Here is a 45,208-nt window from a genome sequence, read left to right on the forward strand (position 1 = left end):
TCGAGGACCAGCGCCGGTAGACGGTCACCTTGGCCACGCCGGCGCGCTTGGCGATCTGCTCGACGTTCGCGCCCTCCAGGCCGCGCTCCACGAACAGCTCCAGCGCCGCCTTCATGATCGCGTCGTCCGCCTCGGGGTCGCGGGGCCTGCCCCGGGTGCGCCGCGTAGAGGTCATCGGAACTCCACCCGCCCCGATCCCGTGCCGGACGCCGGCGGAACGAAGCGGGGAGCGTGCCCGGGCCGCAGCCGCCAGTCCGGGGTGAGGACAGCCTCCATGTGTGTGCGCAACTCCCGCAACCCCGCCTCCCCGAGGACCCCCTGGGCGAACGCGGAGGCGACCAGGTCGGACTGGTAGCGGGTGTTGTCGTGGGCGAACAGCGGCACGGTGCCGGGGTCGGAGGCCAGCAGGTGCTGGATGCGCCGGGCCGCCTCGATCTGGTGGACCGTGTCGGGGCCGCCGATGGTCATCTGGCGGACCTGGCCCGTGGCCAGGTGGGGCAGCGTGTAGAGGGTGTCGCCCATGAACAGCACGCTGCCGGCGTCCAGGCGCAGCAGTACGCACATGTGGCCGGGCGAGTGGCCGGGGGTGGGCAGCAGGACGAGGCTGCCGTCGCCGAAGTGGTCCTGGCTGCCGGGGAAGGCGCCCAAGGCGCCGGAGTCGAAGGCGGGGAAGGAGAGGTTGTCTTTGACCAGGTCGAAGGAGTGTGGGTAGAGCACCCCGTACTCCCAGTCGCGGCGGTCCATCACCACCGTCGCCTGGGGCAGGTAGCGCAACCCTCCCGCGTGGTCGTCGTGGACATGGGTGAGGAACACGGTCGTGATCTCCTTGGCGTCGTAGCCGAGCCGGGCCAGCTGGACCCGCAGGTCCTGACCGGGGGTCATCCGGTACTCGTCGCGCTGGGTCAGCAGGCGCGAGGTCATGTCGTAGTACCCATCATGATCGTGTGCCTGCTCCCAGTTGACGCCGGTGTCGACCAGCATGAGGCCGTGCCGGGGGTGGTCGATGAGGTAGGCGTAGACGGGCACCGCGATCTGCGCCTTGTCGACCAGGGTGCGCACGTACCCGTTCAGCCCTTCCCAGCCGTCCAGACCGCCGTAGAACTGGCCATAGGTGACGATGGTGTCGCCGGTATGGATCGGGAACACCCGTACGGCGTCGTCGACGATCCGCCGCCGCGAGCTCGGAGCACGCGTGGCCGCCTGCCGTTCCTGCTCGCGCCGCGCCGACAACTCGCGGCGCTGCCGCTCCACGTGGCCGACAGACAGCCCGCTCAGCACGCCCAGCACCAGCCCTGCGCCGCCCGCCAGGAAGGCCCGCCTGGTGTGCCGGCCGCCGCTGCCGCCCGCCCCCCGGCGTCCGCGCAGGAGGACGGCCACCCCCTCGACCAGGCACACCGCAGCGGCCAGGGCGACCAGCACCGGCAGATCCGTGACGTAGTAGACGACCGCCAGGTAGAGCCCCAGCGTGCCCAGGCCGACCGGACCGCCGACGAACGTCAGCACCCGGCGCCGCGTGACCCGCCTGCCGAACACACCCGGCCACAGCAGCCCGGCCACCAGCCCGAGCAGCAGCAGCCCATAGGCCACCAGCGGCAGCAGCGGGACGTCCTTCAACCGAAGGACGACCAACCAGACCGCCCCGACCACGAAGGCGAGAACGAGTAACCCGATCTTGCCCAGCATCTTCAGCACCTGACCCCACCTCATTTAGCAAACGCAACCGGATGCGTTTGCATAATAGGCGGTTGCCCGGGTGTTCGGGAACTGCCAGAGTGAGCGAGGTGTCTCGCCTCGTTCCTGAATTGATCTGCTCCGACCTCCAGGCCAGCCTGGCCTTCTATCACCTGCTGGGCTTCAAGATCCGTTACGAGCGGCCCCAGGAGCGATTCGCCTACCTGGAACGTGACGGGGCGGACCTGATGTTGGAGCAGCCGCTGAGCCGGGACCGTCTCTACCCGCGCACGGCGCTGGACCACCCCTACGGGCGTGGGATCAACCTCACTGTCGAAGTGGATGACGTGGACCAGATTCACACCACGCTGCTTGCTGCCGGCTATGAGATGTGGCTTCCGTTGGAAGAGCGCTGGTACGAGCGCAGCGTCGACGCCGTGGGCGTGCGCCAGTTCGCGGTGCAGGACCCAGACGGCTACCTACTGCGCATTTCTCAGCAAGTGGGAACCCGCTCTCGGTAGACACCGATGTCATTGCCCTGATGATCGTCTCCGTCAGAGCGTCAGCGGGTCAACACCGACGAGCGTGCGGTAACCGGGGTCGCGTCCGAGGGGTGCGGGGACCGGCAGGGCCCCGCCTGGGGGTGTGGGGGCTTGCCCCCACAGGGCGCTGCCCGAGCGCTCCATCGCGCGTAGCGCGCCCCGCTGTGAGGACCATGCTGTTGCCCTGGGTCAGGCGTGGGTCAGGACTTCTTCTGGGATGACCTTCGGTACGCCGCGTAGCCCGATCAGGGCCAGCAGGGCCACTACGGCCAGGAGGGCTGCGGTGACCAGGGCGGTCAGGTGGAGGCCCTCTATGAAGGCTGTCTGGGCTGCTCGCATGAGTTGGGCCGCCTGGTCCGGGGGCAGGGTTGCGGCCGTGCTTACCGCGCCGGCGATCGACTCTCTTGCGGAGTCGACAGCGGAGAGGCCGGTGGGGAGGTGCAGGTTGGACTGGTAGGCGGTGTTCAGGACTGTGCCGAGGATGGCGATGCCCAGTGCGCCGCCCAGTTCGAAGGCCGTTTCCGAGACCGCGGCGGCCGCGCCCGCGCGTTCCCTGGGGGCCGTGGCGAGGACGTTGTCGTTGTTGACGGTGAAGGTGAAGCCGACGCCGACCCCACCGATGATCATGACGGGGAGCAGGACGAGGTAGTTCAGCGAGGGGCCGAGGGTGCTGTAGTAGAGGAACGCGCCGGCGTTCATGGCCAGGCCCAGCGCGACCACGCCGTTCCTGCCGACGCGGTGGATCAGCTTGGCGGCCAGGATGCCGCCCACCGCGCCGCTCAGGCCGCCCGGCAGCTGTGCGAGGCCCGCCTGGAGCGGCGACCAGCCCAGGACGAGCTGCAGGTACCAGCCGAACATCAGCATCATGGCCGACATGGTGAAGATCGCCAGCAGGTTCGTGACGATGGACGCGCTGAACGCCCGCCGCCTGAAGAGCCGGACGTCGATCAGCGGATCGGGCAGCCGCACCTGGCGCCACACGAACAGGCCCAGCAGCAGGACTCCGGCCGCGCCCGCCGCCAGCACGTCGGCGTGCTCCAGGCCCTTGTGCGCCGCCTCCTTGACCGCGTAGACGGCCGTCACCACGCCGGCGAACGAGAGGACGACGCTGACCAGGTCGATCCGGCCCGCGTGCGGGTTGCGCGACTCGGGCAGCACCAGAATCCCGCCGGCCAGCACCAGCAGCATGATCGGTACGTTGATCAGGAAGACCGAGCCCCACCAGAAGTGGTCGAGCAGGAGCCCGCCCACGACCGGGCCGATGGCGAACCCGGCGGCGCTCATCCCGCTCCAGACGCCGATGGCCGCGGTGCGCTCGCCCGGGTCGGTGAACACGTTCCGGACGATCGACAGGGTGGACGGCATGATCGTCGCTCCGGCCACGCCGAGCAGGGCCCTGGCCGCGATCAGCAGCTCGGCGTTGGGCGCGTACGCCGTCACCACCGAGGCGGCGCCGAACGCGGCCGCCCCGATCAGCAGCAGGCGCTTGCGGCCGATGCGGTCGCCGAGGTTGCCCATGGTGACGAGGAGGCCGGCCAGCGCGAAGCCGTACATGTCGCCGATCCAGAGCAACTGGGTGGAGTTCGCGCCGAGGTCGGTCACCAGCCTGGGCAGGGCCAGGTGCAGGACCGTGAGGTCGAGCGAGAGCAGCAGGGTGGCCAGGCAGGCGATGGCCAGGCAGGCCCATTTGTTCTTCATGCCGCCCACTGTCGGGAACGCGACTGACGGCCCGCCTACCGCTCGCTGACCGCCCCACTCGCGGGCCCGGCTGACGGCTCCCCGGCCGCCTCACTCGCGGGCCCGGCTGACGGCTCGCCGACCGCCTCGGCTGTGGGCCCGGCTGACGGCTCGCCGGCACGTCCGGCTGAGCGGGCGTCGACCTCGGCGAGGGATGCGGCGATGCGGGCGCGGGTCTCCTCCGTGGTGTACCAGTCGGCCGGGACCTCGTCACGCGCCTGGACGAGCAGCGCGCGGGCCTCGTCCAGGTCGCCCTGGAAGAGCGCGACCTGGCCCAGCCCGAGGTGCGCCCACGCCATGGTCTCCGTCGAGCCGTTCCTGCGCGACATCTCGGCGGCCCGCAGGTAGTCGGCCCGCGCGCCCGTCGCGTCGGCCAGGTTGAGCCGGGCGTCGCCCCGCCGGCACAGGGTCTCGGCGATCTCCGTCTCGGCGCCCAGCTCGCTGGCCACCGCCAGCGCCTCGTCGGCCAGCGCGGACGCGGTCGTGAAGTCGCCCTCCGCCTGGTGGAGAGAGCCGAGGCCGGACAGCGTCATCACCATGCCCCACCGCTCCCCGAGGGCCTTGAACGCGGCCAGGCTCCGCTCGAAGTTGTCCGCAGCCTCGGCGACCCGGCCGACCGACTGCAGCAGGAACCCGACACCGCTGTAGGACAGCGCCTCCTGCCAGGGCTGGAGCTCGTCGACGCGGTCGGTGAGCACGGTGTAGACCTCGTCGTACTCGCCGGGCGGCCCCGTGAAGGCCGACAGCAGCATCATCAGGAACTCCAGCCGCATCGGCAGGTTGTACGGCGGCAGCAACTGCCGCGCCTCCGCGAGCCGCCCGCGCAGCTCCTCGTCGATGCCGCCCGTCCACGCCCTGATGAGCACGCACATGACGTACTCCTCCTCCATGCCCGGCGGATGCCGGAACCCGAGCGCGGCCAGGAGGTCGGCGGCCAGATGGGCGCTGGTGACGCGGTTGCCGCGCATCCACCAGTAGCAGGCGCAGTGGGCCAGCAGCCGCAGCCCCAGCTCCGGCCGCCCGGACGCGGCCGCCCAGCGGATCGCGGCGTCGAGCTCGTCGCTCTCCTCGTCGAGCCGGACCAGCCACTCCAGCTGCTCGCCGGTGCGCAGCCGCGGGTCGGCCGTCATGACCAGGTCGAGGCAGTGGCGGGCGTGCGCCTCGGAGATCGACTCGGCCTCGCCCGACTCCGCCAGCCGCTCCGCGCAGAACGCCCTGATCGTCTCCAGCATCCGGAAACGGCCGTCCACGAACTCCACCAGCGACTTCTCCGCCAGCGAGAAGAGCACATCCTCGGGCAGCCCGCACACCTGCTCGGCCACCTCCGGCCGGGCGCCGCCGACGAACACGCTCAGCCGCCTGGCCAGCCGCTGCTCGCTCTCGTCCAGCAGGTCCCAGCTCCACGCGACGACCGCGTGCAGCGTCTGGTGCCGGGGCAGCGCCGTACGGCTGCCCCTGGTCAGCAGCCGGAACCGGTCGTCGAGCCGCGCCGCCACGTCCGACACCGGCAGGGTGCGCAGCCGCGCCGCGGCCAGCTCGATGGCCAGTGGCAGCCCGTCGAGCGCCCGGCAGATGCGTACGACCGCCGCGGCGTTGCCCGCGTCGACAGCGAAACCAGGCCGTACGGCGGCGGCGCGGTCGGCGAACAGCCGGACCGACGGATAGTCCAGGGGATGGCCGGCCTCGGGCGGCGGCAGCCGCAGCGGCGCCACGGGCAGGATCGACTCGCCGGTGATGCCGAGCGCCTCGCGCCCGGTCACCAGCACGCGCAGCTCGGGGCAGGAGGCCAGCAGCAGGTCGGCCAGCTCGGCGGTGGCCGCGACGACGTGTTCGCAGTTGTCCAGGACCAGGAGGAGCCTGCGGCCGGCCAGCGCGGTGACGAGCCTGGTGGCCGGGTCCACGGTGAGGCGGTCGGGGGTGGGCGGGGCGTCGCGGATGTCCAGGGCGGACAGGACGGCCCCCGGCACGCCGGCGTCCTCGGAGACCGGCGCGAGCCCCACGAAGCACACGTCGCCGGCCTCCTGCTCGGCCGCCTCGGTCGCCAGCCGCGTCTTGCCCGCGCCGCCTGGGCCGATCAGCGTGACGAGCCGGTTGGTCCGCAGCCTGGCGGCCACCTCCTCGATCTCCTCGGCCCTGCCGACGAAGCTGGTGAGCTGGGCGCGCAGTCCCTGCCGGCGCCGGGCCGCGGGGGCGGAGTCGGGAGCGGAGACGCCGAGCGCCGGGTCGGCCCTGAGCACGGCCAGGTGGGCGGCGGCCAGCTCGGCTCCCGGCTCGACGCCCAGCTCCTCGTCCAGGATCTTCCTGGCCTCGTCGTAGACGGTCAGCGCCTCGGCCTGCCGGCCGCTGCCGTAGAGGGCGCGCATGAGCTGGGCGCGCAGCCGCTCGCGCAGCGGGTGGGCGGCGGTGAGCTGGCTCAGCTCGGCGACCAGCTCGCGGTGCCGGCCCAGGTCGAGCTCGGCCTGCACGCGGTCTTCGGTGGCGGCCAGCCGCAGCTCGGCCAGCGCCGCCGCGGCGGCCTCGGCGTGCGGGGCGTCGGCGAGCGGCGTGCCCCGCCACAGCTCGAGCGCCTCGCGCAGGAGCGTGGCCGCCCGGCCGGGGTCGCCGCCGGCGAGGGCCTGCCTGCCCTGCTGCGCCAGCAGCTCGAACCTCCGCGCGTCCACGTCCTGGGGGTCGGCCACCAGCCGGTATCCCGCCGGATGGAACTCCACCAGGTCCCTGCCCAGCGCCCGGCGCAGCCTGGAGACCTGCGACTGCAGCGCGTTGGCCACGCCCTCGGGCGGCCTCGGGCCGTACATGCCGTCCACGAGCTGCTCGCCGCCGACGATGCGGCCGGCGTGCAGGGCGAGCAGCGTCAGCAGCGCGCGCACCCGGGGACCGCCGAGCGCCACCGGCTCGCCGTCCTCGCCCAGCACGCTGGTGGGCCCGAGGATCTGGAAGCGCATGCGTCGATTATCGCGGCTGCGGCAGCAGCGCGCTGATCTCCGCGTAGGTCGGCAGCGGAGGGGCCTGCCTGCCCCGGGCGGCGGACACCGCCGCGAGCGCCCCGTGGAGCGCCGCCCGGTACAGCAGCGACCCGGTGCTCACCCTGGCCACGCCGGCCTCGGCGAGCTGGGCGAGCGTGGGGCCGTCCGGCTGGTGGAGGACGTTGAGGGGGAGCGGCGTGCTCGCGGCCACCTCGGCGATCTCGCGCAGATCGCTCATGCCGGGCACGAAGATCCCGTCGGCGTGGCCGTAGGCGGCCACCCGTTCGCGCGTGTCGCCGGTCTTCAGCCAGTACGTGTCCGTACGCGCGTTGACGAACACACCGTGGCCCTTGGCCGCCTCGATGATCCGCTGGTGCAGCTCGATCGGGCGCAGCGTGCCGTCGGGGCGGCCGTCCTCCAGGTTGACCCCTGCCACTCCGAGCGCGGCGAGGCTCGCGACCAGGTCGGACACCTCGGCGGGGTCGTCGCTGAAGCCGCCCTCGATGTCGACGGTGACCATGACGCCCAGGTCCTTGATCGATTCGGCCAGCTCGATGGTCTCCGCCCTGGTGGCGCCGGCCGCGTCCGGTCTGCCGTACGCGGCGGCCACGCCGAGGCTGGTGGTGCCGATCGCGGGGAAGCCCTCCCGGGCCAGGAGGGCGGCCGAGCCGTAGTCCCAGGCGTTCGGCAGCAGCAGGGGGTCGCCGGGGCGGTGCAGGTCGTGGAAGTTCATGAGCGGCTCGCGTCGAGAAGGGCTTCGAGCACGCCCGCGGCCAGCGCGAGCGCGTGGGCGGGCCCGGGACAGGGGCGCACGCCGTGGCCGAAGGTCAGATGGGGAGTACGGCCGCGCGAGAGGTCGAACCGGTCGGGATCGGCGAACACCTCAGGGTCGCGGTTGGCCGACACCAGGTCGATGGTCACCTCGTCGCCGGTCCGCGTGTCGAGCCTGCGGGTGACCTTGAGCGGCGGGTCCTGCCTGAGCGTCTCGTGCAGCAGCGCCTCGGGGTCGGCGCCGGGTCCGGCGTGCCCGAGGGCGTTCTCGATGAGCGCCTCCGTGGCGGCGTGCCCCTGCAGCAGCAGGGTGATCTCGGGGATCGTGGCCTGTTCGAGCAGCTCGGCGACGGCGGCGTCGGCCGCTGGGCTCTCCTCGCCGGACAGGTAGCCGGCCGCGGCGGCGGCCACGGCGCTCGTGTCCTTCACGCCCAGCGCGGCGCCGAGCACGGCCGTGGGGACGCCCCGCCAGTCGCCGCCCCGCTCCAGCGTCATGGCCCTGGCCGCCGGTCGCAGGTCGGCGGGGTCGACGGCGGCCAGCCGCTCCTCCAGCAGGCGGCGCCGCCCGGCGTGGGTCTCTCCGGTGCTGAATCTCGACACCTGGGCGCGGAGCCAGGCCAGCGTGCCCTCCTCGGCGTCCTGTCGTACGGGAGGCGGCACGTACCTCGGGTCGGCGAGCACCGCCTCAGCAGCCGCGTGGCGTGTGATGAGCATGGTTCCACGCTAGAACGGCGTCATTTCGTCGCGGGTCGAAGGGTGGGGGCATCAGGCCGCCAGGCGGTCGGACCGCTCGGGGCGTTCGGGCTCGGCCGGAACGGCCTGGGTGTGCACGGCGGGCCGCTTCGCGACCGACACCAGCGCCATGGCGACGAGCAGCGCCATCTCGGCCAGCACCACGCCCCGCTCCAGCGGGCCGTAGTAGCCCGCGCCGCCGATCAGCGGCGAGGTGAGGGAGGCCGGGTGGGCCGCCAGGTAGAAGGCCAGCATGGCCGCGGAGGTCACGCTCAGGGCCCGGACCGCGTTCCACCCGGGCGCCGCCGCCCGGCCCCTGGCCAGGGTCCAGCCGGCGACCGGCAGCGAGGTGAACACGACGGCCGCCGCCCACCGGTGGATCTCGCCGGTCAGCGAGCCGACCTGCGAGTTGCCGGGGTCCGTGGGGAAGATCGCGCTCATCATCAGCCCCGCCGCCCCGGCCAGCAGCAGCACCCTGGTGGCCGCGGTGCGCGCCGGGTCACTCGCCGCCAGCCCGTACGCCAGACACAGGCACGCCCCCGCCAGTGCCAGCATCCCCACGAGGACGGGCACGAGCCCGCCGGAGACGAGCGCGTAGTCGCTGAGCAGCGGCTGCGTCGGCAGGGCGACCTGCGCGTACGCCAGCGCGCACGCGGACACCACCGTGCCGGAGACAGCGCCCCAGACGCTTTGGACTGGGGTCATCGGGCCACCTCATCGTAGATCTGCTCAAACCGGGCCAGCGACGACCGGTCGTCGTGGGTGAGCGCCAGCTCCCTGCTGGCCTTGCCGAGCCGGGCCCGCAGGTCCTCGTCGGTGAGAATGTTCGTCAGGTGCCTGGACAGGGAGATCACGTCGCCCGGCTGGAACAGGTATCCGTTCTCGTCCACCAGGTGCGGCAGCGCCATCGCGTCGGCGGCCACCACCGGCAGCCCCATGGCCATGGCCTCCAGCGTGGCGATGCTCTGCAGCTCGGCGATGCCCGGCATGGCGAACACGTCGGCGGTGGCGAAGGTCTGGGGCATGAGCTCGTCGGGCACGAAGCCGAGGAAGGAGACCCGCTCGCCGACGCCGATGCGGGCGGCCAGCCGCTCCAGCTCCGCCCGCTGGTTGCCGCGGCCGACGAACACCGCCTGCGCGTCGGTCTGGTTCAGCACGAGCGGCAGCGCGCGGACGATCTCGTCCAGGCGCTTCTCCTCGTCCAGGCGGCCGACGAACAGGATGGTGGGCCTGTCGGGCAGGTCGAACAGCTTGCGCGCCCACGCCTTGGGCTCGGCGCGCGGGTGGAACCTGGTCAGGTCGATCCCGCAGGAGACCGCCTCCACCTCGCGGCCGAAGCCCTGGTCGGCCAGCAGCTTGGCGGCCAGCGGGGTCGGGGTGGTGATGCGGTCGGCGCGGTTGAAGATCCGGCTGAAGTCGCGCCACGCGATCCGGCCGGCCTTGATCCGCAGCCGCTCGGGGATGTGGCAGAACTGGAAGAGGTTGTCGGGCATGAAGTGGTTGGTGGCCACGATGGGCACGTCCGCGCGCCGGGCGGCGGCGATGGCGGCCCTGCCGACCACGAAGTGGCCCTGGGCGTGCAGCACGTCGGGACGGATGTCGGCGATCAGCCGGTCGAGCCTGGACGGCACCGTGACCCGCATCGTGGGGTGGACGAGCAGCCGCGCGGAGCGCAGGCGGTGCACGATCACGTCGTCCACGACGTCGGCGGTGGGCGGGCCCACGTCCGACTGGCAGACCACGTGCACCTCGTTGCCGCGCGCGGCCAGGCCGGTGGCCAGGCGGTGGGTGAAGTAGGCGGCGCCGTTGACGTCCGGCGGATAGGTGTCGGTCGAGATCAGGATCCGGCGAGGCCGTTCGGGGGCCGGGGTGGGGGCGGTCTCGGCGATCTTGGGGAGAGAACGCAGGGGCATGGCCATGGAAGTGACTCCGGTTTCACAAAGGGGTGGGGGAATGAGTCGGGGGATTGTTGCGGGACTCCAGCGGGCTGGTGCGGGCCAGCGCGACGGTCCCGGCCGCGGTCAGCAGCGCCGCCGCGATCGGCACGATGCCGGTCGGCAGCGGCTCGCCGAGCAGCAGCGCGCCGAACGCGACCGCGGTCAGCGGGTCGGCGATCTGGAGCGAGGCGAACGAGACGCCGAAGTGCCCGCCCGCGTAGGCCCGCTGGAGCATCACCAGCGCCAGCAGCAGGGGCACCGGCAGCGCCAGCACGTACCACCAGTTCCAGTCGCCGTCCAGCAGCACGCGCATGAGCGTGGCCGTCGCGCCGTAGAGCACGCCCGAGCTGGTGGCGAGCAGGGCGGCCCGGCCCGCCGGCGAGGCCGCCTTCGAGGCGGTCCACAGCAGGACCGCCGCGACTCCGGCCACGCCGAGCAGCGTGAGCACCCCGTTCGGGCTGAGGTAGGTGGGACCTTCGGAATTGGGGACCAGCAGCACGAGCCCGACCAGTCCGGCCGCCACCACGCCCGCGGCCGCCAGCTCCTTGGGGGAGGGCTTGCGGCCGTGCAGCGCGGCGGCGAGGGGCAGGGCGAACAGCAGGCTGGCCACGCCCATCGGCTGCACGATGGTCAGCGGCCCGAGCCCGAGTGCGACGATGTGCAGGCCACCACCCGTCAGAATGGACGCGCCGCCGAGCAGCCAGCGCGGCTTCCGCAACAGGGCAAGCAGCCCTGGCTTGGCCGACCCGGCTGCTTCGAACTGCTGCAGAGCGGCTCCGAGCGCGAAGAACAGCGAACCGACCAGGGCGATCGCCGCGGCCAGCACAGTCATGCGCACTCCTTTCAGACGGATGGTTGCCAGACAGGGTCAAACGGACGTGTCCGCGGGAAGACGTTCTGGGGAAGCCTGGATGGCGCGTCGCTTCCTGAGCCATCTCACGAGCTCGACGAGCCCGGTGACGGACACCGCGATGCCCAGGCCGAGGAGCAGGCCCTTGATCGGGTCGTTCTCGAAGGCCATGCCGCCGAAGAAGCCGATCAGCCCGGAGTACACCGCCCACGAGCTCGCCGCGATCGCGTCGAAGAACGTGAACGAGCGCAGCGGATACCGCACGGCGCCCATGGTCAGCGTGGTCGCGGTGCGCCCGCCGGGGATGTACCTGGCCACCACGAGGACCAGGCCGCCCCGCTCGGCCAGCGCGTTGCGCGCCCAGACGAACGCCTTCTTCTCCCTCAGCCTGCCTGCCGACTTGTTGCCGATCAGGTAGGAGATGTGGTCACCGGCGAACGCGCCCAGGGCCGCCACCACGATGACCAGGGCCAGGTTCGTCTCGCCGGAGGCGGCGAACACCGCGGCGGTGATCACCGACGTCTCGGCCGGCACGATCGGGAAGAACCCGTCGAGCAGCGCGAGCCCGAACAGCGCCGCGTATAACCAAGGTGATGACATCACCTGCTGAACCAGGTCGAGAATGGCATGCGACATGAGCGTTTACTCCGATCGTCAGGGCACCCACACAGCGTGTCTGCGTGGGACGACCCGGGACATCGGGGATGCCCCGGGTCGAACGCGGACCCATCCCTTACGTGGATCAGGGCCGGTACCCGATGAAGGTAGAAACTCCGCAGGTCACGGCACATCGGACGATCGGCACGCACCACCCCCTACTTTCGTCGGGGGCTCGGTTCCGACCTCCGGGTGACACCATCGATCAAACCGGTTTCCGCAGGCGGAAACAGGAGTGGAGGTAGGCGCTTTCGGGGTGGGGCTAGCTCTACCGCGACAGTGGACGCCGCCCTACCCTGACTTTCGTCAGGGTCGCCGGCTGACTTCCGGCGGCATCCGCGGGCGCGGGCAGCGGCTACCGTCGGTGCGGTGAGACGTCTTCGCCGGGAGAGCCGCCGCCAGGTGGTCTACGACCTGCTGCTCTGGGCCGTGCTCGGCATCTTCGTGACGGCCATGGGCCCCGACCCGCTGGTGGATCCGGCCGGCTTCGCGGTGGTGAGCCTGCCCAGGATCGGGCTGACCGCGGTCGCGGTGCTGGTGGGCCGCCGCTGGCCGCTGGCCGCGCTGGTGCTGCTGTTGCCGCTGGGGCCGTGGCAGTTCAGCGAGGGGTTCGCGACCGTGGACCTGAGCTGGCTGCTGCCCAGGCGCAACGTGAAGATCCTGCCGCTGCTGGCCAGCTCGCCGTTCATCATCTGGTACGCCTACCTCACCGGCCGGCGCCTGACCGCGCTCTGGCCCGCGCTTGCGGCGTTCTGCCTGATCTCGGCCGTCGGCGTGGGCGTGGTGCTGGCCAAGGGCGGCGACCTCGCCCTGTGGGTGTCCATGGTGACCGCGCTGCTCGGCACGTACGTCGTGCCGTACCTGCTGGGGCTGCTCAGGCACAGGCTGCTGCAGGGACGCACGCAGGCGAGGCTGGCCGCCGAGGCGCAGGCGCGGCTGCGCGAGCGGGCCAGGATCGCGCGGCAGATGCACGACTCACTCGGCCACGACCTGGCCCTGATCGCGGTGCGGGCGGCCGGGCTGGAGATGGCCCCAGGGCTGAGCGAGACGCAGGTCAGGGCGGCGGGGGAGCTGCGGCTGGCGGCGGCCGACGCCACGGACCGGCTGCGCCAGATCATCGGGCTGCTGCGCGAGGACTCCGACGCGGCCCCGCTGTCACCCGTGAACGAGGACGTGACCGAGCTGGTACGGCGGGCCAGGGACTCCGGCATGCCGATCACCCTGGACCTGGTGCCGGGACCCGTGCCCGACCTGGCGCACGCGGTGGTCCAGGAAGGGATCACGAACGCGGCCAAGCACGCCCCCGGGGCCCCGGTCGGGATACGGGTCTCGCCGGAGCGCGTCACCGTGCGCAGCGGCCGGCCACGCGCCCGGTCCCTCGCGCTGCCCGGCGGGCTGGGGCTGGCGGGCCTGCGCGAGCGCGTACGGCTGGCAGGGGGCACCCTGACCGCCGGCCCGGTCGGCGACGGCTTCGAGCTGGACGTGAGCATCCCCCACGCGGGGGAGCGGGATCCCCACGCCTCGGGAGGGAATCGACGGCCCGCCGGGCGACGCTCGGAGCATGACTGAACGCAGACCGGGGATAGGCCGCGTCACCGCCGCGATCATCGCGATCGCCGCGATGCTGCCGTACCTCACGCTGAAGACGCTCTGGCTGACGGGACACCCGGTCGGGGTCGCCGATCCGGCCTTCATGAACGACCCGGCGATGATCGGGCTCAACACGATGACGTTCGGCATGGAAGCCGTCGGGCTGGTGCTGGCGCTGGCGTTCACCATGCGGTGGGGGCGGCGGCTGCCGGCCTGGCTCGTGCTGCTCCCGCTCTGGGTGGGCACCGGCCTGCTGGCAGTGGTGACCGTCACGGCACCGATCATGGTGCTGACCGGAGGGCTGGCGGTCTTCGAGACCGGCGGGGCCATCGAGCCGTGGATCTACATGATGGTCTACGGCGGGTTCGTCGTGCAGGGCGTCGGTCTCATGACGGCCTTCGTGCTCTACTCGCGCGACCGGTGGCCGGGCGCCTTCACCACCCGGATCGATCACGCCTTCGCCGGCCCGACCCGGTCGTTCCAGACGGTGGTGGCCTGGGGCGCGCTGCTGGTGGCCGGGCCGCTCGGAGCGGTCAAGCTCGCCGGGGGCCTGCAGGACCGCGTCGAGGGCCTGCTGGCCGTCGCCGGGGCCGTCGCGCTCGTGCTGGTGGTCCGGCGGCGCGGGCGCGGCCCGTTCTGGGCGCCGCTGGTGGCGGCCTGGCTCGGCTCCGGCTCCCTGTTCAGCGGCGGGCTCTACGTGATGATCATCAGCTCCGTACGGGCGCCGCTGGGCGCGCCGGGGGCGGAGCTGACCGAGCTGTTCGGCATGCTGACGGGGCTGGTCATGGGGATATGCGGGGCGTTCCTGCTGACCGAACGGTCAGGTGTGGGCGACGTGCAGCCGGCGGAGCACCCGCTTGAAGGCGAAGATGGAGAACGCGATCGCCAGCCCGCTGATCACGGCCACCGCTGACGTCCTCAGCACCATGAACCCGCCGAGCGAACCGGCCACGTACTCGTGGACGGCCAGGGCGATGCTGAGCGTCGAGTTCATGAGCAGCACGAACGCCCACAGCAGCGTGATCCTGGCGAAGAACCTGCGGACCCGCTCGTGCTTGAGCACCGCCGACGGCAGATGGATGTAGTCGAGCGTGAGCTTCTGCACGAGCGGCCTGTTGAGCCGGACGGAGGCGAGGAACGCCATGCTGATGCAGATCGTGCCCATCTCCGGCTGGATGAAGAACCACATCCACGTGCCGGTCCAGAACGCCACGAGCGCGCGGACCGTGATCGCGAACGCCGCCAGGAACATGGTCGCGGGCACCTTGACCCGCCTGATCAGCCGCCACCCCACCCCGATGTAGACCCAGGCGACGGTGGCGATGAGCGCCCCCTTGAACCCGAGGACCATCATGGCCAGATAGAACACCGCCAGCGGCGCCACGACGCCTTCGAGCAGCCGGGGGGCCGCCTGCCGGGCGAGTGCGGTCAGGCGTGGAAGGTGGACTGGGGGATGGTTCAAGGCTGCTCCGCAGATAGGCCGACGATCAGCGTCTACCCGGGCTTCGGGGGACAAGGCTTTCCAGATGGACCGCTCGCCGTAACCAGTACGGCATCACCCGCGTCCCGGGAAGCACGCCGGTGGCTTACCGTACCCGAGGAGAGGTGATGCGACTGCCTCTTTTGACGCGTTCCATCTGTTTCCACGAAAACAGCGAGGTCTTACGGCAGGCTTTCAACCGAGTGACGAGGTGGCGAGCTTCGCGCCGAATCCGAGGAACAGGGCGCCGACTCCGGAGGTCAGACCGGCGCTGAGCTTCCTGTGCCGGCGGAACTGATTGGCCAGGAACGTTCCGCTGAAGATCAGCGCCGTCAGATAGAGGAAGCTGAACACCTGAATGACCGCGCCCAGGATGAGGAACGACAGCGCGGGAGTCGTGTAGCCCGGGTCGACGAACGCGATGAAGAACGAGACGAAGAAGAGGATGGCCTTCGGGTTCAGCAGGCTGATCAGCAGGGCCTTGCGGAACGGGTGCGGCTGGCGCTCCATCCTGGCCTGCGGCTTGTCCTCCTCCCCGGTCGGCTTCCGCGATCGCCAGGCGCCCCTGATCATCTGGAAGCCCATCCACGCCAGGTAGCCGGCGCCCGCGTACTTGACGATCGTGAAGAGCAGCGGGTTGGAGCGGAGCAGGGACGCGGCGCCGGCGGCGGCCAGGAACATCAGCACGGTGTCGCCGATGAAGACGCCTGCCGCGGCGCGGTAGCCCTGGCGGACGCCGTTCTGGGCGGCGAAGCTGAGGACGTACAGGGAGTTGGGGCCGGGCAGAAGAATGATCAGGAAGGCGCCGACGACGTAGGCCCAGAAATCAGTGATGCCGAAGAACATGCGTCTTACTCCAGGGGGAGGACCAACCGCACATCACGATATCTCGCCCGGTGCGTACCAGATCCCGCCGTATACCTGCCTGTAGCCGAGCGCCCGGTACGTCGCGTCCACCAGCGCCTGGCCGCGCGCGTTGATCCCGAGGCCGATGCCCTGCTTGTTCATCGAGTAGCCGAACGCCAGGCGTGCCGCCGGGTCGCAGAACCCGACGGATCCGCCCATGCCCACGTGGCCGAACGCGGTCGTCGACAGGAGCGCGCCCTCCTGGTCGGCGGGCGGCAGGTGCCGGTTGTCCGCCGCCTTCACGAAGCCGAGCGAGAACCGCGACGGCACCGCCAGCACCGCGTCGGTGCCCGCCGAGGCGGTGATCGACATGTGGACCAGGTGCTCCCCGGTGACCAGTTCGCCGCCGCCCAGCGACAGCGGCCGGTACATCCCGGCCAGGCCCCGGGCGTTCGTCATCGCCCCGATGGCCCCGAACTCGGCCGCGTGCGCCGCCCGGCTGTCCGACTCGCCGGGCGCCATGTAGCCGCCCTCGTTCGCCAGCAGCAGCGCGGGGATCGAGGCCGGGTCCGTGAACGCCTTGACGTAGAAGGACGGCGGCGTCCCGGGCGGGTCGGCGGGGATCGTCGGCGCGACCCTGTGCTCGTACTCCTCCGGGAGCCCCAGCCAGAACTCCAGGCCCAGCGGCTCCGCGACCTCCTCGCGGAAGAACGTCCCGAGCGAGCGCCCGCTCACCCGCCGCACGACCTCCCCGACCAGGTAGCCGAACGTGAGCGCGTGGTACCCGTGCCTGGTGCCCGGCTCCCAGAACGGCTCCTCGCCCGCGAGCCTGTCGGCCATCAGCTTCCAGTCGTAGAACGCGCCGGGCGGCAGCTTCTCGCGCAGCGCGGGAAGGCCGGCCTGGTGGGCGAGCAGGTGCCGGACGAGCGTCCCGCCCTTGCCGTTGGCGCCGTACTCCGGCCAGTAGCGCGTGACCGGGGCGTCGAGGTCGAGCTCGCCCCGCGAGGCCAGGATGTGGGCGCAGAGCGCTGTCGCGCCCTTGGTGCACGACCAGACGTGCCCGATGGTGCCGCTCTGCCACGGGACGCCGGGCGCAGCCTGGCCGCCCCACAGGTCGGCGACCACCTCGCCGTCGACGATCACGCACACCGACGCGCCCACCTCGCCGCGGCCGGCGAGGTTGCCCTCGAACTCCTCCGCGACCTGGGAGAACCGGGGATCGCAAGTGCCCTGCACGCTCATTTCCCGAATCCATCACGAAAGGCAGACCCTGTAAGCCTTTGGACTTTACCCCTCAATACCTATTTGTTTACTATGGAATCTGGGCGGGCTCGCTGATGTGCCGGGGCTGGCGGCGCTGCTGTCCGTGGGTTCGCCGTTCGAGATGGGCGCGGTTCGCGCGGCTAGGGGTGGCCGCGTGGACCGCGCCCTTTGACTGTTCGCGTCAATTTGGGTCTTGTCCTCCGGTGGAGGTCCGATCTACGCTTCCCCATACTCGTTAGTAAGGTTTCCTAATGAACGAGTGAGGAGCTCACCCCCATGCATCGATCCGTGCGGCTCGCCGCCATCGCCGCGATCGTCGCCGCCTCCTTGCAAGCAGCCCCGGCCCAGGCCGCGACCACGTACGAGGCCGAGAACGCCACCATCTCCCAGGGCGTGGTCGAGTCGAACCACGCCGGCTACAGCGGCACCGGGTTCGTCAACTACGACAACACCACCGGCTCGTACGTCGAGTTCGCCGTCGACGCCACCACCGCCGGCCCCGCCACCCTCACCCTGAGGTACGCCAACGGCACCACCACGAATCGTCCGATGGCCATCGCCGTGAACGGCACCGCGACCACAAAGGACTTCCCCGGCACCGGCGCCTGGACCACCTGGCAGGAGGCCACGGTCACCACCACCCTCAACGCCGGGACCAACACCGTCCGCGCCACCGCCACCACCGCCAACGGCGGCCCGAACCTCGACCGCCTGGTCCTCGGCACGCCCTCCAGCACCGGCACGCCCGTCCAGGCCAACGGGCAACTGCAGGTGTGCGGGGTCAAGCTGTGCAACGAGCACGGCAAGCAGATCCAGCTGCGCGGCATGAGCAGCCACGGCCTGCAGTGGTACTCCCAGTGCCTCAACACCGCCTCCCTGGACGCGCTGGCCAACGACTGGAAGGCCGACGTCCTGCGCATCTCCATGTACATCCAGGAAGACGGGTACGAGACCAACCCCCGGCTGTTCACCGACCGGGTGCACAACCTGATCGAGCAGGCCACCGCCCGCGGCATGTACGCCATCGTCGACTGGCACATGCTCGACCCGGGTGACCCCAACTACAACCTGTCGCGGGCCAAGACGTTCTTCACCGAGATCGCCCAGCGGCACAACGGCAAGAACAACCTGCTCTACGAGATCGCCAACGAGCCCAACGGCGTCTCCTGGTCCACCATCAGGAACTACGCCAACCAGCTCATCCCGGTGATCAGGCAGTACGACCCGGAGACCCCGATCCTGGTCGGCACCCGCGCCTGGTCGTCGCTGGGCGTGTCCGACGGGGCGACCGAGTCCGAGATCGTCAGCAACCCGGTCAACGCCGCCAACATCATGTACACGTTCCACTTCTACGCGGCCTCGCACGGCAGCGAATACCTCAACACCCTGTCCAGGGCCGCCGATCGCATCCCGATCTTCGTCACGGAGTTCGGCACCCAGACGGCCTCCGGGGACGGGTCGAACAACTTCACGCGGTCGCAGCAGTACCTCGACCTTCTGGCGCAGAAGAAGATCAGCTGGGTGAACTGGAACTACTCGGACGACTTCCGCTCGGGCGCCGTCTTCACCGAGGGCACCTGCCCGAACGGCCCCTTCGCCGGCACCTCCCGCCTCAAGCCCGCCGGGGTCTGGATCCGCGACCGCATCCGCACCCCCGACGACTTCTAACCCGCCTTATCGATCCAGCCAGGGTCCTCCCGGACCCTGGCTGGCCCTTTCCACCCCATCGACGCATCCCTCCTCCGGACACTGGGAGGGGATGCGGCCGAGGCGCGGCGCCTCACGGGCATCCCCCGACCCTGGGCACCCCACGCCGGCCGCCGTGCGTGGCGGGCGCGCGGCCCGGCGGCGGCGCACGGCCGAGGAGGGGCAGGGCAGGATGTGACATGTGCGGATTTGCATTCTCGGGCCCCTGGAGGTCGAGGGCGACGGGGGACCGATCGCGGTCGGTGGGTTCCGGCTGCGGGCGCTCCTGGCCGTGCTGGCGCTCGAAGCCGGCCGTACCGTCACGACCGAGCGGCTGATCGACGCCCTCTGGCCGGACGACCCGCCCGCCAACGCGGCCAACGCGCTCCAGACGCTGGTCAGGCGGCTGCGGGTGGCGCTTCGCCCGTACGAGGTGGTGGAGAGCAGGCCGGGCGGCTACGCGCTGGCCGTGGATCCCGACGACGTGGACGCCCTGCGGTTCAGGCGGACGGCGGCACAAGGGGACGGGCTGGAGCTCTGGCGGGGCCCGGCGCTGGCCGATCTGACCTCCGTGCCGCTCCTGGCGAACGCGGCCGCCGCCCTGGAGCAGGACCGGCTGGCCGCCGTCGAGGCCCGCGCCGAGGCCGGGCTGGCGGCGGGCGCGCCGGTGGATCTGATGTCGGAGGTCGCCGCGCACCCGCTGCGCGAGCGGCTGGGCGCGCTGGCCATGCGGGCGCTGGCCGCGGAGGGGCGGCAGGCGGAGGCGCTGGAGCTGTTCGAGCGCACCCGCCGCACGCTCGCCCACGAGCTCGGCGTCGATCCCGGGCCCGAGCTGCGCGCCGCCCATCTGGCCGTCCTGTCGGGAGATGTCCCGGTACGCCCTGCGGTCCCGACGGCCCAGGTCAGGCAGCGGGGCAACGTACGGACCCCGCGGACCAGCTTCATCGGCCGCGAGGCCGAGCTGGACCAGCTGGGCACCCTCCTCGCCCGGGCCAGGATCGTCACGCTCGTCGGCCCCGGCGGCGCGGGCAAGACCAGGCTGGCCACGGAGGTGGCACTCCGGTCGGCCGAGGCGGTCTGGATGGTCCAGCTGGCCCCGGTCAGCGACCCCGCCGACGTCCCAGGCGCCGTGCTCGACGCGCTCGGCCTGCGCGACGACCGCCCGCCGTACCGCCTGCCCGCCGATGGGACGGGCCCGGTGGAGCAGGTGGCCGAGGCCCTCGCGGGCCGCCCCGCGCTGCTCGTCCTGGACAACTGCGAGCACCTCGTCGACGCCGCCGCCGAGCTGGCCGAGCGGCTGCTGACGGAATGCCAGGACCTGAGGGTGCTGGCCACCAGCAGGGAGCCGCTCAACGTGCCGGGTGAGCACCTCGCTCCCGTCCCGCCGCTGGAGCCGCCGCCCGTGGGGGCGAGCGCCGAGCAGGCGGGGGCGTACCCGTCGGTCCGGCTGCTGCTCGACCGGGCCGGGGCCGCCCGGCCGGGGTTCGCCGTCGACGGCGGGAACGTGGCCTCCGTGGTGGCGCTCTGCCGCAGGCTGGACGGCATGCCGCTGGCCATCGAGCTGGCCGCGGCCCGGCTGCGCACCATGACGCCGAGGCAGCTCGCCGACCGCATCGACGACCGGTTCAAGCTGCTCACCGGCGGCAGCAGGACCGCGCTGCCGCGCCAGCAGACGCTCAGAGCGGTCGTGGAGTGGAGCTGGGAGCTCCTGGGCGAGCAGGAGCGGGTGCTGGCCAGGCGGCTGGGCGTGTTCGCGGGCGGCGCGACGCTGGAGGCCGTCGAGTCGGTCTGCGGGGGAGCGGCGGACGTGCTGGGCGCGCTGGCCGACAAGTCGCTGGTCCAGGTCTCGGCCGAGGGCCGCTACTCGATGCTGGAGACCATCCGCGCCTACGCGCTCGAACGGCTGGCGGAGGCGGGCGAGGTCGGCGACTACCGGCGGCGGCACGCGGCGTACCTGCTGGACCTGGCCGAACGCGCGGTGCCCGAGCTGCGGACGGCCGCGCAGATCGCCTGGATCGAGCGGCTGTCCCCCGAGCGCGACGACTTCGCCGCGGCCCTGCGGTACGTCATCGACGAGCGGGACGTCGGGTCGGCGCTGCGGCTGTGCGCGGCCTTGAACTGGTACTGGTGGATGACCGGCTACCGGAAGGAGAGCGCGACCTGGGCCACGCAGGTGATGGAGCTGGTGGGTGACGATCCGCCCGCCGGGCTGGCCGAGGCGTACACGGCGTGCATGTTCGCGTACGGCGTGGACAAGTTCGGCACGATCGTCAACGACCGGCCCGCCATGCTGGCGCTGTCGGAGCTGATGGACCGGCTCATCGAGCGGGCCGAGCGGGAGGGGTCGCTGCATCCCATGATCAGGCTCAGCAGGGCCGTCATGGCCGCCGCCGCAGGGGACGACGACCGCGCCGCCGAGCTGATCGAGGAGTACATCGGCAGCGACGACCTCTGGTTGTCCAGCTCCGCCCTCATGGTCGGCGGCCGGATGCGCAGCGAGGAGCGGCTGGAGCAGTCGGTGGCCGGGTTCAGGAAGCTCGGGGACCGGTGGGGGCTGACCGAGGCGCTGCTGGGCCTGGCCGAGGTGCGGGCCGCCCGGGGCGCGCCGACGGACGACCTGATCGCCGAGACCTGGTCGCTGACCAGCCGCTGGGTCGGCTCGGACGAGGCGATCTCGACGCTGCTCCGGCTGGCGGAGCTGCGGCTGCGGACCGGCGACCTGGACGGCGCGCGCGAGGACCTGGCCAGGGCCAGGGCGAACATCGACGGGGAGACCACGGCGTACACGCGGCTGCTGCTCGGCCTGGCCGAGGCCGCGCACGCCTGCCACCTGGGCGATCTGGACCGGGGCCTGGAGATCTACCGCGGGCTGTTCCCCGTGCTCGCCGAGGCCCCGCCGATGGTGCAGCTGGCCGCCGCGCTCAGGACCGCGTACGGCCGGGCGCTGGCCCGCGGCGGCGACCTGGACGCCGGCCTCGAACAGCACCGCCTGGCCCTCGAAGTGCTCGGCACGTCCAGCCCGGACCGGCCGTTGCTGTCGCAGGTGCTGGCCGGGTTCGCGCTGACCGCGCAGGTGGCGGGCGATCAGGAGCGGGCGGCCGTGCTGTTCGGGGCGTCGGCGGCGGTCGAGCCGCACGACGTCTCGCCCGACACCATGGAGGGCGCGCGGACGGCCAGGGCCGCGCTCGGTGACGAGCACTACGACGCGTGCTTCGCCAAGGGCGCGGCCATGTCCAGGCAGGAGGTCTACGGGATGGTCGGCAGCACGACGTAGGAGGGGCCATGCAGCGTGGTGGTGCCCTTCTCCAGGTTCCGCCCGAATCGGGGGAAGTTGGAGCCCGCCACGTCGATCCTGATCCGGTGCCCGGGCAGGAAGGCGTTCGAGATCGCGCCCAGCCGCACCGTCACCTCGCGCACCTCGCCGGGCACCAGGCCCGTCAGCCTGGCGATGCCGTCGGTCAGCAGCTCGGCCCGCCCGTCGGGGTGGACGTCGATCAGCTTGGCGGTCACGTCGGCGCTCGCGGCGGTCGAGGAGACCCGCGCGACCAGCTCGACCGGGCCGCTCACCTCCACCCGCTCGGTGAGGGGCGCGGTCCGGTGGCGCAGGACGTCGCCGCGCCCGTCGAGCGGCCGCTGGTCGAGCGGTCCGAACGCGTCGAACGTCATGACCGCGCCGCCGACCGTCGGCACCGGATCGCCGGGGTCACTGACGAACTCGGCCGCCCCGCCCTCCCCGGGCGTCGTGCCGAGCCCGCCGTCGACGCCCAGGTGGTACGGCACGGGCCTGGCCCGCCGGACGGGCCAGCCGTCCTCCTCGCGCCACGCGTCGTCGCCCATCACGAAGATCTTCACCTTCGCCCGGTCGCGCAGCGGCGCTCCGCGCAGCCAGTGGTCGAACCAGTCGAGGTGCACCCCGGTCCAGTCGATGGCCTCCTGGCTCGCCTGGTCGCCGTAGTCGCGCCCGCAGATGTCCCGCTCGTACGTGAAGTGCGTCCACGGGCCCACGATCAGCCGGGACTCGCCGCCCAGCCGCTCGAAGTGCTCGATGGAGCCGTCGCGGAAGTAGTCGTACCAGCCGGTGCTGACCAGCGCGGGCACCTCGATGTCGCGGTGCCGGACGACCCCGTCCCGCCAGAGCGGGTCGAGGGGGTCGGGGGTGTCCATCCACACCGAGTAGAACGGCACCAGGTCGGCCAGCAGCGGCTGGTCGCTCAGCGGCAGCCGCTCCGACAGCTCCCTCAGGCGCTCCTCGAGCCCGTGGGGCAGGCCGATGGCCGCCAGGTACCTGCCCTTGTCCTCCTCCGTGGCCGTGCCGAGCGCGATCCTGCGGTCCAGCTCGTCCACGGCCAGCACCATCGCGCTGACGGTGAGGATGATGTTGAGGTTGGGGACGCCGCCCGGCTGGTAGACGCACTCGTACAGGCCCGCGGGAGAGACGTGCGGCGCGATGGCCTTCAGGCCCTCGGGGCGCTCCTGGGCCGCGAGGAGCTGGGTGATCGCCAGGTACGAGTCTCCATACATCCCGACATTTCCGTCGGACCAGGGCGCGGTCGCCGCCCACCGGACCGCGTCGTAGCCGTCGGCCGCCTCGCCGCTGATGAACCGGAACTCGCCCTGCGAGGCGCCGGTGCCGCGGACGTCCTGGATGGCGACCGCATACCCGGCCGCCACCAGGCGGGGCACGTCGAGGTGGTACCCGGGGCCCACCACGCCCCGGCCGTACGGGGTGCGCGACAGCAGCACGGGGAAGCGCCCGCTCTCGGCCGGCCGCCACAGCGTCGCCACCAGCTCGGCGCCGTCACGGGTGGTCATGGTCTCAGTGGTCTCGATCATCGGACTCTCCTGTTGTAAGCACGAAGGGCAAGGGGGGCGAAGAGGACGAGCAGGGCGGCGGTCCACCCGAGCGTGATCCACACGTCGGAGGCGTGCAGTCCGCCGGTCAGCAGCCCGCGCAGGGCGCCGGCCAGGTGGGAGACGGGGTTGACGCCCATCCACCAGCTCAGCCAGCCGGGCATGTCGGTGGCGGGGACGAAGGCGCTGCTGCCGAACGTGAGCGGCAGCAGGACGGCCGTCGCCATCCCCTGCATGGACGTGACGGACTTGGCCACCAGCCCGATCCAGGCCGAGCCCCAGCTCAGCGCCATGGCCAGCAGCAGCACCAGCCCGAGCCCGGTCAGCGCGCTCAGCGGGCCGGTCGTGACGCGGAAGCCGACGGCGTACCCGACGACCATCGACATCACGATGGTGATCAGCAGCGTGAGCAGGTCCGCCAGGATGCGGCCCGCCAGCGGCGCGGACCTGGCGATCGGCATGGTCCTGAACCGGTCGAACACGCCGTTGCCGATGTCGGTGGCCAGGTTCATGCCGGTGGTGATCGTCGACATCAGCGCCACCTGGACGAGCACGCCGGGCAGCATGTACGCCACCGCGCCCGCCCGGTCGCCGCCGGCCGCCCCGCCGAACAGGTACACGAAGATAACGATCATGAAAACGGGCTGGAAGAGCAGGCCGAAAAGCTGGCCGGGATGGTTCTTCAGGGGGATCAGGCTGCGCCAGGCCAGCGTGAGGCCCTGGGAAAGCGCGGTGGTCATCGGTGGTCTCCGGTCAGGGTGAGGAAGACGTCGTCGAGGGAGGGCAGGCGCAGGGCGTGCTCGGCGAGCACGATGCCCGCGTCGTCCAGGTCCCGCAGCAGGGCGGGCGGCACCGAGAGGTCGTGCACCGGGACGCTGACCACGCCGTCGGCGGCCTTCGCGCCGAGGACGGTCTCGGCCTTCTCCAGGTCGGCGGCGCGCAGCGGCCGCACGTCGAGCCGGTGCCCGCCCGCCAGCGCCTTGAGCTCCGCGGGCGTGCCGGACGCCGCGACCCGGCCCCGGTCGATGACCAGCAGGTCGTCGGCGAGCTGGTCGGCCTCCTCCAGGTACTGCGTGGTCAGCAGCACGGTCACGCCGTCGGCGGTCAGCTCCCTGACGACCTCCCACAGCTCGCCGCGGGCATGGGGGTCCAGGCCGGTGGTCGGCTCGTCGAGGAACAGGATCCGCGGGCGGCTCACCAGGCTGACGGCCAGGTCGAGGCGGCGGCGCATGCCGCCCGAGTAGCCGCTCGCCGCGCGGTCGGCCGCCTCCTCCAGGCCGAAGCGGGCCAGCAGCTCCTTGGCCCTGGCTCTGGCCGCCGGCCGTGACAGGCCGAGCAGGCGGCCCACCAGCAGCAGGTTCTGGGTGCCGGTCAGCTTCTCGTCCACCGAGGCGTACTGGCCGGTCAGGCCGATCAGCTCGCGGACCTTGGCGGCCTGGCGGGTGACGTCGTACCCGCCGACCAGGGCGCGGCCCGCGTCAGGGAGGGCCAGGGTGGCCAGGACGCGCACCGCCGTGGTCTTGCCCGCGCCGTTCGGGCCCAGCACGCCGAGCACGGAGCCGGTCCGCGCCGCCAGGTCGACGCCGTCGAGCGCGCTCTTGTCGCCGTATCTCTTGACGAGCCCTTCGGCTTCGATCGCGTACTTCATGTCCCCAACGGTGTACGGGCCCGCTGGCATCCGCCTGGCATCGACCTGTCAGGGGGATGGTGCATGTCCGTAACTTTGGGCCTTTCCTCCGTGAGGCAACGTCTTCAATCTCGGGTCAGGCGCCGGACACCATCCGATCCCGAGCGCCCGAGGAGGACGAGGTGCGACACCGATTAGTCATCCTGCTGGCAGCCCTCAGCCTGATCAGCCTGACCGGCATGACAGGAGCGGGCGCCGCCGCGGAGCCCCCGGCCAACAAGCAGTACCGCGTGCAGGGCCCGGCGGACGCGCGGCAGCGCAGCGCCGTCGCGGCCACCGGAGCGGCCATCGAGGAAGTGGCCAAGGACTCGGTCCTGGTCACGGCGACGGAAGCCGAGATCTCCGCCATCAGGCGACTCGGCTACCGGGTGGCGGAGGTGCCGCGCCCGACATCCCCGTCCGGCGTCGAGGCACTTGACTTCCCGCCGGCGGACTCCGGCTACCACAACTTCGCGGAGATGACCGCGGACATCAACGCCCTGGTCGCGGCGCATCCGAACATCGTCAGCCAGTCCACGTACGGCACCTCGTACGAGGGCCGGGCGCTGCGCCTGATCAAGATCAGCGACAACGTGGGCACGGACGAGAACGAGCCCGAGGTGCTCTTCACCGCCCACCAGCACGCCCGCGAGCACCTGACGGTCGAGATGGCGCTGTACATCATGCACCTGTTGGCGGACAACTACGGCACGGACTCCCGGATCACCAACCTGGTCAACACCAGAGAGATCTGGATCATGCCGGACCTCAACCCGGACGGCGGCGAGTACGACATCGCCACCGGCTCCTACCGCTCCTGGCGCAAGAACCGGCAGCCGAACTCCGGCTCGTCGGCCGTCGGCACCGACATGAACCGCAACTGGGCCTACAACTGGGGCTGCTGCGGCGGCTCGTCGGGCTCGACATCCAGCGAGACGTACCGGGGCGCGAGCGCCGAATCGGCCCCCGAGGTCAGAGCGGCGGCCAACTGGGTGCGCAGCCGGGTCGTCGGCGGCGTGCAGCAACTCAAGGCGCACATCGACTGGCACACCTACAGCGAGCTGATCCTCTGGCCCTACGGGTACACCTTCAACGACACCGCCCCCGGCCTGACCCAGGACGACCGGGACGCGCACGCGACGCTCGGCCAGAACATGGCCTCGACCAACAGCTACACGCCCGAGCAGGCCAGCGACCTCTACATCACCGACGGGACCATCGACGACTGGATGTGGGGCGTCTACAAGATCTTCAGCTTCACGTTCGAGATGTACCCGACGGGCGCGAGTCCCGGCTTCTACCCGCCTGACGAGCAGATCGTGCCCCAGACCACCCGCAACAGGGAGGCCGTGCTCCGCTTCCTCGAATACTCCGACTGCGTCTACCGGATCATCGGCAAGGAGACCCAGTACTGCGGCACCGGCAACCCGCCGCTGACCGTCTACTCCGACACCTTCGAGACCGCCACGGGCTGGACGGTCAACCCGTCGAGCACCGACACCGCCACCACCGGACAGTGGGAGCGCGGCGACCCCGAGGCCACCACCTCCAGCGGCGCCAAGCAGCTCGGCACCACGGTCAGCGGCACGAACGACCTGGTCACGGGCCGCCTGGCAGGCTCGTCCGCCGGTGACTTCGACATCGACGGCGGCGTCACCTCGATTCAGTCGCCGCCCATCACGCTTCCGTCCACGGGCTCGCTGAACCTGTCGTTCTCGTGGTACCTGGCGCACGGCTCGAACGCCTCCAGCGCCGACTACTTCCGGGTCCGCGTGGTCGGCAGCACCAGCACGACGGTCCTGAACCAGGCGGGCGCCGCGTCCAACCGCAACGGCGCCTGGGCCACCGCGACGGCCGGCCTGAACGCGTTCGCGGGCCAGACGGTCCGCATCCTCATCGACGCCGCCGACGCCTCGGGCGCCTCCCTGGTGGAGGCGGGCGTGGACGACGTCAGGATCACCCAGCAGTCGTAGACCGCTCCGCCACTCCGCCGCACAGGATCCCGGTCCTGTGCGGCGGAGTCATGTTTGGGTCTTGTAAGGACGGGCTGTCAAGGCTACGATCGCGACAACTCTTAGGAAACTTTCCTAAAAGTAAGCCCTCGACATCACCGGTCTGCGCATACACCCCCCGAGGGCCCGTGCTCACCTCCACGGGCCCGTGCCGTACGGCTTGCGCTCTCACCCCCCGGTGCAAGCCGTACGGCACGCCATCCCTGAAGGAAGAACTCGTGAGACCTCGCGCGATCCTCCTGGCGCTCTCCACCCTCGCACTCACCCTGTACGCCCTTCCGGCCCAGGCCGCCTCAGCCACCGCGACGTTCGTCAAGGTCTCCGATTGGGGCTCCGGATTCGAGGGCAAGGTCACCGTCACCAACGGCACCACCACGGCCATGAACGGCTGGAACGTCCAGTTCGACGTCCCGGCCGGCTACTCGATCCCCTCCGCGTGGGACGCGGTCATGTCCCGCAGCGGGCAGCACTACACGTTCACCAACCCGAGCTGGGCCTCCACCCTCGCGCCCGGGGCCAGCGCGAGCTTCGGCTTCAACGGCAGCCCCGGCAACTTCCCCGGCATCACCGGCTGCACGCTGAACGGGGCCTCGTGCGGCGGCTCGACGGCCGGGGCCCCGGGCAAACCGGGCGCCGCCTCGGCCACCGCGACCGGCAGCGCCATCTCCCTCTCCTGGGGGTCGTCCTCGGGCACGGTGACCGGCTACCGCGTCTACGAGGGCACCGTTGTCAAGGCCACGGTCACGGGCACCTCGGCCACGATCGGCGGGCTCGGCTCCTGCGAGACCCACACCTACACCGTCAAGGCGTACAACTCCGTCGGGGAGTCGGACGCCGGCGACCCGGTCACCGCCACCACCACCGGCTGCACCGGGGGCGGCGGGACGCTGCCCAAGCACTTCCTCACCGGCTATTGGCACAACTTCGCCAACGCCGCGGCCGAGCTCAGGCTGTCGGCCGTGCCCGACGAGTACGACCTGATCGCCATCGCGTTCGGCGAGGCCACCGCCACCGCGGGTGAGGTCGTCTTCGCGATCGACCCCGGGCTGGCCTCGGCGGTCGGCGGGTACACCGACGCCCAGTTCAGAGCCGACGTGCAGGCCCTGCACCAGCGGGGCAAGAAGGTCATCCTGTCCGTGGGCGGCGAGGCCGGGCGCGTGCAGGTCGCGAGCGCCGCCGCCGCGACGAAGTTCGCCGACTCGGTGTACGCGCTGATGCAGTCATACGGCTTCGACGGCGTGGACATCGACCTGGAGAACGGCCTCAACGCCACCTACATGGCCCAGGCGCTGCGGGCGCTGCGCGCGAAGGCCGGCTCCGGGCTGATCATCACGATGGCCCCGCAGACCATCGACATGCAGTCGACCGGGGCGGAGTACTTCAAGCTCGCCCTGAGCATCAAGGACATCCTCACGGTCGTCCACACGCAGTACTACAACTCCGGGTCCATGCTCGGCTGCGACCAGGCGCAGGCGTACGGGCAGGGCTCGGTGAACTTCATGACCGCCCTCGCCTGCATCCAGCTCGAGAACGGCCTGCGTCCTGACCAGGTGGCGCTGGGCCTGCCGGCCGGGCCGGGCGCGGCGGGCGGCGGCGTCGTCTCGCCCTCCCTCGTCAACCAGGCGCTCGACTGCCTGGCCAAGCGCACCAGCTGCGGGACCTTCGTGCCACCGCGCGCCTACCCGGACATCAGGGGCGCGATGACCTGGTCCATCAACTGGGACGCGAGCAACAACTGGTCCTTCTCCAAGACCGTCAAGCCCCACCTCCAGGGAATGCCATGAAATTTCGCAGCAAACTCATCGCATTACTCGCCGGGATCGCCCTCGCGCTGACCGGCGCCGGATTCACGACCGCCGCGCCCGCCGCGTACGGGGCCGTGCAGCAGATGGCCGCCGCCTGGGCCCCGTGGACCTCGTACGCCATCGGCGCGGTCGTCACCTACAACGGCGTCGACTACGTGTGCATCCAGGCCCACACCTCGCAGCCGGGCTGGGAGCCGCCCAACGTGCCGGCCCTCTGGAAGGTCGGCTCGGGCGGCGGCAACCCCGGCGCACCCGGGCAGCCCGGCTCGATCAGCACGTCCGTGACGAACTCCAGCATCTCGCTGAGCTGGGGCGCCTCGTCCGGCACCGTGACCGGCTACCGCGTGTACGAGGGCTCGACGCAGCGCGCCCAGGTCACCGGCACCAGCGCGACCGTCTCCGGACTCGGCACGTGCACGACGCACACCTACACGGTGAAGGCGTACAACTCGGCGGGCGAGTCGGCCGGCCGTGACGCGACCGCCACCACCAGCGGCTGCACCGGCGGCGGCGGGACCAAGATGCCCGGCGCCCCCTACCTCTACATGGGCTGGGGCGACCCGCCGAACCCCGGCACCGTGATGGACGCGACCGGCGTCAAGTCGTTCACGATGGCGTTCATCCTGTCGGGCGGCGGCTGCAGCCCGGCGTGGGACGGCAACCGGCCGCTGACCGGCGGCGCCGACCAGCAGGCCATCAACACGATCAAGTCGAAGGGCGGCAGCGTCCAGATCTCCTTCGGCGGCTGGCAGGGCAACAAGCTCGGCCCCAACTGCTCGACGCCGCAGGCGTTCGCGAACGCGGTGCAGCAGGTCATCAACGCCGTCGGCCCCGCCGTCGTGGACTTCGACATCGAGAACACCGACGAGTTCGAGAACTACACCGTCCAGGACCGCATCCTGAACGGCCTCAAGATCGTCAAGCAGAACAACCCGAACGTCAAGGTCGTGGTCACCTTCGGCACCTCCAAGACCGGCCCCACCGCGCCCGGCATCCGGCTCATCAACCAGTCCAAGGCGCTCGGCGTGCCGATCGACAACTACACGATCATGCCGTTCGACTTCGGCGGCACGAACATCTACCAGGACACCGTCAACGCCTCCGAGGGCCTGAAGAACGCGTTGAAGAGCGCATTCGGCTGGAGCGACGCCCAGGCATACGCGCACATGGGCATCTCGGGCATGAACGGCCTGTCCGACCAGCAGGAGCTGACCTCCCCGTCCACGTGGACGCAGATCCGCGACTGGGCCAACTCGCACGGCCTGACCAGGCTCGCCTACTGGGCCGTCAACCGTGACCGCCCCTGCCCGGGCGGCGGAGTGGTCTCCAACTGCAGCGGCATCTCCCAGTCCAACTGGGAGTTCACCCGCATCACCGCCGGATTCTGACCCGCTGAGCGGCCCGCCCCCCGCGCCGGGGCGGGCCGCGCGTGGAGGTACCGCATGAATCTCCGAGGACCGGTCGCGCTCGCCCTGGCACTCGTCGCGCTGCACGCCACCCCCGCCTACGCCGCGAACATCCTGGCCAACCCCGGCTTCGAGTCCGGCCTGAGCGGCTGGACGTGCGGCACCACGTCCGGCGCGCAGGCCGTGTCGTCACCCGTGCACGGCGGCTCCCGCGCGCTCCAGGCCACCCCGCAGGGCAGCGACTACGCCCGCTGCCGGCAGACCGTTTCCGTCAAGCCGAACACCGCCTACCAGCTCTCGGCCTGGGTCCAGGGCAACTACGTCTTCCTCGGCGCCACCGGCACCGGCGGCACCGACCCGCAGACGTGGGGCGCGCCGGGCGCGGCGTGGAGCCAGCTCAAGACCTCCTTCACCACCGGCGCCTCGACCACGTCCGTGACGGTGTACGTCAACGGCTGGTACGGCCAGGGCGCCTATCTGGCCGACGACGTGGTGCTCGACGGCCCCGGCGGCACCCCTGACGCCCAGGCGCCGACGGTCCCCGGCAACGTGTCCGTCGGCGGCGCCACGAGCTCCAGTCTCACCGTGAGCTGGGCGGCGGCCACGGACGACGTCGGCGTGGCCCGCTACGAGGTCTCCCGCGACGGGGGCACGCCGGTCGCCGTCACCGGGACGAGCCACCAGGCCGCCGGGCTCGCCGCGGCCACCACGTACCGCTTCAAGGTCCGCGCCTGCGACGCCGCGGGCAACTGCTCGGCCTACACCCCCGAGGCGAGCGGCACCACGACGAGCGGCGGCGGGGGCGGCGGCGGGCTGCCGAAGCGGGTGATGGTGGGCTACCTGCACGCCTCATTCGCCAACGGATCCGGATATATCCGGATGAGTGAGGTGCCGAACGAGTGGGACATCATCAACCTCGCCTTCGGCGAGCCCACCTCGGTCACCTCGGGCGACATCAGATTCCGCCAGTGCCCGGCGGCCGAGTGCCCCGGCGTCGAGTCCGAGGCCGACTTCGTCGCCGCCATCAGGGCCAAGCAGGCGCAGGGCAAGAAGGTGCTGATCTCGATCGGCGGCCAGAACGGCCAGGTCCAGCTCACGACCGCGGCGGCCCGCGACAAGTTCGTGGAGTCGGTGTCCGCGATCATCGACAGGTACGGCCTGGACGGCCTGGACATCGACTTCGAGGGCCACTCGCTCTACCTCAACCCCGGCGACACGAACCTCGCGAACCCGACCACCCCGGTCGTCGTCAACCTGATCTCGGCGCTGAAGTCGCTCAAGAGCCGGTACGGGGCCGGATTCGTGCTGACCATGGCGCCGGAGACGTTCTTCGTCCAGCTCGGTCACCAGTTCTACGGTCCGGGGCCGAACGGCACGGCCGACAGCAGGAGCGCCTCGTACCTGCCCGTCATCCACGCCCTGCGCAACGATCTGACCCTGCTCCACGTGCAGGACTACAACTCGGGTCCGATCATGGGCCTCGACGGCCAGTACCACACGATGGGCGGGCACGACTTCCACGTGGCCATGACGGACATGCTGCTGGCCGGCTTCCCGATCATGGGCAACGCGGGCAACGTGTTCCCGCCGCTGCGGCAGGACCAGGTGGCCATCGGGCTGCCCGCCTCACCGAACGCGGGCAACGGGTTCACCACGGTGGCGGAGGTGCAGAAGGCGTTCGACTGCCTCGCCAAGGGCAGCAATTGCGGCACCTACCGGCCGCGCGGCGTCTACCCGAACCTGCGCGGCCTCATGACCTGGTCGATCAACTGGGACAGGTACAACGGCTTCGAGTTCTCCCGGAGCCACCGGGCGTACCTGAACGGTCTCACCTGACGAGCTGCGTGGGCTTGAGCGGGATGCCGAGGCCGGGCGGCCGGTAGGTGGGCAGCGCCTCGCCGTACTCGTGCATCCAGGCGTGGTCCACCAGCAGCCGCATCCGCCCGCCGCCGGGCGGGCCGCCCTCCTGCACCGGGGCGGCCCGCCCGGCCAGGTGCGCGACCGCCACCGCGACCAGCCCGGTGTCGGGCGGCGACAGGTCGCAGTGGTCGTCCGGCCCGATGATCAGGTCCACGTCGGGCGGCAGCGGGTAGATCGGCCGCGGCAGGGCCAGCACGCGCGGCGCCGGCGCCATCGGCCAGCCGTCGCGCACCGCCTCCAGCAGCACCGAGCGCGCGGTCCGGCGCGCGAACAGGCCCTCGGACAGCGCCCAGCTCAGCGCGCCCACGTCCGCGCGGTCCTCGCCGCAGGCGTGCAGGCACAGGTATGGCACCAGCGGGATCCCGGCCCCGCTCGCCTGCGCCCACCCGCTGCCGCATCCGGTCAGCACCAGCAGCGCCAGCATCGCCCGGTAGGCGGTGTCGGCGTGCGGCGTCTCGAGCCGCCCCGGCACGAGCAGGCAGCGCCCGCCGGTCTTCTCCGCCGTCACGCCCAGCTCCCGCGCGATCTTCAACGTCCGCGACGCGGCCACCCCCGTGCACGCCTCCTGCCAGGCAGGCGTGTACGGCTCACCCGGGTCCGCGTACCCGGACGGCCACACGCCGGGCAACCCGGGCCGGCTCACCCCGTAAACGGCCAGCAGCAGGTCGAACACCGTCGTCACCAGCTCGTCGCCGTCCCGCAGCACCGGCACGCCCCGGCGCAACACGCCCGGCCCGTCGTCGAAGCGCGGCAGCAGCACCTCCACCGCCTCGCCGCCGTACACGCTCAGCCGGTCACACCCGCGCCCCAGCAGCCCGCCCGGCACGTAGGCGTTCTCGCGCGCCCGCAGCCGCACCAGCGACGGCAGGTCCGTGCGCTCCATGGCGTGCTCGGCGAACGGCGTCCGGTCCAGGAAGAACTCCTTGAGCAGCACATGACCCATGGCCATCGCGAGCGCCCCGTCCGTGCCGGGGCGCACGACCAGCGTCTCGTCGGACAACCGCGTCGGATGCGTGCCGATCGCCACCACCTTCTGCCCCTTGTACCGCCCGGCGATCACCCAGGGAGTGTCCGGCGTGCGTACCAGCCGGTTGTTCTCCCCCCACAGCAGCACGTACGCCGCCCGCGCCCAGTCGTCGGCCGCCGGGCCCGCGAACCGCGGCCCCAGCACCTGCTCCGGCGCGCACGGATGCTCGGTCAGCACCACCCCGCCGAGGTCGCCGATGAGCCCCGCCAGCGGCGAGGTGGACAGCGCCGCCACCCGGTCGGCCCCGTGGCACGCGGCGGTGTGCACCATCGCCGCCGCCGTCAGCTCGGCCGCCGTGGCGTCGTCGAGCGGCACCCGCCGCTCTCCTCTGAACGGCCGATATTGCTGTGAATTCGCTGTGAGTTTCGCCCAGGCGGCAACCGGGTCAGTGACCCCGTCCCGCACCTCGAAATAGAGCCTGACCAGTGCCTGGTTGACCTGCGATCCCCCCATGGAAAAAGTTCAACACAGACAGTGATGCTCTATCGCCATACGTATCGGCATGTCGGGGATAAGAATTGGAAGCCCTGGTGGCAGCACTGCCGGTGTTGCGGCAGGCTAGAGGCCGCCATGGATTACGCAGTTCTCACGGGGATAGTCCTCGTCGCCGGTATCGTGCTCGCTCTAGTCGCCCAATGGCGGGATTGGCGTCCACCGCTCGTCGTCGCCATCGTCGTCGGCGTGGCCGTGCGCCTGCTGATCATGTACACGTCGGCCATCGATTCGTGGCAACCCGTGGACTTCATGGAGAGCTTCAAGCCCGCGGGCGAGGCCGTGCTGCGCGGCCAGGACCCGGTGCTGGCCAGCGAGGGCGGCTGGCACTTCCTGCCGACCATCCCGTACGTGTACGGGATCCTGCTGTGGCTCGGCATCCCGTGGGAGTACGCCGGACGCCTGGTCACCGTGGTCGCCGACATCGCGCTCATCCCGCTGGTGGCCAAGCTGGCCGGCGGCCCCAAGGCGTCGCTGCGGGCGCTCCAGTACGCGCTCAACCCCCTCGCCCTGATGATCGCCGCCATCCATGGCCAGGTCGAGCCGGTCGCGCTCGTGTTCGGCGTGGCGGCGTTCGTGGTCGCCCGCGGCCCCGGCGCGATGGAGCGTCCCGGCATCGCGACGGACGTGGTCGCCCGGGTGCGCGCCGGCGTGGCCGCGTACGGCGTGCGCTCCTCGATCCCGCGCGTGCTCGGCCGCGGCGGCATGCTGCACCGCGCCCTGCTGCCTGGCCCCGACGACAGGGTCGACCTCAAGCGGGGCGCGCTGGCCGGGCTGCTGATGGGCCTGGCGCTGTGCGCCAAGAGCTGGCCGATCTGGCTGATCCCCGGCATGCTGCTGCTCCTGCCCAACCTGCGCTCCCGGGTCGCGGCGCTGTTCACCACCGGGATCGTGCCGCTGTTCTTCCTGGTCACGCTGCCGGTCTTCGCGGGCACGTCCCTCAACCAGATCCCCGCCGTCATCAACACCATCCGCGACATCCGGCCCATCGTCGGCGAGTGGGGCTGGACCCCCTGGTACACCGGCGGCGACTGGGCGCTGCGGCCCGACCTGGCCTCGTTCGGCACGAACCTGATCTACCTGTGCGTCGTCGCGGCCGTGCTCTACTGGCGGCGCGCCGACCCGGTCGACATGACGACGGCCATCCTGCTCGTCTTCATGGTCGTGACGCCCCGGCTCGGCGCCCAGTACCTGATGTGGTTCATGCCGTTCCTGGTCGCCAGGCCCACCAGGTTCGCCTGGCCGGCCATCGTGGGCGTGTCGATCTGGTCCGGATACGGCTACCTCTACATGACGCAGTTCGACGTCAACAGCTGGTGGTACCTGCACCAGGACTGGTCGCGGGCGTCGATCGTGCTGCTGCCCATCCTGGCGCTGGCCATGCCCTGGGGCCGCCGCATCGCGATCACGTCCCCAGGGCCGGCTCCCGTCGTCGGCCCGTCGCAGCAGGCCAAGGTCAGCTCACCCGCATAGGGCCTCCCACAGGACGATCCACTGGTCGGGGTGGACGTGGGCCACGACGGTGTCGCGGCCCACGCCCGCCGCCCGCAGCGCGGCGTCCACCCCTTCGTAACGGGTCTTCAGCGAGGCGCGCACCGAGCCGCCGACGCCGCCGAAACCCAGCTCGACCAGCTCCTGGTAGGAGCGGCGCGCGCTTATGGCTCCGCTTCGCTCCGCGCTTATGGCTCCGCTTCGCTCCGCGGTTCGGGGCTCTCCGAGCCCCGCTCTTCCCTCGTCACTCCGGTCGCTCCGCTCCCTGCGTTCCTCAGTCCAGAGCGGGGCGAGCCCCTCACTCGGCAGGAGGGGCTCGGGCCTGCGCTGGACGCGCAGGATCGCCGAGTCGACGGACGGGACGGGGCGGAAGCTCTCCCTGCCGATCGTGTCGCCGAGCCGCCAGTGGAACCACGGCCACGACTCCACCGTGACCAGGCTCCAGCGGCCGTAGTCGCCCGACCGCTTGCGGGCGTACTCCCGCTGGGTGAGCAGCGTCGCCGAGGTCAGGGCCGGCGCCCGCAGGCACCAGTCCACGATCTTCGACGTGATCGAGTACGGGATGTTGCCCACGACCGCGAACGGCTCGCGCGGCGCCCGCGCGGCCGTGAAGTCGCCCCTGACCACGTCGATCCTGGGATCGCTGCGCGTACGGGCGGCCAGCCGCCCGGCGAGCATCGGGTCGATCTCGTAGGCGACGACCTGCGCGCCCGCCTCGGCGAGGGCCAGGGTGAGCACACCCTCCCCGGCGCCGGGCTCCAGGACGAGCCCTTCGGGAGCGGCGGCCTTCACCATCAGATCGACGGCATGCCTGTCGGCCAGGAAATTCTGCGAGAGCGTACGCCTCGCCCGGTCTCTGGGCGTGCGACCGCCGCCGCCATTCCTGGCTTTACGCTGAGTATGCGAATAGTTTCCGTGCGCGAAATTCTGCGCCACAGCACTTGCCCTTCCGGGTCCTCGAGATTGACAGGTCTCGAAGGGCCCTGGGCACGCGTGCGGACGCTACAGCCTCAGATGCTCGCGTCCGCTAGCGGGCCAGAGCCCGGCCGCGGCGGATGCGAATGAAAACGGGGCAGCAGAACATGGATGTCATGCCGGTCACAGTAGGCAGCGTCCCGTCATCCGGGCAACGGAATTAAATCGGCGGCGGCGCGGGCGCTTTGAGCCCGCTTTGAACTGGCTCGGGTAGACCTTTACCCATGGACCGACCGGCCAGGGTGCTCGTCGTGGACGACGAGCCGAACATCCGCGCCCTGCTCTCCCAGACGTTGCGGCTGGTGTCGTTCGAGGTCAGGACCGCGGAGACGGGTGCGGAGGCGGTGACGGCCGCCAGGGAGTTCGACCCCGACATCGTGGTGCTCGACGTGATGCTGGAGGACTTCGACGGGTTCGAGGTCGCCAGGCGGCTGGGCGAGCGCGTCCCCGTGCTGTTCCTGACCGCCCGCGACCGGGTCGAGGACCGCGTCCAGGGCCTCACGCTGGGCGCCGACGACTACGTGGCCAAGCCGTTCAGCCTGGAGGAGGTGGTGCTGCGCATCCGCGCCATCCTGCGCCGCAGCCGCTCGGCTCCCCGCGACGACGTGCTGCGCTACGCGGACCTGGAGCTGAACACCGCGGCCCACCAGGTCTCCCGGGCCGGCGTGCCGGTGGACCTGTCGCCCACCGAGTTCAACCTCCTCGAATACCTCCTCACCAACGCCGGCAGGGTGGTGAGCAAGGCGCAGATCCTCGACAGCGTCTGGCACTACGACTTCGACGGCGACTCCAGCATCGTCGAGTCGTACGTCTACTACCTGCGCAAGAAGATCGACAAATGGGAGCCGCAGCTCATCCACACCGTGCGCGGCGTCGGCTACACGCTGAGGACCCCGCGGTGAGGCCCGCCGCCTGGACCCTGCGTACCCGCCTGGTCATCGCCGTGCTCGGGGTCGCCACGCTGGGGCTGGTGCTCTCCACCGTGGCGGGTGTCGCGCTGCTGCGCGGCAACTTGATGGGCCGGGTGGACAAGCAGCTCGAACAGCTCGACAGGGTGGCCGCGGTCAAGGACGGCCAGTTGTTCTCGCCGATCCGGACGCTCGCGGCGTCCCCGATGAACGACATCGTCTCCGACGTGCTCACGAAGCGGGTCGCCGCCATCCAGCAGATCATGGTGTACGGCTCCGACGGCACGCTGCAGTACAGGTTCGGCGGCGCCTCCGGCCAGCCCGGCCCCGTCATCGACCGGGGCAGGATCGGCGAGACCTACACCGCGCCGGGCACCTCGGGGCCCTCATGGCGCGTCCGCGCCACGAAGGCGGCCGACGGCAACACCCTGGTGTTCGCCCAGTCGCTCGCCGAGGTCGAGCAGACCCAGACCTCCGCCGTCGCCATCTTCGTCGCGGTGGGTGTGTTCGTGCTGCTCCTGCTCGGCCTGGCCGCCGACGCCCTGGTACGCCTCGGCCTGCGGCCGCTGACCAGGATGGAGGCCACGGCCGGCCACATCGCCCGCGGGGACTTCGACCGCCGGGTGCCCGCCCACGACCCGCACACCGAGCCGGGCCGCCTGGCCCGCGCCATGAATGTCATGCTCGACCGCCTCCAGTCCGAGATCGCCGCCAGGACCGACTCCGAGGCCCGCATGCGCCGCTTCCTCGCCGATGCCTCCCACGAGCTGCGCACTCCGCTCACCTCCGTGCGCGGCTTCGCCGAGCTGCACCGCAGGGGCGGCGACGCCGACGAGGCGATGCACAGGATCGAGGACGAGGCCGCCAGGATGGGCGTGCTGGTCAACGACCTGCTCACGCTGGCCCAGCTCGACGAGGAGCGGCCGATCGAGCGGCGGCCCGTGGACCTGCTGGAGGTGGCCGCCGACACGATCCGCGACGCCCGCGTACGCGTGCCGGACCGGCAGGTCAGGCTCGCCGGGCTGGACGGCCCGCTCGCACCCGTGACGATCATGGGCGACGACGCCCGCCTGCGCCAGGTGGCCGCCAACCTCGTCGGCAACGCCCTCGCCCACACGCCCCCCGACGCGTCCGTCACCGTAAAGGTGGGCAGATCGGATGAGCTGGCCGTGCTGGAGGTGTCGGACACCGGGCCCGGCGTGCCGCCCGAGCACGTGCCGCACCTGTTCGACCGCCTCTACCGCGTCGGCCAGGGCAGATCCAGAGCCGACGGAGGAGCCGGGCTCGGCCTGGCCATCGTCTCCGCCATCGTCCGCGCCCACGGCGGCCGCGTCGAGGTGGACACCGCGCCCGGCGAGGGCGCGACGTTCCACGTTCTCCTACCTGGCTCCGAGGCGGCTCCCAGCCCGCTTTGAACGGCGCTCGGCACATTCGGAGACATGACCAGGACACTCATCGCGACCGCGCTGCTGGCCGCGTTCGCCGTCGGCTGCGGCGGCCAGCAGGGCGGCACCGGAGTCGCCTCCGTGGCCGCGGGCTCCTCCGCGAAGCCCTCCGCCAGCGCGAGCCCGACCGGCACGACGGACCCGCAGGAGCAGGGCAGGAAGTTCGCGCAGTGCATGCGCGACCACGGGATCCCCATGGAGGACCCCGACCCGGACGGGGGCGGCGGCCTCCGGGCCATCGGCGAGAACGCCGACAAGAAGAAGGTCACGGACGCCATCGAGGCCTGCCAGGCCTACGCCCCGTTCAAGGACCGCAAGAACCTCGACCCGGAGCAGGTCGACAAGCTCCGCGAACTGGCCGAATGCATGCGCGAGAACGGCGTGGACTGGCCGGACCCCAACCCCGACGGCACCTTCGGCAGCGACACCGCGCTGAAGCTCGACCGGAACGACCCCACGTTCAAGAAGGCCTTCGAGGTCTGCGGCAAGAAGTTCCCGAAGATGGGGGAGCGGAAGTGACGCAGGTCAAGGAGCCCTCACCGGCCACACGGGCCTTACCGCCACGCCGTCGCCGCCCCCTGCGGGCGCTGGCCTGGACGGGCGGCGCCGCGCTGCTCGCCGCCGCCGTCGCGGCCGCCGCCGTGGGCTTCGGCGGAGACGGCACCGGTACGGCCGCCGCCACCCGTACGCCACCGGCCACCGCCAAGGTGACCCGCACGACCCTCACAGAGACCAAGACCGTGGACGGCACCCTCGGCTACGGCGACACCCTGACCGTCACCGGCAAGTCCCAGGGCACGATCACCTGGCTCCCCGGCGAGGGCACCACGATCACCCGGGGCCACGGCGTCTACAGCGTGGACGCCGACCGCCGCCCCCTCCTGTACGGGACCATGCCCCTCTACCGCACCCTGGAGGACGGCGTCGAGGGCAAGGACGTCGAACTGCTCGAACGCAACCTGAAGAAGCTCGGCTACACCAGTTTCGACGTGGACGGCGAGTTCACCTGGGCCACCAGGGAGGCGGTCGAGGACTGGCAGGACGACCTCGGGCTCGACGTCACCGGCAAGGTCCAGCCGGGCGACGTCGTGATCGCCGACGGCCCCATCCGGGTCGCCGACCTGAAGAAGGCGCTCGGCGACAGCGCCAGTGGTCCCGTGCTGACCGCCACCGGCACCACCCGCCAGGTGCTCGTCAACCTCGACGTGGCCGACGAGCACCTGGTCAGGAAGGGCATGAAGGCCACCGTGGAGCTGCCCGACGGCACCGAGGTGAACGGCAGGATCACCAGGGTCGGCAAGATCGCCACCGAGACCGGCGCCGGCAACGACACGACCACCACCGTGGAGGTCGAGGTGTCGGTGAGCGGGCTGAAGAAGTCGTACGACGCCGCCCCCGTGGACGTCACGATCGTCTCCGACCAGCGGAAGGACGTCCTGGCCGTGCCCGTCGGCGCGCTGTTCGCCCTGGCCGAGGGCGGCTACGGCGTACAGGTCGTCGAGGGCCCGGCCACCCGCTACGCCGCCGTCGAGACCGGCATGTTCGCCGACGGCCGGGTCGAGGTCACCGGTGTCCAGGAGGGCACGACCGTGGCGGTGCCCAAGTGATCGTCGAACTGCACGACGTGAGCAAGGACTACGGCGACGTGGCCGCGCTGCGCGGAGTCTCCTTGGGCATCGAGCACGGCGAGCTCGTCGGCATCGTCGGCCCCTCCGGCTCGGGCAAGTCGACCATGCTCAACATGATCGGCACCCTCGACCGCCCGTCCGGCGGCCTGGTCCGCATCGCGGGGCACGACGTGGGCTCGCTCACCGACAAGCAGCTCTCCGCGCTGCGCGCGAACGTCATCGGCTTCGTCTTCCAGCAGTTCCACCTGGCCGCAGGGGTCAGCGCGCTGGACAACGTGGCCGACGGCCTCCTGTACGCGGGCCCGTCCCTGCGGGAGCGGCGGCGGCGCGCGTACGACGCGCTCGAACGCGTCGGCCTCGGGCACCGGCTCGGCCACCGCCCGCACGAGCTGTCCGGCGGCGAGCGCCAGCGCGTGGCCATCGCCCGCGCCGTGGTCGGCGAGCCGCGGCTGCTGCTGGCCGACGAGCCCACCGGCAACCTCGACTCCCGCTCGGGAGCGGGCGTGATGGAGCTGCTGCGCGAGCTGAACGCGGGCGGCACCACCGTGGTCGTCATCACCCACGACCGCGACATCGCGTCCTCGCTGCCCCGGCAGGCCGAGATGCTGGACGGCCTGGTCATGGACGGGGTTCGGATATGACCTTTTTGGTAGCGGCCCGGATGCGGCCGCGCGACGTGATCAGGGTCGGCGGGGCGGGCCTGCGGGCCAGGCCGCTGCGGGTGTTCCTGTCGGCGCTCGGCATCGCCATCGGCATCGCCGCCATGCTCGGCGTCGTCGGCATCTCCGCCTCCAGCCAGGAGGACCTCAACCGGCAGCTCGAAGCGCTCGGCACGAACCTGCTCACTGTCTCACCCGGCCAGACCCTGTTCGGCGAGGCGTCCCACCTGCCCGCCGAGTCGGAGGGCAGGATCGGCCAGATCGGCCCCGTCACCGCGGTCACCGCCACCGGCACGACACCGGCCAAGGTCTACCGCAACGACCACATCCCCGAGGCCCAGACCGGCAGCGTCTCCGTCACCGCCGCCCGGCTCGACCTCGTCGAGGACGTCGGCGCCACCGTCGTCAGTGGCACCTGGCTGAACGAGGCCACCCACCGCTACCCGGCCGCCGTGCTCGGCGCCAAGGCGGCCGACCGGCTCGGCGTCGTCCAGGCCGGTCCCGACCAGCGGGTGTGGCTGGGCGGACAGTGGTTCACCGTCGTGGGCGTGCTCGCGCCCGCGCCCCTGGCCCCCGAGCTCGACACGGCCGCGCTGGTCGGCTGGCCGGTCGCGGAGGCGCGGCTCGGCTTCGACGGGTACGCGACCACGATCTACACCAGGGCGCAGGAGCAGTACGTCGCCGCCGTCCGCGACGTGCTGGCCGCCACCGCGAACCCGGAGACGCCCAACGAGGTCGAGGTGTCGAGGCCGTCCGACGTGCTGGCCGCCAAACAGGCCACCGACGCCACGCTGAACGCGCTCCTGCTCGGCCTCGGCGGCGTCGCCCTGCTGGTCGGCGGCGTGGGCGTGGCCAACACGATGGTCATCTCGGTGCTGGAGCGGCGCGCCGAGATCGGCCTGCGCCGCTCCCTCGGGGCCACGCGCGGCCAGGTCCGGGTGCAGTTCCTCGCCGAGTCGCTGCTGCTGTCGGCCATCGGCGGCGTGGGCGGCGTGCTGCTCGGCATCGGCGTCACGGCGGCGTACGCGAGCCTGCAGAGCTGGCCCGCGATCGTGCCGGTCTGGGCCATGCTCGGCGGGGTCCTCGCCACGCTGGTCATCGGCGGCCTCGCGGGCTTCTACCCGGCCGTACGGGCCGCGCGGATGTCGCCGACGGAGGCCCTGGCCACCCCATGAGGTTGTCCGATTTAGACAAGAGAACGGCCCAGGGGAAGGAGTAGCTTCGCCGTCATGGACGTGATCGACCGCGCGGAGAGATATCTGCAGCTCCACGGCCGCCTGATCGAGAGGTTTCGGTTCGCGGCGCTGTTCAGGGACGGGCCCCGTGAACGGGTGCTCGACGTGCTGCGCTGCTACCAGAACGCCGACGGCGGCTTCGGCAACGCGCTCGAGCCCGACCTGCGCGGCGCGGGCAGCCAGCCGGAGCCGGTCGAGGTGGCGTTCTGGATCCTGGACGAGCTGGACGCGTTCGACTCGCCGATGGTGGCCGCCGCGTGCGACTACCTGGCCGAGGTCGGCACGCCGGACGGCGGCGTGCCGTTCGTGCTGCCGTCCGTCCGCGACACGCCCCGCGCCCCGTGGTGGGAGACCCCCGACGACCCGCCGGGGAACCTCATCCCCACCGCGTCGATCGCGGGGCTGCTGCACAAGCACGGCAGCACGCATCCCTGGCTCGCCGCCGCCACCGACTTCTGCTGGTCGCGGATCGCCGCCCTCACCGAGACCAGCCCGTACGAGGCGCGCGCCGTCGTGACGTTCCTGGACCTGGTGCCGGACCGCGCCCGTGCGGAGGCGGAGTTCGCGCGGTTGCGTGACGCCCTGCTCGCGACCGTCTCGTTCGATCCCGACGCGCCGGGGGACGCGCACTTCCCCCTGGACTTCGCGTCATCGCCGCTGCGGCTCCCGATGTTCACCCAGGACGTCCTGGACGCCCACCTCGACGCCCTGATCGGCGCGCAGTCCGACGACGGGGGCTGGAGCGGCAACTGGCTGATGTGGACGCCGCTGGTGGAGCACGAGTGGGGCGGCCACCTCACCGTGGAGCGGCTCAAGACGCTGCGGGCGTACGGGAGGCTGCCGGGGTTCTGTCAGTGAGGCCGAGTACGTTGGAGGCATGTACGTGGAACGGCCTCCGACCGCCGACCTCGCGGGCCGTCTCGCCTGCGTGTGGCACCAGGTCAGCGAGGCCGACGCCACGCAGCTCGTGGTGCCCGACGCCTGCGTCGACCTGATCTGGGGGCCGGAGGGGCTGTTCGTGGCCGGTCCGGACACTGGGCCCATGCCGGCCCCCATGACCTCCGGTGACACCTTCGTCGGCATCCGCTTCAGGCCGGGGGCGGTGGGCGGCTTCTTCGGCGTCCCGCTCCAGGAGCTGCGCGACCAGCGCGTCCGGCTGTCCGACCTCCCGGCCCTGGACGATCACCGCGATCGGCTCTCCGATCCCCCGTCCCCGCGCGGTCATCGCGATCGGCTGTCCGACCTTCCTTCCCTGCGCGATCATCGCGTCCGGCTGTCCGGCCTCCCGTCCCTGGGAGTCGCGGACGCCGTGCCTTCCGGGCGGCTCGACGCGATGCTCGCGGCGGTCAGGGATCGCCTGGCCCACGGGGTCCCCGCCGATCCCGCGGGCGCCGCCATCGCCGGCGCGCTCAGGAAGGGCCGCACGGTCGGCGAGGTGGCGTGGGACCTGGGGTTCAGCGAGCGCCAGCTGCACCGCCGCAGCCTGGGCACGTTCGGCTACGCGCCCAAGATCCTCCAGCGCATCGTCCGCTTCCAGCGCGCGCTGACCCTGGCCCGCGCGGGTGTCCCGCTGGCGGAGGTGGCGGTCACGGCGGGCTACGCGGACCAGGCGCACCTGTCACACGACGTCAAGCGGCTGAGCGGGGTGTCCATGCGGCACCTGGTCTCATCTTCGGGGTAGCTTGCCCGACACCAGCGCCTGCGCCCATCCGGCGGTGGGGTCGCTGTCGATGAACAGCGCCCGCGCCAGCAGGCTGAGCGGAATGGCGAGAATGGCGCCCAGCGGGCCCAGCACGAATGTCCACACGATCAGCGAAAGAAACGTCATGGTCGTCGACAGCCCCACGGCGTCCCCCAGGAATTTGGGGAGAACGAACGACTGCGTGACGACATTGGTCACGGTGTACGCGGCGACGACGAGCAGCATTTTCTGCACGCCGCCGTCCAGCAGCGCGAGCATGGCGGGCGGCAGCAGGCCGATGATGAAACCGATGTTGGGGATGTAGTTGGCGATGAGCGCCAGCACACCCCAGAGCAGCGGGAGCGGCACGTCCAGCAGCGACAGGGCGATCACGTCGAGCACCGCGTAAATGATCCCGAAGATCGTCGAGACAATCAGGTAACGCCGCGTTTTGTGCGCGAACGTCGCCAGCGCGGGGACGAGCCGCGTCCCGTTGCCCGCGCCGGAGCTGATTATTTTCGCGGTCACCGGCGCGTCCAGACACATCGCCAGCAACAACACGACGATGAGGAACATCGACGACAGAATGGCGATCACACTGCCGAGCAGAGCCTGCGCGAATTCCACGATCTTGCCGGGGTCGAACGCCGCCAGTCCTTTGTTGAGCACGTCGTTGCTGACGCCGTGCGTGGTGGCCCAGCGCTGGGCGTCGGTGAGCAGTTGCTGGAACTCGGTGGTGTACGCGGGCAGCAGCGAGGCGAGCTGGGTGGCCGAGATGACCAGGATGCCGACCATGCCGAGAAGCACCAGCACGACGATGAGGAAAGGAACGGCGACCTGGAGCCAGGTGGGCGCGTGCCAGGCGGCGAGCCTGCGGCGGACGGGGGAGACGGCGATGACGAGCACAAGCGCCAGCACGATGGGGCCGGCTATCGACGACACCTCGCGGATTCCGTAGAGGACGATGACGGCGGCCGCCATGCCCACCAGGATGATGAGCGCTCTTGGCGCCGGTTGCTCTCGCACGTCCGGTACGTACCCCTGGCAGGCGCGCGTACCGTCGATTTGACGGTTCCCGGAGGCGTACATAGAGTTCACCAGTCCCGCGAGGGCGGCGCTTGATCGTCGATCTCACTCGGGGCAACCTCCCTTCCACTCCGGTGCGAGATGTGCGCGTCTGGTTCCGCGGGCTGGTAAGTTAGAGGGGTTGTCCCGGAAACGGGGCAGGTCTTAATTTCCGCAAGTCGAGCAAGTCGGGTCAATTTGACAGGGACTTGAACGG

Annotated in this window: 37 protein-coding genes (1 of these 37 running past the window's edge); 18 read left to right on the forward strand and 19 right to left on the reverse strand. The window is 71.5% G+C overall.

What is annotated here, in order from left to right; translation table 11 throughout:
• On the reverse strand, window positions 1-175 hold the 5' portion of the coding sequence (locus ACIBI9_RS56590; protein ID WP_397235717.1) for a TetR/AcrR family transcriptional regulator. It extends 485 nt beyond the left edge of the window; the window shows 175 of its 660 coding nt (coding positions 1-175); its start codon is at window positions 173-175; its stop codon lies beyond the left edge, outside the window.
• Complete coding sequence (locus tag ACIBI9_RS56595) at window positions 172-1,683, reverse strand: N-acyl homoserine lactonase family protein (RefSeq protein ID WP_397235755.1); 1,512 nt, start codon at window positions 1,681-1,683, stop codon at window positions 172-174. The genes ACIBI9_RS56590 and ACIBI9_RS56595 overlap by 4 nt, the downstream gene beginning before the upstream one ends.
• 98 nt (window positions 1,684-1,781) lie before the next feature.
• Here ACIBI9_RS56595 and ACIBI9_RS56600 point away from each other — a divergent pair, with 98 nt between their 5' ends.
• Window positions 1,782-2,192: a bleomycin resistance protein gene (locus tag ACIBI9_RS56600; RefSeq protein ID WP_397235718.1), complete on the forward strand. Its 411-nt coding sequence runs from the start codon at window positions 1,782-1,784 to the stop codon at window positions 2,190-2,192.
• Window positions 2,193-2,402: 210 nt separating this feature from the next.
• On the opposite strand, the gene ACIBI9_RS56605 is transcribed toward ACIBI9_RS56600, so the two are convergent.
• The 8 genes from ACIBI9_RS56605 to ACIBI9_RS56640 are packed head-to-tail and all read right to left on the reverse strand — an operon-like array spanning window position 2,403 to window position 11,839.
• Window positions 2,403-3,911, reverse strand: a complete 1,509-nt coding sequence (locus ACIBI9_RS56605; RefSeq protein WP_397235719.1) for a DHA2 family efflux MFS transporter permease subunit — start codon at window positions 3,909-3,911, stop codon at window positions 2,403-2,405.
• Between the two features lie 35 nt (window positions 3,912-3,946).
• Window positions 3,947-6,892: a BTAD domain-containing putative transcriptional regulator gene (locus ACIBI9_RS56610; protein WP_397235720.1), complete on the reverse strand. Its 2,946-nt coding sequence runs from the start codon at window positions 6,890-6,892 to the stop codon at window positions 3,947-3,949.
• A 7-nt stretch (window positions 6,893-6,899) separates the two neighbouring features.
• A complete protein-coding gene (locus ACIBI9_RS56615; RefSeq protein WP_397235721.1) occupies window positions 6,900-7,646 on the reverse strand; it encodes an isocitrate lyase/phosphoenolpyruvate mutase family protein in 747 nt (248 codons plus the stop codon).
• A complete protein-coding gene (locus ACIBI9_RS56620) occupies window positions 7,643-8,398 on the reverse strand; it encodes a cytochrome P450 (protein ID WP_397235722.1) in 756 nt (251 codons plus the stop codon). The genes ACIBI9_RS56615 and ACIBI9_RS56620 overlap by 4 nt, the downstream gene beginning before the upstream one ends.
• Before the next feature lie 51 nt (window positions 8,399-8,449).
• Window positions 8,450-9,121: a DUF998 domain-containing protein gene (locus ACIBI9_RS56625; RefSeq protein WP_397235723.1), complete on the reverse strand. Its 672-nt coding sequence runs from the start codon at window positions 9,119-9,121 to the stop codon at window positions 8,450-8,452.
• Entirely contained in the window at window positions 9,118-10,335 is a 1,218-nt protein-coding gene (locus ACIBI9_RS56630) for a glycosyltransferase (protein WP_397235724.1), read from the reverse strand. Before ACIBI9_RS56630 ends, ACIBI9_RS56625 begins: the two co-directional genes overlap by 4 nt.
• Before the next feature lie 16 nt (window positions 10,336-10,351).
• Window positions 10,352-11,185, reverse strand: a complete 834-nt coding sequence (locus ACIBI9_RS56635) for a DMT family transporter (protein WP_397235725.1) — start codon at window positions 11,183-11,185, stop codon at window positions 10,352-10,354.
• 36 nt (window positions 11,186-11,221) lie between these two features.
• Window positions 11,222-11,839, reverse strand: a complete 618-nt coding sequence (locus tag ACIBI9_RS56640; RefSeq protein WP_397235726.1) for a DedA family protein — start codon at window positions 11,837-11,839, stop codon at window positions 11,222-11,224.
• A gap of 390 nt (window positions 11,840-12,229) precedes the next feature.
• Here ACIBI9_RS56640 and ACIBI9_RS56645 point away from each other — a divergent pair, with 390 nt between their 5' ends.
• Window positions 12,230-13,429: a sensor histidine kinase gene (locus tag ACIBI9_RS56645; protein WP_397235727.1), complete on the forward strand. Its 1,200-nt coding sequence runs from the start codon at window positions 12,230-12,232 to the stop codon at window positions 13,427-13,429.
• Window positions 13,422-14,363: a hypothetical protein gene (locus ACIBI9_RS56650; RefSeq protein WP_397235728.1), complete on the forward strand. Its 942-nt coding sequence runs from the start codon at window positions 13,422-13,424 to the stop codon at window positions 14,361-14,363. The genes ACIBI9_RS56645 and ACIBI9_RS56650 overlap by 8 nt, the downstream gene beginning before the upstream one ends.
• Here ACIBI9_RS56650 and ACIBI9_RS56655 read toward each other — a convergent pair.
• From ACIBI9_RS56655 to ACIBI9_RS56665, 3 genes are all read right to left on the reverse strand, one after another.
• The gene (locus tag ACIBI9_RS56655; protein WP_397235729.1) at window positions 14,271-14,912 is read right to left on the reverse strand and encodes a VC0807 family protein; all 642 of its coding nucleotides are present in this window, start codon (window positions 14,910-14,912) and stop codon (window positions 14,271-14,273) included. The genes ACIBI9_RS56650 and ACIBI9_RS56655 overlap by 93 nt on opposite strands.
• A 213-nt stretch (window positions 14,913-15,125) precedes the next feature.
• The gene (leuE, locus tag ACIBI9_RS56660; RefSeq protein ID WP_397235730.1) at window positions 15,126-15,776 is read right to left on the reverse strand and encodes a leucine efflux protein LeuE; all 651 of its coding nucleotides are present in this window, start codon (window positions 15,774-15,776) and stop codon (window positions 15,126-15,128) included.
• A gap of 33 nt (window positions 15,777-15,809) precedes the next feature.
• Window positions 15,810-17,018 carry a serine hydrolase domain-containing protein gene (locus ACIBI9_RS56665; protein WP_397235731.1) on the reverse strand — a complete coding sequence of 403 codons (1,209 nt, stop codon included), beginning with the start codon at window positions 17,016-17,018 and terminating at the stop codon, window positions 15,810-15,812.
• 297 nt (window positions 17,019-17,315) lie between these two features.
• On the opposite strand from ACIBI9_RS56665, the gene ACIBI9_RS56670 reads away from it, so the two are divergent.
• Both ACIBI9_RS56670 and ACIBI9_RS56675 read left to right on the forward strand, forming a co-directional pair.
• Complete coding sequence (locus tag ACIBI9_RS56670; protein ID WP_397235732.1) at window positions 17,316-18,707, forward strand: cellulase family glycosylhydrolase; 1,392 nt, start codon at window positions 17,316-17,318, stop codon at window positions 18,705-18,707.
• Between the two features lie 220 nt (window positions 18,708-18,927).
• Window positions 18,928-21,999: a BTAD domain-containing putative transcriptional regulator gene (locus ACIBI9_RS56675; RefSeq protein ID WP_397235734.1), complete on the forward strand. Its 3,072-nt coding sequence runs from the start codon at window positions 18,928-18,930 to the stop codon at window positions 21,997-21,999.
• Here the strand turns inward: ACIBI9_RS56675 and ACIBI9_RS56680 are convergent.
• From ACIBI9_RS56680 to ACIBI9_RS56690, 3 genes are read right to left on the reverse strand one after another with little or no spacing between them, the layout of a single operon-like run.
• Entirely contained in the window at window positions 21,972-23,558 is a 1,587-nt protein-coding gene (locus tag ACIBI9_RS56680; RefSeq protein ID WP_397235735.1) for a CocE/NonD family hydrolase, read from the reverse strand. The two genes, ACIBI9_RS56675 and ACIBI9_RS56680, sit on opposite strands and share 28 nt — an antisense overlap.
• Window positions 23,555-24,316: an ABC transporter permease gene (locus ACIBI9_RS56685; RefSeq protein ID WP_397235736.1), complete on the reverse strand. Its 762-nt coding sequence runs from the start codon at window positions 24,314-24,316 to the stop codon at window positions 23,555-23,557. The genes ACIBI9_RS56680 and ACIBI9_RS56685 overlap by 4 nt, the downstream gene beginning before the upstream one ends.
• Complete coding sequence (locus tag ACIBI9_RS56690) at window positions 24,313-25,224, reverse strand: ATP-binding cassette domain-containing protein (protein ID WP_397235737.1); 912 nt, start codon at window positions 25,222-25,224, stop codon at window positions 24,313-24,315. The genes ACIBI9_RS56685 and ACIBI9_RS56690 overlap by 4 nt, the downstream gene beginning before the upstream one ends.
• Window positions 25,225-25,385: 161 nt before the next feature.
• Here ACIBI9_RS56690 and ACIBI9_RS56695 point away from each other — a divergent pair, with 161 nt between their 5' ends.
• The 4 genes from ACIBI9_RS56695 to ACIBI9_RS56710 all read left to right on the forward strand — a co-directional run bounded on the left by ACIBI9_RS56695 (window position 25,386) and on the right by ACIBI9_RS56710 (window position 32,301).
• Window positions 25,386-27,215, forward strand: coding sequence for a M14 family zinc carboxypeptidase (locus ACIBI9_RS56695; RefSeq protein ID WP_397235738.1), 1,830 nt, complete (start codon window positions 25,386-25,388; stop codon window positions 27,213-27,215).
• 257 nt (window positions 27,216-27,472) lie between these two features.
• Window positions 27,473-29,038, forward strand: coding sequence for a chitinase (locus ACIBI9_RS56700; RefSeq protein ID WP_397235739.1), 1,566 nt, complete (start codon window positions 27,473-27,475; stop codon window positions 29,036-29,038).
• On the forward strand, window positions 29,035-30,447 hold the full coding sequence (locus ACIBI9_RS56705; protein ID WP_397235740.1) for a carbohydrate-binding protein: 1,413 nt from the start codon (window positions 29,035-29,037) through the stop codon (window positions 30,445-30,447). The genes ACIBI9_RS56700 and ACIBI9_RS56705 overlap by 4 nt, the downstream gene beginning before the upstream one ends.
• Before the next feature lie 54 nt (window positions 30,448-30,501).
• Window positions 30,502-32,301 (forward strand): chitinase, encoded by a 1,800-nt coding sequence (locus ACIBI9_RS56710; RefSeq protein ID WP_397235741.1) that lies wholly within the window; start codon window positions 30,502-30,504, stop codon window positions 32,299-32,301.
• Here the strand turns inward: ACIBI9_RS56710 and ACIBI9_RS56715 are convergent.
• The gene (locus ACIBI9_RS56715; RefSeq protein ID WP_397235742.1) at window positions 32,294-33,865 is read right to left on the reverse strand and encodes a molybdopterin-dependent oxidoreductase; all 1,572 of its coding nucleotides are present in this window, start codon (window positions 33,863-33,865) and stop codon (window positions 32,294-32,296) included. The two genes, ACIBI9_RS56710 and ACIBI9_RS56715, sit on opposite strands and share 8 nt — an antisense overlap.
• A 117-nt stretch (window positions 33,866-33,982) precedes the next feature.
• Between ACIBI9_RS56715 and ACIBI9_RS56720 the strand changes: the two genes are divergently transcribed.
• Window positions 33,983-35,377, forward strand: coding sequence for a hypothetical protein (locus ACIBI9_RS56720; protein WP_397235743.1), 1,395 nt, complete (start codon window positions 33,983-33,985; stop codon window positions 35,375-35,377).
• Here ACIBI9_RS56720 and ACIBI9_RS56725 read toward each other — a convergent pair.
• On the reverse strand, window positions 35,366-36,331 hold the full coding sequence (locus ACIBI9_RS56725) for a ribosomal RNA small subunit methyltransferase A (RefSeq protein ID WP_397235744.1): 966 nt from the start codon (window positions 36,329-36,331) through the stop codon (window positions 35,366-35,368). The genes ACIBI9_RS56720 and ACIBI9_RS56725 overlap by 12 nt on opposite strands.
• A gap of 263 nt (window positions 36,332-36,594) precedes the next feature.
• Here ACIBI9_RS56725 and ACIBI9_RS56730 point away from each other — a divergent pair, with 263 nt between their 5' ends.
• Genes ACIBI9_RS56730 through ACIBI9_RS56765 form a run of 8 tightly spaced genes read left to right on the forward strand, consistent with a single transcriptional unit; the run spans window position 36,595 to window position 43,926 of the window.
• Window positions 36,595-37,272 (forward strand): response regulator transcription factor, encoded by a 678-nt coding sequence (locus ACIBI9_RS56730; RefSeq protein ID WP_397235745.1) that lies wholly within the window; start codon window positions 36,595-36,597, stop codon window positions 37,270-37,272.
• Window positions 37,269-38,693, forward strand: coding sequence for a sensor histidine kinase (locus tag ACIBI9_RS56735; RefSeq protein WP_397235746.1), 1,425 nt, complete (start codon window positions 37,269-37,271; stop codon window positions 38,691-38,693). The genes ACIBI9_RS56730 and ACIBI9_RS56735 overlap by 4 nt, the downstream gene beginning before the upstream one ends.
• A gap of 24 nt (window positions 38,694-38,717) precedes the next feature.
• Complete coding sequence (locus tag ACIBI9_RS56740; protein WP_397235747.1) at window positions 38,718-39,242, forward strand: hypothetical protein; 525 nt, start codon at window positions 38,718-38,720, stop codon at window positions 39,240-39,242.
• A complete protein-coding gene (locus ACIBI9_RS56745) occupies window positions 39,239-40,330 on the forward strand; it encodes a peptidoglycan-binding protein (RefSeq protein WP_397235748.1) in 1,092 nt (363 codons plus the stop codon). The genes ACIBI9_RS56740 and ACIBI9_RS56745 overlap by 4 nt, the downstream gene beginning before the upstream one ends.
• Window positions 40,330-40,992 (forward strand): ABC transporter ATP-binding protein, encoded by a 663-nt coding sequence (locus ACIBI9_RS56750; RefSeq protein WP_397235756.1) that lies wholly within the window; start codon window positions 40,330-40,332, stop codon window positions 40,990-40,992. The genes ACIBI9_RS56745 and ACIBI9_RS56750 overlap by 1 nt, the downstream gene beginning before the upstream one ends.
• Complete coding sequence (locus ACIBI9_RS56755; protein ID WP_397235749.1) at window positions 40,989-42,185, forward strand: ABC transporter permease; 1,197 nt, start codon at window positions 40,989-40,991, stop codon at window positions 42,183-42,185. Before ACIBI9_RS56750 ends, ACIBI9_RS56755 begins: the two co-directional genes overlap by 4 nt.
• A gap of 54 nt (window positions 42,186-42,239) precedes the next feature.
• Window positions 42,240-43,103: a hypothetical protein gene (locus ACIBI9_RS56760; RefSeq protein ID WP_397235751.1), complete on the forward strand. Its 864-nt coding sequence runs from the start codon at window positions 42,240-42,242 to the stop codon at window positions 43,101-43,103.
• 19 nt (window positions 43,104-43,122) lie between these two features.
• Window positions 43,123-43,926 carry a DUF6597 domain-containing transcriptional factor gene (locus ACIBI9_RS56765; RefSeq protein WP_397235752.1) on the forward strand — a complete coding sequence of 268 codons (804 nt, stop codon included), beginning with the start codon at window positions 43,123-43,125 and terminating at the stop codon, window positions 43,924-43,926.
• On the opposite strand, the gene ACIBI9_RS56770 is transcribed toward ACIBI9_RS56765, so the two are convergent.
• A complete protein-coding gene (locus ACIBI9_RS56770; RefSeq protein ID WP_397235753.1) occupies window positions 43,912-44,907 on the reverse strand; it encodes an AI-2E family transporter in 996 nt (331 codons plus the stop codon). The genes ACIBI9_RS56765 and ACIBI9_RS56770 overlap by 15 nt on opposite strands.
• Window positions 44,908-45,208 lie beyond the last annotated feature (301 nt).

Source organism: Nonomuraea sp. NPDC050451 (genome assembly GCF_044458585.1).

Excerpts from the sequence above, each read along its gene's own strand:
- ACIBI9_RS56595 (WP_397235755.1), bottom strand. The coding sequence starts at position 1,683 with ATGCTGGGCAAGATCGGGTTACTCGTTCTCGCCTTCGTGGTCGGGGCG.
- ACIBI9_RS56605 (WP_397235719.1), bottom strand. The coding sequence starts at position 3,911 with ATGAAGAACAAATGGGCCTGCCTGGCCATCGCCTGCCTGGCCACCCTG.
- ACIBI9_RS56610 (WP_397235720.1), bottom strand. The coding sequence starts at position 6,892 with ATGCGCTTCCAGATCCTCGGGCCCACCAGCGTGCTGGGCGAGGACGGC.
- ACIBI9_RS56615 (WP_397235721.1), bottom strand. The coding sequence starts at position 7,646 with ATGAACTTCCACGACCTGCACCGCCCCGGCGACCCCCTGCTGCTGCCG.
- ACIBI9_RS56620 (WP_397235722.1), bottom strand. The coding sequence starts at position 8,398 with ATGCTCATCACACGCCACGCGGCTGCTGAGGCGGTGCTCGCCGACCCG.
- ACIBI9_RS56625 (WP_397235723.1), bottom strand. The coding sequence starts at position 9,121 with ATGACCCCAGTCCAAAGCGTCTGGGGCGCTGTCTCCGGCACGGTGGTG.
- ACIBI9_RS56630 (WP_397235724.1), bottom strand. The coding sequence starts at position 10,335 with ATGGCCATGCCCCTGCGTTCTCTCCCCAAGATCGCCGAGACCGCCCCC.
- ACIBI9_RS56635 (WP_397235725.1), bottom strand. The coding sequence starts at position 11,185 with ATGACTGTGCTGGCCGCGGCGATCGCCCTGGTCGGTTCGCTGTTCTTC.
- ACIBI9_RS56640 (WP_397235726.1), bottom strand. The coding sequence starts at position 11,839 with ATGTCGCATGCCATTCTCGACCTGGTTCAGCAGGTGATGTCATCACCT.
- ACIBI9_RS56650 (WP_397235728.1), top strand. The coding sequence starts at position 13,422 with ATGACTGAACGCAGACCGGGGATAGGCCGCGTCACCGCCGCGATCATC.
- leuE (WP_397235730.1), bottom strand. The coding sequence starts at position 15,776 with ATGTTCTTCGGCATCACTGATTTCTGGGCCTACGTCGTCGGCGCCTTC.
- ACIBI9_RS56665 (WP_397235731.1), bottom strand. The coding sequence starts at position 17,018 with ATGAGCGTGCAGGGCACTTGCGATCCCCGGTTCTCCCAGGTCGCGGAG.
- ACIBI9_RS56670 (WP_397235732.1), top strand. The coding sequence starts at position 17,316 with ATGCATCGATCCGTGCGGCTCGCCGCCATCGCCGCGATCGTCGCCGCC.
- ACIBI9_RS56680 (WP_397235735.1), bottom strand. The coding sequence starts at position 23,558 with ATGATCGAGACCACTGAGACCATGACCACCCGTGACGGCGCCGAGCTG.
- ACIBI9_RS56685 (WP_397235736.1), bottom strand. The coding sequence starts at position 24,316 with ATGACCACCGCGCTTTCCCAGGGCCTCACGCTGGCCTGGCGCAGCCTG.
- ACIBI9_RS56690 (WP_397235737.1), bottom strand. The coding sequence starts at position 25,224 with ATGAAGTACGCGATCGAAGCCGAAGGGCTCGTCAAGAGATACGGCGAC.
- ACIBI9_RS56705 (WP_397235740.1), top strand. The coding sequence starts at position 29,035 with ATGAAATTTCGCAGCAAACTCATCGCATTACTCGCCGGGATCGCCCTC.
- ACIBI9_RS56710 (WP_397235741.1), top strand. The coding sequence starts at position 30,502 with ATGAATCTCCGAGGACCGGTCGCGCTCGCCCTGGCACTCGTCGCGCTG.
- ACIBI9_RS56715 (WP_397235742.1), bottom strand. The coding sequence starts at position 33,865 with ATGGGGGGATCGCAGGTCAACCAGGCACTGGTCAGGCTCTATTTCGAG.
- ACIBI9_RS56720 (WP_397235743.1), top strand. The coding sequence starts at position 33,983 with ATGGATTACGCAGTTCTCACGGGGATAGTCCTCGTCGCCGGTATCGTG.
- ACIBI9_RS56730 (WP_397235745.1), top strand. The coding sequence starts at position 36,595 with ATGGACCGACCGGCCAGGGTGCTCGTCGTGGACGACGAGCCGAACATC.
- ACIBI9_RS56740 (WP_397235747.1), top strand. The coding sequence starts at position 38,718 with ATGACCAGGACACTCATCGCGACCGCGCTGCTGGCCGCGTTCGCCGTC.
- ACIBI9_RS56755 (WP_397235749.1), top strand. The coding sequence starts at position 40,989 with ATGACCTTTTTGGTAGCGGCCCGGATGCGGCCGCGCGACGTGATCAGG.
- ACIBI9_RS56760 (WP_397235751.1), top strand. The coding sequence starts at position 42,240 with ATGGACGTGATCGACCGCGCGGAGAGATATCTGCAGCTCCACGGCCGC.
- ACIBI9_RS56765 (WP_397235752.1), top strand. The coding sequence starts at position 43,123 with ATGTACGTGGAACGGCCTCCGACCGCCGACCTCGCGGGCCGTCTCGCC.
- ACIBI9_RS56770 (WP_397235753.1), bottom strand. The coding sequence starts at position 44,907 with ATGGCGGCCGCCGTCATCGTCCTCTACGGAATCCGCGAGGTGTCGTCG.